The 43,229-nt window shown below is 69.8% G+C and carries 42 protein-coding genes, 1 tRNA gene and 1 pseudogene; 27 read left to right on the forward strand and 17 right to left on the reverse strand.

The genetic code is table 11. The annotated features are described in order from the left end of the window. Nucleotides 1-169: 169 nt before the first annotated feature. The 14 genes and pseudogenes from ADL01_RS44175 to ADL01_RS45555 all read left to right on the forward strand — a co-directional run bounded on the left by ADL01_RS44175 (nt 170) and on the right by ADL01_RS45555 (nt 10,376). Complete coding sequence (locus ADL01_RS44175; RefSeq protein ID WP_159049711.1) at nt 170-559, forward strand: hypothetical protein; 390 nt, start codon at nt 170-172, stop codon at nt 557-559. Nucleotides 560-1,059: 500 nt separating this feature from the next. Beyond that, complete coding sequence (locus tag ADL01_RS33225) at nt 1,060-1,914, forward strand: helix-turn-helix domain-containing protein (RefSeq protein WP_078960900.1); 855 nt, start codon at nt 1,060-1,062, stop codon at nt 1,912-1,914. 95 nt (nt 1,915-2,009) lie between these two features. Next, the gene (locus tag ADL01_RS33230) at nt 2,010-2,411 is read left to right on the forward strand and encodes an ATP-binding protein (protein ID WP_053745760.1); all 402 of its coding nucleotides are present in this window, start codon (nt 2,010-2,012) and stop codon (nt 2,409-2,411) included. Between the two features lie 178 nt (nt 2,412-2,589). Next, the gene (locus ADL01_RS33235; protein WP_053745761.1) at nt 2,590-3,441 is read left to right on the forward strand and encodes a hypothetical protein; all 852 of its coding nucleotides are present in this window, start codon (nt 2,590-2,592) and stop codon (nt 3,439-3,441) included. After that, nucleotides 3,438-4,259 (forward strand): hypothetical protein, encoded by an 822-nt coding sequence (locus tag ADL01_RS33240; protein WP_053745762.1) that lies wholly within the window; start codon nt 3,438-3,440, stop codon nt 4,257-4,259. Before ADL01_RS33235 ends, ADL01_RS33240 begins: the two co-directional genes overlap by 4 nt. Nucleotides 4,260-4,443: 184 nt before the next feature. Then, entirely contained in the window at nt 4,444-4,791 is a 348-nt protein-coding gene (locus ADL01_RS33245) for a hypothetical protein (RefSeq protein WP_053745763.1), read from the forward strand. A 5-nt stretch (nt 4,792-4,796) separates the two neighbouring features. Next, nucleotides 4,797-6,164: an FtsK/SpoIIIE domain-containing protein gene (locus tag ADL01_RS33250; RefSeq protein ID WP_053745764.1), complete on the forward strand. Its 1,368-nt coding sequence runs from the start codon at nt 4,797-4,799 to the stop codon at nt 6,162-6,164. Nucleotides 6,165-6,251: 87 nt separating this feature from the next. Next, the gene (locus ADL01_RS33255; protein ID WP_053745765.1) at nt 6,252-6,941 is read left to right on the forward strand and encodes a DUF2637 domain-containing protein; all 690 of its coding nucleotides are present in this window, start codon (nt 6,252-6,254) and stop codon (nt 6,939-6,941) included. A 15-nt stretch (nt 6,942-6,956) separates the two neighbouring features. After that, entirely contained in the window at nt 6,957-7,136 is a 180-nt protein-coding gene (locus tag ADL01_RS33260; protein ID WP_053745766.1) for a mobile element transfer protein, read from the forward strand. A gap of 15 nt (nt 7,137-7,151) precedes the next feature. Then, entirely contained in the window at nt 7,152-7,307 is a 156-nt protein-coding gene (locus tag ADL01_RS45550) for a hypothetical protein (RefSeq protein WP_199834995.1), read from the forward strand. A 20-nt stretch (nt 7,308-7,327) separates the two neighbouring features. Next, complete coding sequence (locus tag ADL01_RS33265; protein ID WP_053745767.1) at nt 7,328-7,636, forward strand: hypothetical protein; 309 nt, start codon at nt 7,328-7,330, stop codon at nt 7,634-7,636. Continuing rightward, nucleotides 7,633-9,024, forward strand: coding sequence for a replication initiator protein RepSA (gene repSA, locus ADL01_RS33270; RefSeq protein ID WP_053745768.1), 1,392 nt, complete (start codon nt 7,633-7,635; stop codon nt 9,022-9,024). Before ADL01_RS33265 ends, repSA begins: the two co-directional genes overlap by 4 nt. Continuing rightward, nucleotides 9,021-9,209, forward strand: coding sequence for a helix-turn-helix domain-containing protein (locus ADL01_RS33275; protein ID WP_053745769.1), 189 nt, complete (start codon nt 9,021-9,023; stop codon nt 9,207-9,209). Before repSA ends, ADL01_RS33275 begins: the two co-directional genes overlap by 4 nt. Further along, nucleotides 9,209-10,376 (forward strand): annotated as a pseudogene (locus ADL01_RS45555) (site-specific integrase). The gene ADL01_RS33275 and the pseudogene ADL01_RS45555 overlap by 1 nt, the downstream one beginning before the upstream one ends. A 95-nt stretch (nt 10,377-10,471) precedes the next feature. Here ADL01_RS45555 and ADL01_RS33285 read toward each other — a convergent pair. The 3 genes from ADL01_RS33285 to ADL01_RS33295 form a co-directional block, all read right to left on the reverse strand. Continuing rightward, nucleotides 10,472-10,545 (reverse strand) — tRNA-Pro (locus tag ADL01_RS33285). Nucleotides 10,546-10,596: 51 nt separating this feature from the next. Next, a complete protein-coding gene (locus ADL01_RS33290; RefSeq protein WP_053745770.1) occupies nt 10,597-11,373 on the reverse strand; it encodes a Pr6Pr family membrane protein in 777 nt (258 codons plus the stop codon). 76 nt (nt 11,374-11,449) lie between these two features. After that, on the reverse strand, nt 11,450-12,376 hold the full coding sequence (locus tag ADL01_RS33295) for a metallophosphoesterase (RefSeq protein ID WP_053745771.1): 927 nt from the start codon (nt 12,374-12,376) through the stop codon (nt 11,450-11,452). A 78-nt stretch (nt 12,377-12,454) separates the two neighbouring features. Between ADL01_RS33295 and ADL01_RS33300 the strand changes: the two genes are divergently transcribed. Then, on the forward strand, nt 12,455-12,919 hold the full coding sequence (locus ADL01_RS33300; RefSeq protein WP_053745772.1) for a GatB/YqeY domain-containing protein: 465 nt from the start codon (nt 12,455-12,457) through the stop codon (nt 12,917-12,919). A 148-nt stretch (nt 12,920-13,067) separates the two neighbouring features. Here ADL01_RS33300 and ADL01_RS33305 read toward each other — a convergent pair whose 3' ends face one another. Beyond that, nucleotides 13,068-15,374, reverse strand: a complete 2,307-nt coding sequence (locus ADL01_RS33305; protein WP_053745773.1) for a transglycosylase domain-containing protein — start codon at nt 15,372-15,374, stop codon at nt 13,068-13,070. A 409-nt stretch (nt 15,375-15,783) separates the two neighbouring features. Here ADL01_RS33305 and wblA point away from each other — a divergent pair, with 409 nt between their 5' ends. Further along, on the forward strand, nt 15,784-16,122 hold the full coding sequence (gene wblA, locus ADL01_RS33310; RefSeq protein ID WP_053745774.1) for a transcriptional regulator WblA: 339 nt from the start codon (nt 15,784-15,786) through the stop codon (nt 16,120-16,122). A gap of 10 nt (nt 16,123-16,132) precedes the next feature. On the opposite strand, the gene ADL01_RS33315 is transcribed toward wblA, so the two are convergent. Both ADL01_RS33315 and ADL01_RS33320 read right to left on the reverse strand, forming a co-directional pair. Then, nucleotides 16,133-17,521 (reverse strand): ArsA family ATPase, encoded by a 1,389-nt coding sequence (locus ADL01_RS33315; protein WP_053745775.1) that lies wholly within the window; start codon nt 17,519-17,521, stop codon nt 16,133-16,135. Next, nucleotides 17,518-18,495 (reverse strand): ArsA-related P-loop ATPase, encoded by a 978-nt coding sequence (locus ADL01_RS33320; RefSeq protein WP_053745776.1) that lies wholly within the window; start codon nt 18,493-18,495, stop codon nt 17,518-17,520. Before ADL01_RS33320 ends, ADL01_RS33315 begins: the two co-directional genes overlap by 4 nt. A 95-nt stretch (nt 18,496-18,590) precedes the next feature. Here ADL01_RS33320 and ADL01_RS33325 point away from each other — a divergent pair, with 95 nt between their 5' ends. The 4 genes from ADL01_RS33325 (at nt 18,591) to ADL01_RS33340 (ending at nt 21,056) form a co-directional block, all read left to right on the forward strand. Beyond that, complete coding sequence (locus ADL01_RS33325; protein ID WP_019063748.1) at nt 18,591-18,749, forward strand: DUF4177 domain-containing protein; 159 nt, start codon at nt 18,591-18,593, stop codon at nt 18,747-18,749. Continuing rightward, the gene (locus ADL01_RS33330; protein ID WP_053745778.1) at nt 18,746-19,210 is read left to right on the forward strand and encodes a RidA family protein; all 465 of its coding nucleotides are present in this window, start codon (nt 18,746-18,748) and stop codon (nt 19,208-19,210) included. The genes ADL01_RS33325 and ADL01_RS33330 overlap by 4 nt, the downstream gene beginning before the upstream one ends. A 143-nt stretch (nt 19,211-19,353) precedes the next feature. Next, a complete protein-coding gene (locus ADL01_RS33335) occupies nt 19,354-20,229 on the forward strand; it encodes an NUDIX hydrolase (RefSeq protein WP_053745779.1) in 876 nt (291 codons plus the stop codon). Further along, nucleotides 20,226-21,056 (forward strand): MBL fold metallo-hydrolase, encoded by an 831-nt coding sequence (locus ADL01_RS33340; RefSeq protein ID WP_053745780.1) that lies wholly within the window; start codon nt 20,226-20,228, stop codon nt 21,054-21,056. Before ADL01_RS33335 ends, ADL01_RS33340 begins: the two co-directional genes overlap by 4 nt. 19 nt (nt 21,057-21,075) lie before the next feature. Here the strand turns inward: ADL01_RS33340 and ADL01_RS33345 are convergent, their stop codons facing one another. The 3 genes from ADL01_RS33345 to ADL01_RS33355 all read right to left on the reverse strand — a co-directional run bounded on the left by ADL01_RS33345 (nt 21,076) and on the right by ADL01_RS33355 (nt 23,815). After that, the gene (locus ADL01_RS33345) at nt 21,076-21,921 is read right to left on the reverse strand and encodes a nucleotidyltransferase domain-containing protein (RefSeq protein WP_078960902.1); all 846 of its coding nucleotides are present in this window, start codon (nt 21,919-21,921) and stop codon (nt 21,076-21,078) included. 1 nt (nt 21,922) lies between these two features. Then, nucleotides 21,923-23,002 carry a PQQ-binding-like beta-propeller repeat protein gene (locus tag ADL01_RS33350; RefSeq protein WP_053745781.1) on the reverse strand — a complete coding sequence of 360 codons (1,080 nt, stop codon included), beginning with the start codon at nt 23,000-23,002 and terminating at the stop codon, nt 21,923-21,925. Nucleotides 23,003-23,140: 138 nt separating this feature from the next. Beyond that, a complete protein-coding gene (locus ADL01_RS33355) occupies nt 23,141-23,815 on the reverse strand; it encodes a Crp/Fnr family transcriptional regulator (RefSeq protein WP_006382668.1) in 675 nt (224 codons plus the stop codon). 326 nt (nt 23,816-24,141) lie between these two features. On the opposite strand from ADL01_RS33355, the gene nth reads away from it, so the two are divergent. From nth to ADL01_RS33370, 3 genes are all read left to right on the forward strand, one after another. Beyond that, the gene (gene nth, locus ADL01_RS33360; RefSeq protein WP_053745782.1) at nt 24,142-25,185 is read left to right on the forward strand and encodes an endonuclease III; all 1,044 of its coding nucleotides are present in this window, start codon (nt 24,142-24,144) and stop codon (nt 25,183-25,185) included. A gap of 94 nt (nt 25,186-25,279) precedes the next feature. Continuing rightward, nucleotides 25,280-26,011, forward strand: a complete 732-nt coding sequence (locus ADL01_RS33365) for an NUDIX hydrolase (protein WP_053745797.1) — start codon at nt 25,280-25,282, stop codon at nt 26,009-26,011. Between the two features lie 13 nt (nt 26,012-26,024). Next, entirely contained in the window at nt 26,025-27,224 is a 1,200-nt protein-coding gene (locus ADL01_RS33370) for a MarP family serine protease (protein ID WP_053745783.1), read from the forward strand. A 34-nt stretch (nt 27,225-27,258) separates the two neighbouring features. On the opposite strand, the gene ADL01_RS46840 is transcribed toward ADL01_RS33370, so the two are convergent. From ADL01_RS46840 to ADL01_RS33395, 6 genes are all read right to left on the reverse strand, one after another. Then, nucleotides 27,259-27,438 (reverse strand): hypothetical protein, encoded by a 180-nt coding sequence (locus ADL01_RS46840; RefSeq protein WP_078960903.1) that lies wholly within the window; start codon nt 27,436-27,438, stop codon nt 27,259-27,261. A gap of 224 nt (nt 27,439-27,662) precedes the next feature. After that, a complete protein-coding gene (locus tag ADL01_RS33375; protein WP_053745784.1) occupies nt 27,663-28,628 on the reverse strand; it encodes an alpha/beta fold hydrolase in 966 nt (321 codons plus the stop codon). Next, nucleotides 28,625-29,101 carry a phage holin family protein gene (locus tag ADL01_RS33380; RefSeq protein WP_053745785.1) on the reverse strand — a complete coding sequence of 159 codons (477 nt, stop codon included), beginning with the start codon at nt 29,099-29,101 and terminating at the stop codon, nt 28,625-28,627. The genes ADL01_RS33375 and ADL01_RS33380 overlap by 4 nt, the downstream gene beginning before the upstream one ends. Before the next feature lie 109 nt (nt 29,102-29,210). After that, nucleotides 29,211-30,662: a Na+/H+ antiporter NhaA gene (gene nhaA / locus ADL01_RS33385; RefSeq protein ID WP_053745786.1), complete on the reverse strand. Its 1,452-nt coding sequence runs from the start codon at nt 30,660-30,662 to the stop codon at nt 29,211-29,213. A gap of 191 nt (nt 30,663-30,853) precedes the next feature. After that, nucleotides 30,854-32,860 carry an acetate--CoA ligase gene (gene acs / locus ADL01_RS33390; RefSeq protein ID WP_053745787.1) on the reverse strand — a complete coding sequence of 669 codons (2,007 nt, stop codon included), beginning with the start codon at nt 32,858-32,860 and terminating at the stop codon, nt 30,854-30,856. 151 nt (nt 32,861-33,011) lie between these two features. Further along, on the reverse strand, nt 33,012-35,471 hold the full coding sequence (locus ADL01_RS33395; RefSeq protein ID WP_053745788.1) for a bifunctional SulP family inorganic anion transporter/carbonic anhydrase: 2,460 nt from the start codon (nt 35,469-35,471) through the stop codon (nt 33,012-33,014). A gap of 306 nt (nt 35,472-35,777) precedes the next feature. Between ADL01_RS33395 and ADL01_RS33400 the strand changes: the two genes are divergently transcribed. Further along, on the forward strand, nt 35,778-37,055 hold the full coding sequence (locus tag ADL01_RS33400) for a hypothetical protein (protein WP_053745789.1): 1,278 nt from the start codon (nt 35,778-35,780) through the stop codon (nt 37,053-37,055). A gap of 101 nt (nt 37,056-37,156) precedes the next feature. Here ADL01_RS33400 and ADL01_RS33405 read toward each other — a convergent pair whose 3' ends face one another. Beyond that, complete coding sequence (locus ADL01_RS33405) at nt 37,157-38,140, reverse strand: ATP-binding protein (protein ID WP_053745790.1); 984 nt, start codon at nt 38,138-38,140, stop codon at nt 37,157-37,159. Nucleotides 38,141-38,241: 101 nt separating this feature from the next. Between ADL01_RS33405 and ADL01_RS33410 the strand changes: the two genes are divergently transcribed. After that, nucleotides 38,242-39,066: a Fic family protein gene (locus ADL01_RS33410; RefSeq protein WP_053745791.1), complete on the forward strand. Its 825-nt coding sequence runs from the start codon at nt 38,242-38,244 to the stop codon at nt 39,064-39,066. Nucleotides 39,067-39,445: 379 nt separating this feature from the next. Here the strand turns inward: ADL01_RS33410 and ADL01_RS33415 are convergent, their stop codons facing one another. Further along, a complete protein-coding gene (locus ADL01_RS33415; RefSeq protein ID WP_053745792.1) occupies nt 39,446-40,279 on the reverse strand; it encodes an HAD family hydrolase in 834 nt (277 codons plus the stop codon). Between the two features lie 529 nt (nt 40,280-40,808). Here ADL01_RS33415 and ssd point away from each other — a divergent pair. Both ssd and ADL01_RS33425 read left to right on the forward strand, forming a co-directional pair. Further along, nucleotides 40,809-41,915, forward strand: a complete 1,107-nt coding sequence (gene ssd / locus ADL01_RS33420; RefSeq protein ID WP_053745793.1) for a septum site-determining protein Ssd — start codon at nt 40,809-40,811, stop codon at nt 41,913-41,915. After that, on the forward strand, nt 41,912-43,117 hold the full coding sequence (locus ADL01_RS33425) for a TadA family conjugal transfer-associated ATPase (protein ID WP_053745794.1): 1,206 nt from the start codon (nt 41,912-41,914) through the stop codon (nt 43,115-43,117). Before ssd ends, ADL01_RS33425 begins: the two co-directional genes overlap by 4 nt. Nucleotides 43,118-43,229 lie beyond the last annotated feature (112 nt).

A 43,229-nucleotide genomic window follows, 5' to 3' on the forward strand; every position in this document is an offset into this window, starting at 1 on the left:
CCGAGAGGCCCTGTCTTCATGCACGGACAACGGGAAGATCACCCCGGCGGGAAACCTGTTCGACCCGCACGTTCCATGACCGGTTGAGATACGGCTTCTGAGGCACGCAAGCTCTCGTGGCTCGTTCACCTCTGCCGGTCATGTACATGTGCCGCTACTCTGCGTACCTATGGGGAAAGCGGTGCGTCTGTACTGGGGATACATAGCGGTTGCAGCCCTCATCGTCGCCTGGAGCCAGCAATGGTCACTACCGATCGTTGTTGCTCTGTCGGTTGCGGTGTCGGCCTACGCCTCCTTCCAGGTACCGGTCTGGTGCGGAGCCGTCAACCGAGACGGGCGGACCTATTGCCGCAACAACGCCCACGGCATTCTGATGGGGTGTCGGAACCGTCAGCATCGATGGCAGAAGCTCAAGATGATCGTTTTGCGTAGCAAGGTCGGAGATGTGAGCCGTGCCGTCTTCCCGACGGCGAAGGAGAAATTCAATGCCGTCTTGGCTGTGGGGGGTCTACTCTCGGCTATCGCAGCGGTGATCGTTCCCGCTGTGACGGGCAGTTGAAGCCCTACCCCCACCACCCTCAACCCCGCTCCCGTCCCGTCCGCCGTCGACCCACACACCGTGGAGCGGGCGTGGTTCAGGGCGTCAAGGTGGAGCGCGCCACTGTACGAACGACCTTGACGCCCTGGGCCTCGTCTGCTCGGCTCTGCCTGGGTCGATGGCGGACGGGACGGGAGCTCCCTACGCACGCCACTACGGACTCGCAGCCGGGTACGGCGTCCCCTCCGCCCCGGTGCCGGCCGATCCCCCGCCGGAGGCTCGTTCTGACCGTGGCTTGCCCGTCCAGGTTTCTACTCAGGGCCGTACCCCGTTGCGGCCCAGGGGCACGGCCCGGCGCCGAAGGCGCAGAGGGCCGGGCCCAAGGGCCAGCCCGCGCTTGCGCGGGCACTTGATGAGGTAGGGAAACCTGTAACAAGTGATCATGCTGAGGCGCCCGCACATGACGATCGCCACCGTTCAGGCGTCCGAACTCCGCTGCCCCGTGGTGTAGAACCCTGGTTATGGGGAGTGAGCGGCAGCAGCGGATGAAGGCGCTTGGGGCGCGTCTGCGTGGACTTCGAACCGAGGCTGGCCTGACTGGTGCCGTGCTGGCGCAGCGGGCCGGGGTGGGTCAGCCCACTGTGTCCAAGGTGGAGAACGGGCGCATGGTGCCCAGTGTCGAGGTCCTGGGCCGTTTGTCGGGTGCTCTCGACCTCGACGAGTCGACCACTCGGGAAGTGTGTGACCTCCTCGTCGCCGTGGAAGCCGCTCCTGGTGACTCTGCGGAAGCTTCCGGTGATGAGGCTCGCGTCGGGTCTCCCCTTGATGAAGTGATCCGGTCCGCTCGGCTGGTCCGCTCGTTCCAATGTGTCGTTCTGCCGGCCATGCTTCAGAGCGCTGAGTACGCGCGGTACGTCTTCGGCAGCGCGCTGAACGCCACGCCGGAAGCCGTCGGTCGAGCAGTCGCCGCCCGGGTGGAGCGGCAGAGTCTCCTGTATGAGCCTGGGCGTGAGTCGGTGTTCGTGCTGACGGAGGGTGTGCTGCGGACCTGGCCGGGGAGCCCTGCCCTGATGCTCGCCCAGCTTGACCGGCTGCTGGCTGTCGAGAGCCTGAGTACGGTTCGCCTGGGCGTCATCCCGTGGCGTCGCGCCGTCCCCGTGATGCCTCGTCATGGGTTCACCCTGTGTGATCGCGACGCGGTCGTCGTCGAGACCTTCCGTGGTGAGAGGGTCCTCGGCGACGCAGTCGACGTCACCGGTTATGAGGAGACGTTCGAACGCTTCGAGCGGGCTGCGATCTTCGGGTCAGAGGTGCGTGAGTTGCTGCTGCGCGTGATGGCTGAGTTCCGGGACCTGAGCGACTCCGTCACTCGATAGAGGAATAATTCCTCTAGATGCCTGGCTCTTTAGTCGGACGCAGGAATACTCTGCTGCTGCACCGTCTAGCCCCCTAGACACAGAGGAGTGTTCCCATGCCCAAAGAGTGGGCCCGCATCTTCCCCGGACTGGCCTGGCAGGTGGCAGAAGCGCGTCACTTTGTCGCGGACCTGCTGGAGGACGAAGCCTCGGATCTGGTAGCTGACGCCGTCCTGGTTGTCGGCGAACTTGCGGCCAACGCTGTACGGCACACGCGGAGCGGCTGGTACCGGGGATGGTTCCTGGTGGTCGTCGGCTTCGCCGATGACTTCGTGCGTATTCAGGTCATCGACCAGGGCGGAGACAGCGAACCCCGAGTCCGGAGCGTCAACAACCCGGTCAATGCCGGTGGACGAGGTCTGTTGATCGTCTCTGCCTGCGCCAAGGACTGGGGCGTGAAGGACCGGTCTGCGGGTGCACGCTGTGTCTGGGCGGACTTGGTGCGGGTGAGTGGGTGATGGAGGACCGTGCGGCGCGAGCGCGTGTTCCCCTGCTGGGCAACGGGGGGTGAGCCCCAAAGGGGTTCCTCGGCGCAGGGAGGCGTTCTACGTCGTCGGGGTTCGATCGGGTCGGCGACTCGCGCCGGTTCTGTCTAGGGCCCTAGACTCCTCCTGGATGCTGCTAGGAGGTGAGGTCATGTCGGATGAACTACAGCGCATTATGGCTATCGAGGATCCCTACCGACTCTTGCGGGAGGTCACGACTCGTCTGGCCGACGCGCAGCAAGAGGTGACAGAGCTCGCCCGGCTTCGCCGACGGGTGGTCCAAGACCTTCATGCGCAAGGACTGTCCTACGCGCAGATCGCCACGAAGGCTGGCCTGAGCCGTGGGCGTATCCACCAGATCCGTCACACCGGACCGGCGCCGGAAGGTGCCTTTCTCGGGCGTGGAGCGGTCGTCATCGCGACTCCGCTGCGGCGTGATGACGAACGAGGGCGCACGGTCGTCGCTGTGGACGATGTCAGTTCCGGCAAGCGCCTCGAAGATCTGGCGCGGTCGTACGGTCTCGACGTCGCTTCTGACCATGTGCCGGTGACGGGTGAAATCGATCTCAACCGTGACGGCATGGTTGTCGTCTGCGGTCCGCGCATGTCTCAGCAGATGTGGGACACGTACGCCCTGGATCCCGTGCTGCGCTGGGAACAGGCGGAAGACGGACCCTGGACCCTCGTCGACAGTCGAACCGGCACTGTCTACCGGTCGGGGCAGGACAGTGACCCGAAACGCCCGTACGACGTCGGCTACCTGGGCAAGTTGCCGCGGCCCGACGGAAGCGGCTCGGTGCTCGCAATCGCCGGTATCCACACTCAAGGTTCTCTCGGTGTGGTGCAGCTGCTCGCCTCCGATCTGGCGACGCTGTGGGGGCAGGTGGGTGAGCATCGGTTCTCCACCCTGGTGGGTGTCGAGTACGACCCCGAGACCAGTGAACCGCGCTCCTACGAACTGCTCACCCCCCTCTACCGGCACGACGAGGAGTCGACGGAGTGAAGGTCGCCCTCGACTCACAGTCCGCCGAACCGGGCCGGGAGAACGAGGACTTCGCCGCTGCTGCTTCCCAGGCTGCCGTTCTCCTGGACGGCGCCGGCGTGTCAGGTGCGGAAACCGGATGTACGCATGGCGTCGCCTGGTTCTCCTCGACGCTGGGCGGGCTGCTGCTCAGCACCATCACGGCAGAGCCCGCCAGGCCGTTGGCTCGGTGTCTGGCCGACTCCATCCGCACTGTCCGGTGCCTGCACGAGGACAGTTGCGACCTGGTGCACCGTGCCAGTCCAACCAGCACGGTCGTCGCCGTACGTGCCCATGGCGGAGCGCTGGAGTACCTGGTTCTTGGTGACTCGTCTCTCCTCCTCGATGACAAGGCCGGGGGAGCGACTGTGATCACCGATTCGCGCTTGAACGAAGCCGGTAAGCGGCTGCGCGGGCCCCTCGACGTGTTGCCCACGGGCTCCCCTGAACATGTCGCCGCCCTGGCCGAGTACCGCGACGCACTGACGGGACTTCGCAATCTGCCGGGTGGGTTCTGGATCGCGGGGCCCGACCCGCAAGCGGCCGAGCATGCCCTCACCGGCGTGGTGCCCGTGGGCTCTCTTGCCTCCGTGACGCTGCTGAGCGACGGAGCAACCCGGCTCGTCGACCGCTTCGAACTTGCCGACTGGCGCGAGGTGTTGGCCGTCCTAGGCTCTTCAGGGCCCGCCGATCTAATCCGCCGCGTCAGGGAAGCAGAGGCCGGCGACACCGAGGGGCGACGCTGGCCGCGTGGCAAAACCCACGACGACGCCACAGCCCTGCACTGGGTCCTCCCGTAATCCCTTCGCCCGCTTCGAGCTGCGGACGTATACCCCCCTAGACAGTTCATGGATCGTCGGTTTACTCTTACTGTCGACCCCCCTAGACAGTTGGGGTGGGTCGCTCCCCGTGCTGTCTAGGGGGGTATCCAGTCCAATCGGGTGGCCCTCAAGGGCGCCCGACAATCAGTGAGGTTCAAAAACAATGCGTGTCATCCCCGTAGACGTCTCGGCCGCGACGCTTCTCGTCACCAAGCTGCCGGAGGTCAAGGTGAAGGACCGTCAGACCGGTGAGGTCGCCGTGGATCCGGTCACCAACCAGCGGCTCATGGTGCTGGAGCTGGTGTTCATCGCGCAGGGCGGTTCGGACATGATCAAGGTCACCATTCCCGAGCAGGGCATCGGTGAGGGCCTGGTGATGGGCGCTCCGGTCATCATGTCCGGCCTCATCGCCCGGCCGTGGGAGAGCGAGTTCGGTGGGCGGATGCGTCACGGCATCGCCTACCGGGCCGACGCGGCCATGGTCAACGCCCCCGCGCCGGTGCAGGGCTGATCACCATGACCGACACCCTCTGGGCGCTGGTGCTGGGCCTGCTGGCCGTGGTCGCGCTGCTGGTTCTCCGGCGTCGTATGCCGGTCGCGTTCTGGTGGCTCGTGGGCTATCCGTTCGTCGCGCTGCGCGTGCTCACCACGTACCGGGCCACGATGGACGCCTGTGGTCTGACGGTTCCGGCTTCGGCCGTCCGTCGGGCCACGGCCCGGGTCATCGGGCGGGAGGCGGCACCCGTACCGCCTCGCCGGTCGTTTCCGATGCCGACCGGGTCCGGTCTCGTGATGCGGCTGCGCATGGCGACCGGGCAGGCTCCCGAGGACTTCATCGCGTCGGCTGACCGGCTGCGGCACGCCTGGGCCGCTCACGCCGTGCACATCCGTCCCACCAAGCCGGGCTGGCTCGAACTGCGGCTGATCGGCTGGGACGTGCTCGCCGACGTGCAGCCCGCCCGCCGACGGCACATGAGCGGCCCGCTCTCCCTGCCCATGGCGCTTCGGGATGACGGGCGGTGGCACGTGCGGGACTTCCGCGCTGTGCCGCATGAACTCATCCTCGGTGCAACGCAGTCCGGCAAGTCCGTGTACCTGCGCAACCTGCTGTGCGGCCTGGCCCGGCAACGGGTCGTGCTCGTCGGCATCGACTGCAAGTGGGGTGTCGAACTCGCGCCGTTCGCACCTCGGTTGTCGGCGCTCGCCGACACCTCGGACCGGGCGAACGAGCTCCTCGACGTCTTGTTGGAAGAGATGGAGGCACGGTTCCGCCTGATCGGTCTTCGGTCCGGACTGGGTGCGGATGCCGTGCTCACCTCGGACGTGTGGGGGCTGCCGGACGAGGTGCGGCCGGTGCCGGTCGTGGTCGTCGTCGACGAGGTCGCGGAACTCTTCCTCGCCGCAAGCAGGGACGACGAGAAGCGACGCGACGCCATGGTCACCAAGCTCATCCGCATTGCCCAACTCGGCCGCGCGGCCGGCATCTACCTGGAGGTGTGTGGTCAGCGCTTCGGCTCCGAACTCGGCAAGGGCGCGACCATGCTCCGGGCCCAGCTCACCGGCCGCATCTGCCACCGCGTCAACGACGAGTCATCGGCGAACATGGCGCTGGCCGACATCTCCCCGGAAGCGGCGCTCGCGGCCACCTCCATCCCCGCCGAACGGCCCGGCGTCGCGATCGTCGGTGACTCCTCCGGCGGCTGGTCCCGCGCCCGATCACCCCACCTCACCCTCGACGAGGCGGCGGCCGTCTGCCGCGCAACCTCAGCCCTCGTGCCGGAGCTGCCGCGCCTCGACGCCTTCCGGCCCGCCGTCGCCGTCGAGTCCGCCGGGTCGGCCTCTCCTGCCGCTGCTGTCCCCACCGCCCGCCCGGTGACCGAGTAGCCGCACCCCTTTCCCCACGGTCGGCGTGACCGCCTCGCGCCAAGTCCCTACCCCTCCCATGCCCCGAACCGGAAGGAGACGGAGCCGATGCGTGCCCAACTGGCCCGTGTGGACGCCGTGATCGTCCAGGCCGTCATCGCGGGTGCCCTGTCCTTCTCGCACCTGCACGACCTGGCCGACGCGGCTGGACAGGGCGGGTGGAAGGCATGGGCCTATCCCGTCAGCGTCGATCTGCTGTTGGTCGCCGCGTGGCGTCGGATGCGCGAACAGCAGCGGGCCGGACGACCGGCCGGGGGACCACGCCTGTGGTTCCTGATCGCTCTCGCTGCCTCCCTCGGTGCGAACGTCGCGACCGCCGGGCTCCTCGACCTGGACGACGTTCCCGCGCCGCTCCGCATCGTGGTGGCCGGCTGGCCCGCCGTCGCCTTCTTCGGCGGAACGCTGCTGGCCCACACACCGCGCATCCCGGCGGCGACCTCGGTCACACCGGTCGCAGAGACGCCCCCGGCCACCTTCGCTGAACCTCAGCCCGACGCGCTCTCTGTGCCCTCCGCCGACCCGGAACCGGCTCCGGAGTCCGCCGCCGAACCGATCACCACCCTTGCCCCGGCGCCCACTGCTCCCACCGTCTCCCTGCCGCCCGCCCTCGTCGACCGCGCCCGCGTCCTGGCCGAGGAACACCACGCCACCACCGGCCGCCCGGCTGACCCGGACGCCATCCGAGCCCGGCTCGGACTGCCGCCGTCCATGACGCAATCCGTCGCCGCCCACCTCTGAAAAGGACCGCTGGACATGACTCCGCGCTTCCGCAACGTCCGCCGCATCGGCCCCGTGCAGGTCGCCTCCTTCCTCGCCCGTGGCCGTAACCGCCACCTCGCCGCCTGCACGGCTCCCCACTGCGACTTCTCCGCCGAGTACGACAGCCGCGCCGCCGCTGAACTCGCCGCCCGCACCCACCGCTGCAAGGCCTGACGGGAGATCAACGCCATGGACGTCCCGCTCTGGTTCGCCGTGCTCATCGTCGGCTTCCTCGGCATCCAACTTGCCCGTCCGCCCTGGTGGTTGGTCGCCCTGCTCCTCCTGGGCGGCTACCTCATCGCCCACAGCCTCCTCGCCCCCGCCGTCGCAACCCTCCTCGACTGACCCACAGAAGGGATCACCTCGTGTTCACCCCGAAATACCCGCCGCAGGACACCGCCCCGATCCCCACCACCTTGACGGCCCCGACCGCCTACACCCCGGCGCACTACGTCCCGGCCCCCGCCCCCGTTCCGTCTGCCCCGGTCTCCAACCGGCCGACCGTCCAACTCACCCCTGGCAGCACGCTCGCCCTCGTCGCCGGTGGCAGCGCCGCCGTCCTGGTCGTCGGCACGGTCCTGGTCTCCATGCTCCTCGCCGTCGCCATCACCGCCGCATCCGTCGCCGTCTGCGCGGTCGTCATCCGCTCCATCCTCAAGGGGAACAAGGCGTGACCAACTCCGCCACCATTGCGGGCCTGGATCCGGCCGCCCTCGCCGACGTGCTGAGGCTGGCCGGGTCCCCCGGCTTCGACCGCGTCCAAGACCAAATCCGCCGCACGGGCGGCTGCTCCGACCCGATCCACCTCCAGGGCACCACCGTCACCCGCGACAAGGCGACTGGGCAGGTACTCCACTCGTACAGCACCGACAGCGAACCCGGCGGGCGGCTCCGGATCGCCTGCGGCAACCGCCGCGCCTCCCGCTGCCCGGCCTGCGCCTGGACCTACGCGGGCGACACCTACCACCTCATCCGCGCCGGACTCGTCGGCGACCCCGCCAAAGGCACCCCGCACACGATCCGGGACCACCCCCGCGTCTTCGCCACCCTGACCGCCCCCTCCTTCGGCTCTGTCCACAACCGCCCCGGCAACCGGCCGTGCCGCTGCGGCATCCGCCACGGCGAGGACGCGCCCGAACTCGGCACCCCGCTCAACCCGGACACGTACGACTACGCGGGCGCGGTGCTGTGGAACAACCACGCATCGGAGCTGTGGCGGTACTTCACGATCTACCTGCGCCGTGAGATCGCCCGCCGGGCCGGCCTCACGCAGAAAGCGGCCCGCGAAGCCTCCCGCGTCTCCTTCGGCAAGGTCGCCGAGTACCAGAAGCGCGGAGCCGTCCACTTCCACGCCGTGATCCGCTTCGACGGACCTGACGGACCGGACTCGCCGCCCCCGGCCTGGGCCACCCTCGACCTCCTCACCGCCGCGATCCACTCCGCAGCCGCCCGCGTCGCGGTCGACGTGCCCTCGGCCGGTGACCAGCCCGCCCGAACTCTGCGCTGGGGCACCCAACTCGACGTCCAGCCGATCGGTGCCTTCGGCCACGGTGAGGAGATCACCGAAGCTGCCGTGGCCTCGTACGTCGCCAAGTACGCCACCAAGGCGGCCGAGACCACCGGCACCGTCGACCGCCGCGTCGGCAACAAGGAGGCCCTGGTCCTGCTCGGGGTGCCCGACCACCCCCGCCGACTCATCGAAGCCTGCCTCGACCTCCACGCGCTCTACCCGGACCGCAAGTTGCAGGACTGGGCTCACATGCTCGGCTTCCGCGGCCACTTCTCCACCAAGTCCCGCCGGTACTCGACCACCCTCGGCGCACTCCGCCAGACCCGCGCCGATTACCGCGCAGCCCAACAGCGCGAAGCCCTCGGCCTGCCCGACCCCCACACCCCGGAGACAACCACCCTGACCCTCGCCCACTGGTCCTACGCCGGACACGGCCACACCCCTGGTGAATCCTGGCTCGCCGCCAACATCCGCCGCGACATCGAACTCAACCGCGAAACCGCCCGCGAAGCCCTACGAGACGAACTCGACCTGGACGGAGCTGACGCATGACCACCGCCGCCCCCGAGCTGCTTACCGTCCCTGAGGTCATGACTCGGCTCAAGGTCGGCCGCACCAAGGTCTACGACCTCATCCGCACCCGCCGCCTGGTCTCCATCAAGGTCGACGGATGCCGCCGTATCCCGGACGACGCCGTACGCACCTTCATCCGGCACCAGATGGGAGACGCGGCCTGATGACCAAGCGTCGTGGTCGCGGTGACGGCGGCCTGCACTGGGATGAGAAGAGACAGCGGTGGATCGCCACGGCGAACCTCGGCTTCGACCCGAGCGGCAAGCGGATCGTGAAGCGGGGGAGTGGCAAGACCAAGACGGAGGCGAAGAACAAGCTCAAGGAAGTACTGCGGGACCATGAAGACGGCCTCGCCATCGCGCCCACCAACTACACGGTCAAGGACGCGGTAGCGGATTGGCTCGCCTACGGCCTGGCCGGCCTCGACCCCAACACCGTCGAGACCACCACGCTCCTGAGCCAGAAGCACGTCATTCCGTCGCTCGGCGCTCGCAAGCTTCGCGACCTCAGCGCGGAGGACGTGGACCGCTGGCTCGCCACCAAGGCGAAGACGCTCAGCACTCGCACCCTCCAGTCGATCCACTCGTACCTGAACCGTGCGGTCAAGCGGGCCATGGCGCGGGACAAGGTGAAGCGCAACGTCGTCGAGCTGTGCTCAGTGCCCCAGGGCCAGGCAGGGCGTCCGTCCAAGGCGCTCACCTTCGCCCAGGCCGAGTCCGTGCTCAAGGGTGCCGAGGGAACCTCGATGTACGCGTACATCGTCCTCGCGCTGCTGACCGGTGCCCGTACCGAGGAGCTTCGGGCTCTCACCTGGGACCACGTCTTTCTGAAAGGCCGACCGGACTTCGACCCGCCGCAGCCTCCGCACATCGCCGTTTGGCGGTCGGTCCGGCGGAGCGGGGACACCAAAACTCGGAAGTCCCGGCGGACGCTCGCTCTGCCGGCGCGCTGCGTCGATGCGCTCTGGCAGCAATTCGAAGACCAGGTGGGATCGGCTCGCCGCTGACGAGAAATGGGAGGAACACGGACTCGTCTTCTCCTCGGCTGTCGGCAAGCCGCTCGACGCGGCCAACGTCCGCCGCGCCTTCCGCCAGGCACTCAAGGACGTCGACGGGATCGACGCCGACGAGTGGACGCCTCGGGAGCTCCGGCACAGCTTCGTGTCCCTGCTCTCCGACCGGGGTGTCCCGCTGGAGGAGATCTCCAGGCTCGTGGGGCACTCCGGTACCGCCGTGACGGAGGAGGTCTACCGGAAGCAGATCCGGCCCGTCATCCAGACTGGTGCCGTGGTCATGGACGGCATCTTCGGGGGCACGCTGAAGCAGTCGTAGGCACTCAGAAATCGATAGTCACGCAGTTAGACACGCAGCAACGCCAGAGGGCCCTTACCTACCCGGTAAGGGCCCTCTGATCTGCTATCTAGCTGTCGGGGTGGCGGGATTTGAACCCACGACCTCTTCGTCCCGAACGAAGCGCGCTACCAAGCTGCGCTACACCCCGATGTCGCCGCTTGTCCTGCTTGACCTGCTTGTCGTGGCGACGTCGTTTACTTTAGCCCACCGGTGGCCCCAGGCGAAATCCGGTTTTGGCGCGGTGGTGGACGGGGTTCGGGCGGATGTGGTCGAGGGTTATGAGGAGGACGGCGAGGGCGTAGATGGCGAGGCCGAGGAGGAGGGCGTTGGCCAGGACGCTCTTGTAGCCGTCCGCGTCCACGTCCAGGAAGCCGTACAGGTAGCGGTTCGGTGTGCCGGGGACGAGGAGTTCGCCTCGGGCCAGGGAGAACGCCAGGTACGCCAGGGGGTACAGGAGCCACGACGCCGCCTGGCGCAGGTGCAGGTGGCCCGAGGGGGTCAGCAGGAGCCAGTTCACGAGTGCCGCGATGGGGACCGCCGTATGCAGGAGCTGGTTCGTGACGGCGTGCCAGCCCGTTGGTGGGGGCGGGGTGGTGAACGGGCCCGACGGGTTGGCCACCAGCAGGTGGTGGACCAGGGCGGCGATGACGACGTACAGGAGTGTCGCTCCTGTCAGGGTGTCGGGCAGGGGGCGGTGGGCCGTCCAGGCGCGGCGGGCCGCGGTGGTCATGACGACGGTCAGCAGGATGGCGCTCTGGATGGAGAACTGGCTCAGGACCTGGGCGGGGCTGCCCAGGAGCAGTTCGACGGTCACGGCCGTGGCCGCCGCGGCGGCGGTGAGGAGGCGGAAGATCGCCGTCAGGGGGCGGCGTACCGGCGTCACCACCGCCGTCGCGGGGACGGAGGACGGGAGGAGGGTGGGGCCGCCCGGGAGCGCGGGGAGGTCCGGTATGTCCCTGGGTATCGGAGCGGTCATGCCCTCACGCTAGGGCGTTAGGGCAAATGGGGCGATTCGGGTGGGCCGTGCGGGTTGCGCCTGCTGTGCCCGCTGTTTACGCCCGCGCGGTCAGTGTCAGCAGTGTCGCTTCCGGTGGGCAGGCGAACCGTACCGGCGTGTAGCGGTTCGCGCCGCAGCCCGCCGAGACGTGGAGGTACGACGTCCGGCCCTCCGCGGTGTGCGTCGACAGGCCCTTCACGCGGTCGGTGTCGAGGTCGCAGTTGGTGACGAGGGCGCCGTAGAAGGGGATGCACAGCTGGCCGCCGTGCGTGTGGCCGGCGAGAGTCAGCGGGTACGCGTCCGCTGTGAACGCGTCCAGGACGCGGAGGTAGGGGGCGTGGACGACGGCCATCGAGAAGTCGGCCGTCTCGGAGGGGCCGCCGGCCACCTGCGCGTACCGGTCCCGCTTGATGTGGGGGTCGTCCAGGCCCGTCAGCTCCAGCGACAGGCCGTCGATCTTCAGCGTGCCCCGGGTGTTCGTCAGGTTCAGCCAGCCCGCCGCGTCGAAGCCGTCGCGCAGCTCCTCCCACGGGTTGTGGACGACGTCGACGGCGGGCGGGTTGCCGTTGAGGCCGTGTTTGCCCTGGGCCTTCTCGAGCAGATAGCGGGCGGGGTTACGGGGCTTGGGGCCGTAGTAGTCGTTGGAGCCGAAGACGTACGCACCCGGGAACTCCATCAGCGGACCGAGCGCGTCCAGCACCTCGGGCACGCCCTCCGGGTCGGACAGGTTGTCGCCCGTGTTGATCACGAAGTCGGGGCGGAGACCGGCGAGGGAGCGCAGCCAGCGCTGCTTCTTGTACTGGCCGCCGACCATGTGGATGTCGGAGACCTGGATCACGCGCAGGGGACGCATACCGGGGGGCAGCACCGGCACGGTCACTCGTCGAAGGCGGAAGGAACGGGTCTCGAAACCCGCCGAGTAGACGAGGCCGGCGGCGGCAACCGCCGTGATTCCCAGGGGTACTCCGTATCGCGCGCGCATGCGCCCATCGTGTCAGGCGAGGGGGGACGGTGGAAATCCACGGGCGGCCGGCTTCCCGCACCTGCGACAATCGATCCCATGACCACGCTCAAGTCGAAGCTCAGGGAAGACCTCAACACCGCCATCAGGGCGCGCGACGAACTCCGCTCCTCGACGCTCCGGCTGACCCTCACCGCCATCACCCAGGAAGAGGTCTCCGGCACGGAGAAGCGCGAGCTCTCCGACGAGGAGGTCACCAAGGTGATCACCCGCGAGGCCAAGAAGCGCCGCGAGGCCGCCGAGGCCTTCGCGCAGGGCGACCGCCCGGAGCAGGCCGCGCGCGAGAAGGCGGAGGGCGAGATCCTCGCCACCTACCTGCCCAAGCAGCTCGACGACGACGAGTTGAACCGGATCGTCGCCCAGGCCGTCGAGGAGGCCAAGGCGGCCGGCGCCGAAGGGCCGCGTGCGATGGGCCAGGTCATGAAGATCGTGAACCCGAAGGTCGCCGGCCTCGCCGAGGGCGGCCGGGTCGCCGCCGCGGTCAAGAAGCTCCTCGCCGGCTGACCGGCCGCGAACACCGCCGCGCCGGTACGTCACTGGACACCGGCGCGTCTGTACGTCGACGGGGGCGCCCTTCTCAAGAAGGGCGCCCCCGTTCACGTACGACGGACTCTCTACGACTCACTCACCGCGTCCCGGGCGGGTGGACCCTCTACGGGAACCCTCCGGTGAAGCCGTTGCCGCCGTTCCCGTTCCCATTGCCGTTCCCGTTGTTGCCGCCGTTGTCGTTGCCCTGGACGAAGCCCTCGGGGAACGAGAACGTCGGGTTCGGGAACGTGTTGCCGCCGTTGTCGCCGCCGTTCGTCGCGCCGGCGATGTTGTTGCCGTTGTTGTCCCCGTTGTCGCCGTCACCCCTGCCGTCGCCCTTGTCGGCAGGCTTCGGGGGGGCCGGTTCGATGATCGGGATGATGTTGAACTTCCCGGAGTCCTTGCCGACGAGGGCGCCGGTCATGGCGTCCTTCCAGATGGGACCCGGGACCTTGCCGCCGTAGACGAGTTCCCAGAACTGGCCGCCGATGCTGATGTTGGTCATCTTCACGTTCTGCATGGCGCTGCCGACCCAGACCGCGCCGGACAGGGCCGGCGTGTAGCCGACGAACCAGGCGTTCTTGCGGGCGTCCGTCGTACCCGTCTTACCGGCGTTGTCGCGGTCGGTGAGGCCGGCCTCCTTGCCGGTACCGGAGTCGACGACGCCCTGCAGAAGGGTGTTGATCGTGTCGGCGGTCTTCTCCGACATCGCGCGCGAGCACGTCGACTTCGGGACCTCCAGCGACTTCTCCACGCCGTTCGCCTTCTGCGTGATCGACTCGATGGCGACCGGCGTGCAGTACATGCCCCGGGAGGCGAAGGCCGCGTACGCGCTAGCCATCGTCAGCGGCGAGATGCCCTTGGAACCGAGGGCGATGGCGGGAACCTCGGGCAGCTTGTCGCCGTTGCCCTGCCTCACGTGCAGCGCGTCGGTCATCTTGGCGACCGGGCAGAGGCCGATGTCGGAGATCATCTGGACGAAGTAGGTGTTGACCGACAGCTCCATCGCCTTGCGCAGGCGGAAGGGGCCCTTCTCCGACTCGCTCTCGTTCTCGAGCTTCTCGTCCGTCAGGTTGGTCCACGGCTTGCCGCTGCACGTCTGGACCGGGCTCGGGTACGTCATCTGGTACGGCGACGAGTACTCCTGGATCGCCGGGCGCCCCTCCTCCAGCGCCGCCGCCGCCACGAACGGTTTGAACGTCGAACCGGTCGGGAAGCCGAAGTTGGAGCCGCCCCGGTCGCTGCCGACCGAGTAGTTGATCTCGGTCTCGTTCTTGCCGTAGCCGTACGGCTTCGACTGGCCCATGCCGAGGATCTTGCCGGTGCCCGGCTCGACCAGCGTGACCGCCGTCGCGACCGAGTCCGACTTGTTCACGTGCTGCTTGATCGACGCCTGCACGGACGCCTGCGACTGCGGGTCCAGCGTCGTACGGATCGTCAGGCCGCCCTGGTCCCAGATCTTCGTCCGGTCCTCGCGGGTCTTGCCGAAGACCGGGTTGGCGAGGAACTCCTTCTCGACGTACTTGCAGAAGAAGCTGGCCCCCTGGACCGCCGCGATGCAGCCGTTCTTGGGCTGGCTGACCTTCAGGCCGAGCGGCGCCTTCTTGGCAGCCTCGGCCGCCTGCGGGGTGATGTCACCGACCTCCGACATCCGCTTGAGCACGGTGTTGCGGCGCTTGATGGCCTCCGCCGGGTCGTTCACCGGGTCGTAGCGGGTGGGCGACTGGACGATGCCGGCCAGGAGGGCCGCCTGGGGGAGGGTGAGGTCCTTGGCGGCCTTGGAGAAGTAGCGCCGGGAGCCGGCCTCGGCGCCGTAGGCCTGCTGGCCGAAGAACGTGATGTTCAGGTAGTTCTCGAGGATCTTCTTCTTGCCCAGCTGCTCCTCGACCTGGATCGCGTACTTCAGCTCCTTGATCTTGCGGCCGATGGTCTGCTGCTGGGCCTGCGCGACCTTCGTCGGGTCGTCGCCCGCCTCCTCGACGAACACGTTCTTCACCAGCTGCTGCGTGAGCGTGGAGGCGCCCTCCGCGACGCCACCGCTCTGCGCGTTCTTGTTGAGGGCGCGCAGGACGCCCTTGAGGTCGATCGCGCCGTGCTCGTAGAACCGGGAGTCCTCGATCGCGACGATCGCCTTTTGGAGGTACGGCGAGATGTCCTTGAGCTCGACGACCGTGCGGTCACGCGAGTAGACCGTGGCGATCTGACCGCCCTTGGCGTCCAGGATCGTGGTGCGCTGGCTCAGCGGCGGGCGCTTGAGATTGGCCGGGATCTCGTCGAACCCCTCGACCGACCCCTTGGCCGCGAGACCGAGCGCGCCGGCGGCGGGCAGGGCGATCCCCGCCATGACGGCTCCCGCGAGCACGCTGACACCGAGGAACTTGGCGGCCTGCTGTGTTGCCGACAGGCCACCGCCCGAGCGCTTGTTTGGCATGAGGGCAGCCTACGTTCTCATTCGCCGGACACAGATACAGGCCTTGGCCTAAGCTGCTCACAACTGTCACAGCAGTGAGGTCACGTATCAATACGTCCGTGAGACCCGAATCGTTTCGGATGTAGTCCAACTTTTTTTGTGGAATATGTGCCCGGATCCGCCTTGTGTGTCACGAGGTGTCCGTTGTGACCCAGCTGAACTGTCCCGCTTTGTCGGGATGGTCACGCATGTCGGTCGCTCACTCCCCCGGGTGATCTGCCGCTTACCCATAGTCCGTTCGGGCCATTCAAGATTGGGCCCGACGGGGGTGTTGCGCTGTGCCTGCCTTCCGTAACGTCCTCAACTGGCGGCGGTGAATATGCCGCTGCCGCCGTGGGGGAGCCTCGATTCGGGAGAGGACGGCGCCGGTATGGGCTGGGTAACCGACTGGAGTGCGCAGGCGGCCTGCCGCACTACCGATCCGGATGAACTGTTCGTTCAAGGAGCAGCGCAGAACAGGGCCAAGGCGGTGTGCACCGGATGTCCGGTACGCACGGAATGCCTGGCTGACGCGCTCGACAACCGTGTCGAGTTCGGCGTGTGGGGAGGAATGACGGAGCGGGAGCGCCGCGCACTGCTGCGCAGGCGTCCCACTGTCACCTCGTGGCGTCGGCTGCTCGAGACAGCGCGTACGGAGTACGAGCGGGGGGCGGGAATCCTGCCTCTCGACGAGGAAGAGGTGTACGAGAACTACTTGGCGGTGGGCTGAGCCTTCCCGGTCAGTCACTCGCCTTCGCAAGCTCCGGCGGCTCCGGCAGCTCGGGTAGCTCCGGCCGGTCGGTCGCGAGCCGGTTGCCGATGTCCCGCAGTCCCGCGAGGTCGTGTACGTCGCCGGGCAGTGCGGCGACCTCGGTCACGGCCACCTCCGGGTGACGTGCGGTGAAGCGGTCCCGTGTGCGCTGCTCGCGGGAGAGCAGCTGCATGCGGTCGGCGTGCAGCCGGAGCAGGCCTGCGGTGAGTTGTTGGACGGTGGGGTCACCGGGGTCGGTGGTCGGTTCACTGTCGGTGGCGGTGGGGGAGCCTTCGACGTGTTCTTCGACGTCCGCCTCCGGAAGCGAGGAGTCTGGCCGGTCTGAATTGCCGTACGTGTCGGGGGAGTTACGAAGTCCAGCTTTCCCGTCCTCCTGATCGACAATGCGGGGCTCTTCAAGATTTTCCGCGGCGGCGTGCGCACGTTCGGCGGACAGCTGGGCGGCGCCGCTGCCGTGGACCCGGTTGAGCACCAGTCCGGCGAGCGGCATGTCCTCCGCGGCCAGCCGCTCCACGAAGTACGCGGCCTCGCGCAGTGCGTCGCGCTCCGGGGCCGCCACCACCAGGAACGCCGTGCCCGGCGCCTGAAGCAACTGGTACGTGGCATCGGCGCGGGTACGGAAACCACCGAAGGTGGTGTCCATCGCGGCCACGAACGTCTGGACGTCCTTGAGGAGTTGGCCGCCCAGGAGCTTGCCCAGGGTGCCGGTCATCATCGACATCCCGACGTTCAGGAACTTCATCCCCGCGCGCCCGCCCAGCTTCGCCGGCGCCGTCAGCAGCCGGATCAGCCGGCCGTCGAGAAACGAACCGAGCCGCTTCGGGGCGTCCAGGAAGTCCAGGGCGGACCGGGACGGAGGCGTGTCGACGACGATGAGATCCCACTCGTCGCGCGACCGCAGCTGCCCCAGCTTCTCCATCGCCATGTACTCCTGCGTGCCCGCGAAGCCCGCCGAGAGCGACTGGTAGAAGGGGTTGGAGAGGATCGCGGCGGCCCGCTCCCGGTCGGCGTGCGCCTCGACGATCTCGTCGAACGTCCGCTTCATGTCGAGCATCATGGCGTGCAGTTCGCCGCCGCCCTCGACGCCCTTGACCCGCCGCGGGACGTTGTCGAGCGAGTCGATGCCCATGGACTGGGCGAGCCTGCGCGCCGGGTCGATGGTGAGTACGACCACCTTCCGCCCTCGCTCGGCGGCGCGCAGCCCGAGCGCCGCCGCGGTGGTCGTCTTGCCGACCCCGCCGGACCCGCAGCACACCACGATCCGGGTCTGCGGGTCGTCGATCAGCGGATCCACCTCGAGCACGCGCGCGGGGGACAGGACATGGCGGGGGACGGTGTCGTGCGGGTCCGGGCTCATGACATCCTCTGCTTCCGCAGCTCGGTGGCCAGTTCGTAGAGACCTGCCAGGTCCATGCCCTCCACGAACAACGGCAGTTCGTGTGACGGCAGACCCAACTCGCCCAGCACGGAACGCTGTTCGCGCTCCAGCGCGTACCGCGCGGCGTACTCCTCGGCCTGGGCCAGCAACGGGTCCACCAGCTTCTCGGCGTGCCCGCCGCGCCGCGCCCCGCCGAGCCCGGCGGCTGACAGCGACCGGGCGAGCGCGGTACGGGGAGCCGCCCGGACGAGTTCCAGCTCGCCCTCGTCCAAAACCTCGGGCCGCACCATGTTGACGATGATCCGCCCCACCGGCAGCTTGGCCGCCCGCAGTTCGGCGATACCGTCGGCGGTCTCCTGGACAGGCATCTCCTCCAGGAGCGTCACCATGTGCACCGCCGTCTCCGGCGACTTGAGTACGCGCATCACGGCCTGCGCCTGATTGTGTATCGGGCCGATCTTCGCGAGCCCGGCCACCTCGTCGTTGACGTTCAGGAAACGGGTGATGCGGCCGGTCGGCGGGGCGTCCATCACGACGTGGTCATAGATGAACCGCCCGCTCTTGTCCTTCCGCCGGACCGCCTCGCACGCCTTTCCGGTCAGGAGGACGTCCCTGATGCCCGGGGCGACGGTGGTGGCGAAGTCGATCGCGCCGAGTTTCTTCAGGGCGCGGCCGGCGCTGCCGAGTTTGTAGAACATCTGGAGGTAGTCCAGTAGCGCCTGCTCGGGGTCGATGGCGAGGGCGAACACCTCCCCGCCCCCGGGAGCGACGGCGATCTTCCGCTCCTCATAAGGCAGCACTTCGGTCTCGAAGAGCTGCGCGATGCCCTGCCTGCCCTCTACCTCGACGAGAAGCGTGCGCTTCCCCTCGGTGGCGAGGGCAAGCGCGAGCGCTGCGGCGACCGTGGTCTTTCCGGTCCCGCCCTTACCGCTGACGACCTGGAACCTGCTCACGCCTTCGAGATTAACCAGTCCGGCCCGAAGCCACGCGGGGGGCTGTGGACAACGCGGGCGCGGGCGGCCTGACGGCAGCCGATAAAGTCGCCTCCATGACAAAATGGGAATACTCCACTGTGCCGCTTCTCGTCCACGCCACGAAGCAGATTCTGGACACCTGGGGCGAGGACGGCTGGGAGCTCGTGCAGGTCGTGCCCGGGCCGAACAACCCCGAGCAGCTCGTGGCGTACCTGAAGCGGGAGAAGGCGTGAGCGCGGTCGAGGCACGCCTCGCCGAACTGGGCCTGACCCTGCCTGCGGTGGTTCCGCCGCTGGCCGCGTACCAGCCGGCCGTGCGGTCGGGGGTGTACGTGTACACCTCGGGCCAGCTGCCCATGGTGGACGGGAAACTTCCGGTCACCGGGAAGGTGGGCGCGGAAGTCACCCCCGAGGAGGCCAAACAACTGGCCCGCACGTGCGCGCTGAACGCGCTCGCGGCGGTCAAGTCGGTCGCCGGTGACCTGGACCGGGTCGCGCGGGTCGTGAAGGTCGTCGGCTTCGTCGCCTCGGCCCCCGACTTCACGGGCCAGCCCGGGGTCATCAATGGCGCGAGCGAACTCCTGGGCGAGGTACTGGGCGACAAGGGCGTGCACGCCCGCAGCGCGGTAGGAGTGGCGGTACTGCCCCTCGACGCGCCCGTCGAGGTAGAGGTCCAGGTAGAGCTTGCGCTTTAGCCCGTCCGGCGTTTGAGGACGAGCGCGTTCAGCGCGAAAGGGGGGTCTGGGAGCACAGCCCTCAGGGACGGGAAGGGTAGGGGCGGCGGGGACGAGAAACCTCGCCCCTCGAACATGCGCCCACCACCGGATAGCCTCCGCCCATGGCAAACGGGCAGTGGTACCCACCGGAGTGGCCGGACCTCATCCGCGGGCTCGCCGAAGGCACCCTCACCCCGGTCACCCCCAAGCGCGCGGCCACCGTCATGCTCCTGAAGGACACCGACACCGGCCCCGTCGTCCACATGCTGCGCAGACGCGCCTCCATGGCCTTCGCCGGGGGCGCGTACGCGTATCCGGGCGGCGGAGTCGACCCGCGCGACGACGACCACCTGATCCGCTGGGCGGGCCCCACGCGCGCGTGGTGGGCGTTCCGGCTGGGCCTGGACACCGACGAGACGTCCGCCCAGGCGGTCGTCTGCGCCGCCGTACGGGAGACGTACGAGGAGGCGGGCGTCCTGCTCGCGGGCCCCACCGCCGATTCCGTGGTCGGCGACACCACGGGCGACGACTGGGAGGCGGACCGCGCGGCCCTGGTCGCGCGGGAACTGTCGTTCGCGGAGTTCCTGGACCGCCGCGGACTGGTCCTGCGCTCCGACCTGCTCGGGGCGTGGGCCCGCTGGATCACCCCGGAGTTCGAGCCCCGCCGCTACGACACCTGGTTCTTCGTGGCCGCGCTCCCGCAGGGCCAGCGCACCCGCAACGCCTCCACGGAGGCGGACCGTACGGTGTGGATCGAACCGGCCGAAGCGGCATCCTCGTACGACAGGGGCGAACTGCTGATGATGCCGCCCACCATCGCGACGCTGCGAGCGCTGGCACCGTACGACAGTGTGTCCGGGGCCCTCGCCGGGGCCCTGGAGCGCGACCTGGCGCCCGTCCTGGCCACGGCCAGTGTGGAGGAGGGCGAGATCGTGCTCGCCTGGCCAGGACACGACGAGTTCACCAAGCACATCCGGATCGGAGGAGCCCCCGCATGACCGAAGCCGCCGCTCTTCCCGGCCAGCCACGCGGCGGGGTTCTCTCGGGCCCCGCGACCGCGCGCGCGGTCAACGTCCTCGCGCCCAACGCCTCCGCGATGACCCTCGACGGCACGAACACGTGGATCGTCTCGGAGCCGGATTCCGAGCTGGCCGTCGTCATCGACCCGGGGCCCCTGGACGACGTCCACCTCAGGCAGGTCGTCGACACCGCGCGGAAGGCCGGCAAACGGATCGCGCTGACGCTGCTCACGCACGGGCATCCGGACCACGCGGAGGGCGCCGGACGCTTCGCCGAGCTGACGGGGACGCGCGTGCGGGCGCTCGATCCGGCGCTGCGGCTGGGGGACGAGGGCCTCGGGAGCGGGGACGTCGTGTCCGTCGGCGGGCTGGAACTGAGGGTCGTACCGACGCCGGGGCACACCGCGGACTCGCTGTGCTTCCATCTCCCGGCCGATCAGGCCGTCCTGACCGGAGACACCGTCCTGGGGCGCGGAACGACCGTGGTGGCCCATCCTGACGGCCGCCTGGGGGATTATCTGGACTCCCTGCGGCGCCTCAGGTCCCTGACGGTGGACGACGGCGTGCACATCGTCCTGCCGGGTCACGGTCCGGTGCTGGACGACGCCCAGGGGGCCGTCGAGTTCTACCTCGCCCACCGCGCCCACCGGCTCGCCCAGGTCGAGACAGCCGTCGAGAACGGCCGCACGGACCCCGCGGAGGTCGTCGCCCACGTGTACGCGGACGTGGACCGCTCCCTGTGGCCGGCCGCCGAACTGTCCGTACGCGCCCAACTGGAGTACCTGCGCGAGCACGGCCTCATCTAGCCACCGGCCAGCCAGCCGGTCAGCCGGGCCTCGCCGCCTTGACGCCGTGCACGCGCGTGTACTCCTCCACCAGCCACGGGCCCAGCTCCTCGACGTGCGAGCGCAGGAACGACCGCAGGACGGCCGGGTCGTCGGTCGGCTCGTGGCCCAGTGCCGCCGCCTGCCTCATACGCGGGCCCCACTCCGGGTAGTACGCGGCGAACGCCTCGGCCATCTCGTACAGGTCGCTGGTCCAGCCGTCCCAGCGCGGCATGACGAGCGTGAAGCCGGTCCGCACGATCCGGCGGGAAATGCCCCGCACGCGTACGCGTACCGCCCCCGGCGGAGCTCCCGGGGCGGTCGCCTCGGCGATCAGGCGCTGCCAGCGGGGGAGGCAGACGGCCAGGTCGCCGTTGGTCTCGCGGGCGAGGAGGGAGTCGGGCCGGTAGCGGGGCAGGTGCCCGGCGAGGTCCGCGCCGAGGAGGGGCGTGCACAGGCAGGCCAGGAACCAGCCCAGGTCGTGCCTCTCGAGGTCGCTCAGCACCTGTGCCCGCGAGACCAGCAGCGTGCCCGAGCCGTCGATCTGCTCGAACTCCCCGTCGAGCGCCGCGTCCAGCGCGCCGGCCGCCGCCCGGTCCCCCTCCGTGGGCTCCTCGCGCAGCACGATCAGGAGGTCCAGGTCGCTGCGCCCCACGCGCGCGGTGCCGCGCGGAATCGACCCGTACAGGTACGCGCTGTGCAGCCGCTCCCCGAAGATGTCGGCGGTCCGGTCACGGGCCGCGGCGACAACGGGCCGGAAGGCGTGCGGCACGCGCGCGAGGGAGCCCTCGCGGGCGATTAACCCCTGCCCGTCCAGCCCCGGGCGCGGTGCCGCTCCCGACCTCACGTCACTTCCACCGGAACACGCGCACGCGCCGGGTCTCGCTCACCGCGTGGCACACGACGGCCAGACGGTCGTCCCAGGCGGCGTACCGGGCCCGGTAACTGAAGCCGGGCAGTCTGCGCTCGGCGACGACCCGGCCGTCGGCGGGGTCGAGGACGGTCACCCGGCTGCCGTAGCCGTTGCCCGCCATGAAGTACCCGCGGTGGGCCAGCGGGTGGAGCGTACGGCCGTGATCGACGCGCCACTCCCAGAGCTGCTCACCGGTGGGGACGGAGTAGGCGCGCAGGACGGTGTCGGCGCTCTTCTCGTCCTCTCCGGCGGGCTCGTCCGGTTCCAGCCCGACGGCGAGCGTGTCGCCGACGACGGCGACCGCAGGCCCGAAGTCCTTGTATCCGTCCGGGAGTTCGACGTACCACTCGCCGTCCTCACGCACCACGTACAGCCGGGGGCGGGAGCGCCTGCCGCTGTTGCGGACGGACAGGACGGGCGGGTCGGCCGCCAGGACGGAGAACGAGTCGCCCCGGTCGTCCGGGAGCGGTCGCTCCCACTGCTGGGCGCCGGTACGCGCGTCGAGACACCGGACGACCGGCGGCGCGTCCGCCTTGCCGCGGGCGACGGTCGCTATTCGGCCGCCGCCGATCGCCACCTCGCGCGCGTGCTCGCCTGCGACGTGTCCCAGCCGGTCCTTGGGCTGCTCGCGCGTCCAGGCCACGGCTCCGGAGCCGAGGTCGAGCGCGGTGACGCGGACGTGCTGGGCGCGATGCTCGCCGTCGTCGTGGTGCAGGACGACGCCCAGACCGTCCTGGGCGTCCTCGGCCACCCGGACGATCACGTCCTGGCCCGGCGGCTGCCACGTCCAGCGGGGCTCACCGGTGGCCGGCGCGTACGCGGCCACGCGGTCGAAGCGCACCAGGGCCACTGTTTCCGCCGTCGCCCACAGGCCGAGCGGCTCACCCAGGTCCTGCTGCTCGAACTCGGACTGCCACAGCGTCGGGGCCTCCGGGTCCCGGCGGAAGAGGCGCAACCGGCGCTTCGTGGGCTCCGGCGCCGCCCAGACGGACTCGGGCGCCTTGTCCTGGTGCATCCCACCCACCTCTTGATTCCGTTCAGCGTTCTCGTCACCGCACGCTCGCTCACCGCGTGGGTCACCCCACCCCGGTAAACGCCGGAGGGGCCCCGCCGTGCGGCAGGGCCCCTCTCGCGCTTACGTACGGTCTTCCGGCTAGCGCGACCGCTTCGCGAGGCGTTCCACGTCCAGCAGGATCACGGCCCGCGCCTCCAGGCGCAGCCAGCCGCGGCCCGCGAAGTCGGCGAGCGCCTTGTTGACCGTCTCGCGGGAGGCGCCGACGAGCTGCGCCAGCTCCTCCTGGGTCAGGTCGTGCACGACGTGGATGCCCTCCTCCGACTGCACGCCGAAGCGGCGCGAGAGGTCGAGCAGGGCGCGCGCCACGCGGCCCGGCACGTCGGAGAAGACCAGGTCGGACATCTGGTCGTTGGTCTTGCGCAGGCGCCGGGCGACGGCGCGCAGGAGCGCGGCGGCGACCTCGGGGCGGGCGTTCAGCCAGGGCTGGAGGTCGCCGTGGCCGAGGCCGAGCAGCTTGACCTCGGTCAGCGCGGTGGCCGTGGCGGTACGCGGGCCCGGGTCGAACAGCGACAGCTCGCCGATCAGCTCGCCGGGGCCGAGGACGGCCAGCATGTTCTCGCGCCCGTCCGGGGACGTGCGGTGGAGCTTGACCTTGCCCTCGGTGACCACGTAGAGGCGGTCACCCGGGTCGCCCTCATGGAACAGGGCGTCACCGCGTGCGAGGGTCACCTCACTCATGGAGGCGCGGAGCTCCGCGGCCTGCTCGTCATCGAGCGCCGCGAAGAGCGGGGCGCGCCGCAGAACGTCGTCCACGAGTTCTCTCCTTGTCGACCTGCTCAGGGGATCTTGCTCCCCGTTGACGGGGACCGAGTTCCCCATCTTGCCGGGCGGTCCAAACAGTGTGATCTGTCACAAGGATGCCGTACGGGTGTCCCGAGCAGTGTGGCAGGGGGCCAATTGGGCGCCGATCTTCAGGGTCCGGGGCGGATGTCAGTGCCGGGCTCTAGGCTGGCCGGGTGTCCAAATCGCCGGTGAGAGCACAGGCCACGGGGGCTGGGCGGGTGGCGGCGGGGTGTCATTCCGCTCTCGGCGAACAGGGTGCGGGTGGGGGCCGGAATGCGTAGAAAGCGGCAGAGGTGATGTCGGTGGAGAAAGCCGCCAAGAAGGTGACCGGGGCGACCGAGGTGGCTGGTACGGCCGGAGAGGGAGCCTCGCGGGGCGCCCCGGAGGACGGGGCCGCCGCGCGGTCGGCCGGTCAGGTGAAGAAGGCCGCACCGGCGAAGAGGGCTGCCGCCACGGCGGTGAAGAAGGCCGCACCGGCGAAGAGGGCTGCCGCCACGGCGGTGAAGAAGACGGCCGTGAAGAAGACGGCCGTGGCCAAGAAGGCCGCCGCCGCGAAGCCGCCCCGCGAGGAGTCCCGCACCGCTCTGGTCCGGCGGGCCCGCCGGATCGACCGGGAACTCGCCGAGGTCTATCCGTACGCCCACCCCGAGCTGGACTTCGAGAACCCCTTCCAACTGCTCGTCGCCACGGTCCTGTCCGCCCAGACAACCGACCTGCGGGTCAACCAGACGACCCCCGCCCTCTTCGCCAAGTACCCCACCCCGGAGGACCTGGCCGCCGCCGACCCCGAGGAGGTCGAGGAGATCCTGCGCCCGACCGGCTTCTTCCGGGCCAAGACCAGGTCCGTCATAGGGCTGTCCAAGGCCCTCTCGGAGGAGTTCGGCGGCGAGGTGCCCGGCCGCCTCGAAGACCTCGTCAAACTCCCCGGCGTGGGCCGCAAGACCGCGTTCGTCGTGCTCGGCAACGCTTTCGGACACCCCGGCCTGACCGTGGACACGCACTTCCAGCGGCTCGTGCACCGCTGGCGGTGGACGGCGGAGAAAGACCCGGACAAGATCGAGGCCGCCGTCGGCGCGCTCTTCCCCAAGAGCGACTGGACGATGCTGTCGCACCACGTGATCTTCCACGGCCGCCGTATCTGCCACGCCCGCAAGCCCGCCTGCGGCGCCTGCCCGCTCGCGCCGCTCTGCCCGGCGTACGGGGAGGGCGAGACGGACCCGGAGAAGGCCAAAAAGCTCCTGAAGTACGAGAAGGGCGGCTTCCCCGGCCAGCGGCTGAAGCCGCCTCAGGCCTACCTCGACGCGGGCGGCATCCCGGCGCCCCCGCTGGGGGCCGGATGAGGTCCGGCGCGCGGGCCACAGGCCGTACGGCGTCCTCGGGTACGGAACCAACGGGGTGGCCGCAGGCGTTGGAAGCAGCAGAACGGGGGTGGCGGTGACGCGCGCGAGCAACACACAGGGCGGCGAGGCGACGCTCAGCAAGGACGGCCTGCCCGACTGGCTCGATCCGGTGGTCCACGCCGTCGAGACGGTCGAGCCGCTCCAGCTGAGCCGCTTCCTGCCGCCCGAGGACGGCGGGGGCCGCCAGTCCGCCGTACTGATCCTCTTCGGCGAGGGCGACGGGAAGACGGTCAACGGTGACGGCGGCCCCGGCGTCGGCGGCCCCGAGCTGCTGCTGATGGAGCGGGCCAGTTCGCTGCGCTCCCACGCCGGCCAGCCGTCCTTCCCCGGCGGCGCCCTCGACCCCGAGGACGGCGACCCGCAGGGCGACGGCCCGCTGCGGGCCGCGTTGCGCGAGGCCGAGGAGGAGACCGGGCTCGATCCGGCCGGCGTCCAGCTCTTCGGCGTACTGCCCAAGCTCTACATCCCGGTGAGCGGCTTCGTCGTCACGCCTGTCCTGGGCTGGTGGCGCGAGCCGTCCCCGGTCGGGGTCGTCGACCCGAACGAGACGGCCCGGGTTTTCACGGTCCCCGTGGCGGATCTCACGGATCCGGCCAACCGTGCGACCGCCTTGCACCCAAGTGGCCACAAAGGCCCGGCATTTCTGGTCGAATCGGCCCTCGTGTGGGGCTTCACGGCCGGAGTCATCGACCGCCTGCTGCACTACGCGGGCTGGGAGCGCCCCTGGGACAGAAACAAGCAGGTCCCGCTGGACTGGCGCGCGTGACAGGGTGGCCCATGTGAACGTGCTGGACATCTTGTTGCTGGTCGCCGCCGTGTGGTTCGCGATCGTGGGCTACCGCCAGGGCTTCGTCGTCGGCATCCTGTCGGTGATCGGCTTCCTGGGCGGCGGGCTCGCCGCCGTCTATCTGCTGCCCGTCCTCTGGGACGGCGTGACCGACGAGGCGGAGGTGAACACGACCGTCGCCGTCGCCGCTGTCGTCATCGTCATCGTCTGCGCCTCGGTCGGCCAGGCCCTGACCACCCATCTCGGCAACAAGCTGCGCCGGTTCATCACCTGGTCGCCCGCCCGCGCCATCGACGCGACCGGCGGGGCCCTCGTCAACGTCGTCGCGATGCTCCTGGTCGCCTGGCTGATCGGTGCCGCCCTCGCGCAGACCACGATGCCCACGGTGGGCAAGGAGGTCCGCGGCTCCAAGGTGCTGGCGGGAGTGCAGCAGGTGCTGCCCTCCGACGCGGACACCTGGTTCAAGGACTTCACCTCGGTCCTCGCGCAGAACGGCTTCCCGCAGGTCTTCAGCCCGTTCTCCGACGAGCCCATCAAGGACGTCGACCCGCCCGACCCCGCGCTCGCCAACAGCGCGGTCGCCGTCAGCGCCCAGCGGTCCATCGTCAAGGTCATGGGCACCGCCCAGAGCTGCGGCAAGGTCCTGGAGGGCACCGGCTTCGTCTTCGGCGAGCGGCGCGTGATGACCAACGCGCACGTGGTCGGCGGCGTCGACGAGCCCACCGTCCAGATCGGCGGCGAGGGCAGGAAGTACGACGCGACGGTCGTCCTGTACGACTGGGCGCGCGACATCGCCGTCCTCGACGTACCCGATCTGCGCGCGCCCGTCCTGCGGTTCGCGACCGACGACGCGAGCAGCGGCAAGAGCGCGATCGTCGCCGGCTTCCCGGAGAACGGGTCGTACGACGTCCGTCCCGCGCGCGTGCGTGGGCGCATCACGGCCAACGGTCCGGACATCTACCACCGGGGCACGGTGCGCCGCGATGTCTACTCCCTGTTCGCGACCGTCCGCCAGGGCAACTCCGGCGGCCCGCTGCTCACGCCCGACGGCAAGGTGTACGGCGTGGTCTTCGCGAAGTCCCTGGACGACCCGGACACCGGTTACGCGCTCACGGCGGACGAGATCCAGAAGGACATCGTCCAGGGGCGCGTCGCCGGCCAGCAGGTGGACAGCGACAGCTGCGCGCTCTGAGCCCGGTACGGCCAGGAGGGGCGCACGTACGGGCTCAGGGGCGGGGGTGGCGCAGACGCACCGAGACCCAGCGGGCCCGACGGCGCAGGATGCGCGGGATTCCCACCCTCAGATCCGCTCCCGCGATGTGCGGGGCTCCTCCTTGGTGGGTGCTCAGGCCGTGGCCCGAGCGGCGATTGCGTGCCGCGTCACTGTAGTCGTGCGTCCAGCCCATACCCCGACGTCTGCCCCCGCCCCAAGGTCGATAACCGCCCCATGGGCCCCCAATTGGCCTATGCGCCGGGCAATTGGCTGTTCGTAGAACGGGTGTTCAGTTCGCGGATACCGGGCGTACCGGCGCGGTCACCGGCCCTGCCACCGGTCCGGCCGTCGGTCGTCTCACCAGTCCTGCCACCGGTCCGGCTGTTGGCCGTGTCACCGGTCCTGCCACGGGTCCTGTCACCGGTCCGGCTCGGGGTCCTTCAGCCAGTTGACCAGCTCTGTCGAGAAGGCGACCGGATCCTCCTCGTGCGGGAAGTGCCCCAGCCCGTCGAACAGGCGCCAGCGGTACGGCGCTTCGACGTACTCCCCGGAGCCGGCCGCGCTGCGCGTCCGCAGCACCGGGTCGAGCGAGCCGTGCAGATGCAGCGTCGGCACCCGCACCGGCCGCTTCATGCGCCGGTTGAACTGGATGCCGTCCGGACGGGCCATCGAGCGGACCATCCAGCGGTACGGCTCGATCGCGCAGTGCGCGGTGGACGGGATACACATGGCGGCGCGGTACGTCTCCACCGCCTCGTCGTCCGGCAGCCGAGGCCCCGACCAGTCACGGATCAGACGCCCGACGAGCGCGCCGTCGTCCGCGACGAGTTGGCGCTCGGGGAGCCAGGGCCGCTGGAACCCCCAGATGTAGGAACCGGCGGCCGTCTGCTTGACGTCGGACAGCATCGCCGAGCGCCAGCGCCGGGGGTGGGGCATCGAGGACACCACGAGCCGCCGGACCAGCTTGGGGCGCATCACCGCCGCCGTCCACGCCAGGTATCCGCCCAGGTCGTGGCCGACCAGCGCGGCGTCGGGCTCGCCGAGGGACCGTACGACGCCCGTGATGTCGAGGGCGAGGTTCGCCGGGTCGTAACCCCGGGGCGTACGGTCGCTGCCGCCCACGCCCCGCAGGTCCATGGCGACGGCCCGGAAGCCGGCGTCGGCGAGGGCGGCCAACTGGTGCCGCCACGTCCACCAGAACTGCGGGAAGCCGTGCACCAGCATGACCAGCGGCCCGTCGCCCAGCTCGGCGATGTGGAACCGGGCGCCGTTCGCGGCGACATCCCGGTGGATCACCTCACGCCCACCGGGAAGGTCGAGCCGTACGAGCGAGGCGGGCGTCGTCGGGGCGGGGTGCGCCGGGGGTGTGGCGGGGTCCGTCATGAGGACGAGCGTGCCACAACCTCGACCCCGTCACTCGCCGGGGCGGGCCGGGGATGTGGCTTGGCCTTCTGGAGAACGCCCGCCGTCTCCTTCATGGACGCGGCGACCTTCTGCGGGCCCTTGCTCTTCTTGGCCTTCTTCGCGAAGACGACGCCGACCAGAACCAGCAGGACGGCGAGGAGGACGTTCGCGGCGAACGACAGCAGGAAGCAGATCGCGAGATTCCAGCCGCTCCAGGTCCGAATGGCGTACGCCAGTGCGAAGTTGAGCATCGGCAGGGAGAACAGCAGTACCGCGCCGGCCACCGAGAAAGCGCCGCCGCTGGTCGCGCCGCGCTTCACGTCCTGCTTGAGCTGGGCTTTCGCCAGTGCGATCTCGTCGTGCACCAGCGCGGACATCTCGGTCGTCGCCGAGGCGAACAACTGGCCGATGCTGCGTTCGGCGCCGACCGGGCTGCCGTCGGGTGCGCTCATCGAGGTCTCCCTGTTGTCTTTGTCGTCTTGCTCAACTGTCTATGCGTACGCGCCTGGCGTACGCATCTGACTCAGTGTCTGACTACGTGTCTGACGTCTACGTGTCAGATCATGCCGGACCGTCACCCACGTCGCCCGCCCCGCCCGCCACTTCGGCAAGCCGGTCCCGCTCGGCGGCCTCCAGTTCGGCGGCCTTGAGCGCGGCGATGCGCCGGTGTTCTGCCGCCTTCCCCTCGTAGATGTCGGCCATGCGCAGGTGGTACGCCGGATCGTGCTCCTCGTAGATGTCGGGGATGCCGTCGAGGTCGTCGTCGCGCTCCTCCGCCTCCCACAGTTGCCGGTACCTGGCGTTCCGTATCTTCAGCAGCACGGTCGCGGCGAGCGCGGCGATGAGCGAGCCGGTCAGGACGGCGGCCTTGGCCCCGTCGGTGAGGGCGGGGTCGCCGTCGAACGCGAGTTCACCGATCAGCAGCGAGACGGTGAACCCGATCCCGGCGAGCGAGGCGACGGCGAACACGTCGGCCCAGGCGAGGTCGTCGCTGAGCGAGGCCCGGGTGAAACGTGCAGTCAGCCAGGTCCCACCGAAGATCCCGACCGTCTTCCCGATGATCAGCCCGAGCACGACACCGAGGGTCTCCGGCTGTGTGAACACGTCCCCCAGCACTCCGCCGGACACCGAGACCCCCGCGCTGAACAGGGCGAACAGCGGCACGGCGAGGCCGGCCGACAGGGGCCGCACCAGATGCTCGACGCGCTCACCGGGCGAGCACTCCTCCCCCTCCTCGGTCCGGGTCGTACACCGCAACATCAGGCCCATCGACACACCGGCGATGGTGGCGTGGATGCCGCTGTTGTACATCAGCCCCCAGATGACGAGCGCGAGCGGGACGTACACGTACCACCCGCGTACCCCCTTGCGCAGCAGCAGCCAGAAGACGCCGAGGCCGACGAGCGCGCCGCCGAGCGCGGCGAAGTTCAGGTCGTCGGTGAAGAAGACCGCGATGATCAGGATGGCGAAGAGGTCGTCGACGACGGCGAGCGTCAGCAGAAACGCGCGCAGGGCGCTCGGCAGGGACGTACCGATGACGGCGAGCACGGCGAGCGCGAAGGCGATGTCGGTGGCCGTGGGCACGGCCCATCCGGCGAGCGAACCGCCGCCGGTGACGTTGGTGAGGGTGTAGACGAGGGCCGGTACGGCCATTCCGCACAGGGCGGCGACGACGGGCAGCGCGGCGGCCCTCGGGTCGCGCAGATCCCCGGCGACTAGTTCGCGCTTGAGTTCGATGCCGGCGACGAAGAAGAAGACCGCGAGCAGTCCGTCGGCGGCCCAGTGCTGGAGGGAGAGGTGGAGTCCGAGGGCGGTGGGTCCGACGTGGAAGTCGAGGACGGTTTCGTAGCTGTCCTTGAGCGGCGTGTTCGCCCAGATCAGCGCGGCGACGGCGGCGACGAGCAGCAGCATCCCGCCGACGGTCTCGGTCCGCAGCGCGTCGGCGACGAAGGTCCGCTCGGGCAGCGAGAGCCGTCCGAGGAGCTTGCGGCTGGTGTTACGGGGGGTGGCCACAGAGGATCCTCCGGTCGGTGGGCAGCATGGAACACATGCCGACCAGACTTCCCGGCGCACCTTGGCGATCCTCGCGGATCGTGTCGCGTTGTTGACGCGATCTTTACCTTACCTAAGATGCGGGGGATGTGCCGCCCGGAGGAAACCCCTGTTTTTCTCAAGCCACCTCTGGTTCTCCTGGTCCTCTTCCCCTAGTCCTCGCTGCCCGCCGCGGGCAGTTTCGTCTGGATGAGGTCCATGACCGTGGAGTCGGTCAGGGTGGTCACGTCACCCAGCTCCCGGTTCTCGGCGACGTCACGCAGCAGGCGGCGCATGATCTTGCCGGAGCGGGTCTTGGGGAGCTCCGCGACCGGCAGGATGCGCTTGGGCTTCGCGATCGGGCCGAGAACGTCACCGACGTGGTTGCGCAGTTCGGCGACGAGGGTGTCGGTCTCGGAGGCGGTGCCGCGCAGGATGACGAAGGCGACGATGGCCTGCCCGGTGGTCTCGTCCGCGGCGCCGACGACGGCCGCTTCGGCGACGGAGGGGTGCGAGACGAGCGCGGACTCGACCTCGGTGGTGGAGATGTTGTGCCCCGAGACGAGCATGACGTCGTCCACCCGCCCGAGCAGCCAGATGTCGCCGTCGGCGTCCTTCTTCGCGCCGTCCCCCGCGAAGTACTTGCCCTCGAACCGGGACCAGTACGTGTCGAGGAAGCGCTGGTCGTCGCCCCAGATGGTGCGCAGCATGGACGGCCACGGCTCGGTCAGCACCAGGTAGCCGCCGCCCCCGTCGGGCACTTCGCGCGCCTCGTCGTCGACGACGGTGGCGCAGATCCCGGGCAGCGCCCGCTGCGCGGATCCCGGCTTGGTCTCGGTCACGCCGGGCAGCGGGGAGATCATCATGGCGCCGGTCTCGGTCTGCCACCAGGTGTCGACGATGGGCGTCACATCGGCGCCGATGTGCTTGCGGTACCAGATCCACGCCTCGGGGTTGATCGGCTCACCCACGGACCCCAGCACCCGGAGGGAGGAGAGGTCGAACTTGGCGGGGATGTCGTCGCCCCACTTCATGAACGTACGAATGGCGGTGGGCGCCGTGTAGAGGATGGTCACCCCGTACTTCTGGATGATCTCCCAGAAGCGGCCCTGGTGCGGGGTGTCCGGCGTCCCCTCGTACATGACCTGGGTCGCGCCGTTGGCCAGCGGTCCGTACACGATGTACGAGTGCCCGGTGACCCAGCCGACGTCGGCGGTGCACCAGTAGACGTCCGTCTCCGGCTTGAGGTCGAAGACGGCGTGGTGGGTGTAGGCGGCCTGGGTGAGGTAGCCGCCGGAGGTGTGCAGGATGCCCTTGGGCTTACCCGTCGTACCGGAGGTGTAGAGGATGAACAGCGGCTGCTCGGCCTCGAACGCCTCGGGCGTGTGCTCGGCGCTCTGCCGGTCGACGACCTCGTGCCACCACACGTCGCGGCCCTCGGTCCACTCGACGTCCTGCCCGGTTCGGCGGACGACGAGCACGTGTTCGACGTTGTCGACGCGCTCGACGGCGGCGTCGACGGCGGGCTTGAGCGCGGACGGCTTGCCGCGCCGGTAGCCGCCGTCCGTGGTGATGACGATCTTGGCGTCGGCGTCCTGGATACGGGTCGCGAGCGCCTCCGCGGAGAACCCGCCGAAGACGACGGAGTGCGCGGCGCCGATCCTCGCGCAGGCGAGCATCGCGATCGCCGCCTCCGGGATCATCGGCATGTAGACGGCGACCCGGTCACCCTTCTCGACTCCCAGCTCCAGCAGGGCGTTGGCGGCCTTGGAGACCTCGTCCTTGAGCTCGGCGTAGGTGATCGCACCGCTGTCGCCGGGCTCCCCCTCGAAGTGGATGGCGACCCGGTCGCCGTTTCCGGCCTCCACATGCCGGTCGACGCAGTTGTACGCGACGTTGAGGCTGCCGTCCTTGAACCACTTGGCGAACGGCGGGTTCGACCAGTCCAGGGTCTCGGTCGGCTCGGTGGCCCAGGTCAGCCGACGGGCCTGCGCGGCCCAGAAGCCGAGCCGGTCAGCCTTGGCCTGTTCGTACGCCTCCGCCGTGACGTTGGCGTTCGCGGCCAGCTCGGCGGGTGGCGCGAACCTGCGCTCTTCCTTGAGCAGGTTGGCCAGGCTTTCGTTGCTCACGACATCTCCCTTACCGTCCTTCGCCGGGGCGGCCGTTGTGTCCCAGGCCACAGCTCATCAGACCGGGGGGCCCGCTGACAAGGGCCGACGAGAGATTGGTTTAGACCTTTAGTCCTTCCGGGTGTCTCTCGTCGGCGCGCCTCTTGATGAGGGGGCCAACCAAGGTCACGTACGCGATGGCCGCCCGGTTCACCCCTCCTCGTCAGGCGGGCAACCCGGCTGCCCGCACATGATCGAACACCGCGTCCCCGTCCTCCGCGCCGGTGAGCAGATACGCCTGTGCCTCACCCACATGGAAGTACATTCCGTGCAGTTCGAGCGCACCCTCCCGCAGTGCCCGGGCCACCGACTCGTGCGCCCGGAGATGCTCCAACTGCTGGACCACATTGGTCAGGCAGAGCTGCTCGACCGTGTCGGCGGGCGCCCGCCCGGCGAGCCGCGCCCAGGGCCGGTCCGTCGCCGCCATCCGCGCCAGGCTCGGCAGCCCGTGCCGCAGCCACCGCCTGAGCGGCGTCCGTGCCCCGTCGGGCTCCATGCTCAGCAGCGCCTGCATGGCCCCGCATCCGGAGTGCCCGCACAGCGTGATGGAGCGCACCTTCAGTACGTCCACCGCGTACTCGATCGCGGCCGCCACCGAGTCGTCCCCGCTCTCCTCGCCGGGACGCGGCACCAGGTTGCCGACGTTCCGTACGACGAACAGGTCACCGGGACCACTGGATGTGATCATCGACGTGACCAGGCGCGAGTCGGCACAGGTCAGGAACAGCTGCGAGGGCTGCTGCCCCTCGCGCGCCAGCCTGGCCAGCTCCCCGCGCACCAGCGGAGCGGTGTTCCGCTGGAACGCGCTGATCCCGCGCGCCAGTTGATGCCCGCGCGGCTCGGCGACACCGACCGACCCCGACGACCTCGACGAGTCGGACGGGCCGGGTGAGCCGGCAGTGCCGCTCGCCCCACCGGGCGCGTTCGCCGTCTCTCCTCGCCCCTGTGTGGACTCCGGGACTTCGCACTGGTGGTTGCGCCAGGGCGTCCAGGGCCGGCAGCGGCAGTCGGAGGCGTCCGCGGGCTCGGCGATGCGGGTCCCCGCCCGGCCGGTCACCTCCACGGTGCCGCCCTGCGCGGTGTGCGTGCTCTGCCAGTGGTGCAGAGACTCGTACGCCCCGTGGTCCATGAACGAGCCGTCCAACTCCAGGACGACGTCCGCCCCTTGGGGTACGAGGTGCAGGGTCCGGCTGAGCCGGGGCACCGCGAGGAACGTCAACTGTCCTCGTACGTGTACGTAATGGACTCCTCCTGTCTCGTCGTGTCGTTCCTCGTAGGTGATCCGGGTGCGGGCGAGGCGGTTCAGGGCGACGGTGACGGCGACCGCGACGCCCAGCAGTACTCCTTCGAGGACGCCGAGAAAAACGACGCCCAGGGTCGTCACCGCGTAGACCAGGACCTCGCGGTGGCGGGTCACCGTGCGAATGTGGTGCAGGGACACCATCTGGATGCCGACGGCCATCACCAGGGCGGCGAGTGAGGCGAGCGGGATCAGCTCCAGGATCGGAACCATCAGCAGCGCGGCGACTACTACGAAAACGCCGTGCAGCATCGTGGAGTTCCGGCTCACGGCACCCGCTTGCACATTCGCCGAACTTCGCACGGCCACGCCGGCGACCGGTAGCCCGCCGAGCACACCGGACACGACGTTGGCGGCGCCCTGACCGAGCAGTTCACGGTTCAGGTCGGAGCGGCCGACGCGAGTCGCCGCTCCGCTTGCCGAGGCCCGTTGGGCGAGCAGTTCGGGCCGGGTGGCCACCAGCTTGTCGACGGCGACCGCGCCGAGCAGCGACTGCACGCTGCACACCAGGGTGACGGTGAGCACGGCGGCGGCGACACCGAGCGCGGGTCCCTCGGGCAACCCGGCCAGCGCATGACTGCGCCACGACGGCAGGTCGACCTTGGGAAGGACCAACCCGGCGAGCGAGGCGGTGAGCGTGGCGCCGCTGACGGCGACGAGCGCGGCCGGCATCTTGCGCAGAACGCGCCCCGCCCGGCCGGGAATCCTCGGCCAGGCCAGCAGCAGGGTCAGGGTCAGCACGCTCATCGACACGGCGGCGGGGTCCAGGCCGGCCAACTGGGCGGGCAGCGCGCGGAGATTGTCGAGGACCGAGCTCTCCGGCGTACCCCCAAGGACGATGTGCACCTGGGCGACGGCGATGGTCACGCCGATCCCGGCGAGCATGCCGTGGACGACGGCGGGGCTGACGGCGAGCGCCGTGCGGGCCACGCGCACGCAGCCGAGGCCGAGTTGGGCGAGCCCGGCGAGGACGGTGATGGCACAGGTCGTACGCCATCCGTACCGCTGGATGAGGTCGGCGGTGACGACGGTGAGCCCGGCGGCGGGGCCGCTGACCTGGAGTGGGGAGCCGCCGAGGCGCCCGGCGACGAGTCCGCCGACGGCTGCGGCGACGAGGCCGGCCTGGAGCGGGGCGCCCGTGGCGAGGGCGATGCCCAGGGAAAGGGGGAGGGCGATCAGGAAGACCGCGATGGAGGCCGACACATCGGCGCCCGCGACGCGGAAGCGGCGGGGTGGGGTCGAGGGCGGTGGGGGGCTGGGGGGCTGGTGCATGCGCTCCGTCCGAGTCGGTTCGGGGGCGCGAGTGGGTACGCAGGCAGACATGTTTCCCGTCTCCTCCGGGGCAGCGCGGTCGCGGAACAGGTGGTCCCCCGTCGATGGGCGGGGGGCGGGTCGCGGCCGTGGGTCACGGCATGCAAGCGGCGGGATATTTCAACGCTCGGTAAACGGATCGTAATGCACAGTAAAGGACGAGTATGTATTTTTGGGGCAAATAGGTTAATGAATCACTTCAATGAGTGAAGTGAACTTTTTATCGGCTTGTCGTACTAACTCCTTCTCGGTCCTGTGCGACCTTGACGGCGCCGCGCCCGAAAGCGCCGGCCCGAACGAAGGAAGAGGTGGGCGGAGATGGCCGTCACCAAGAGGATCGCCGTGGGCGTTGTGGCCGTCGCGGCCTGTGCCGCGTCACTCGCCGGCTGCGGGGCGGGAGCCACCGGCTCCTCCGGTGCGAAGGAAGGCGCGCATGGTGCGAAGAAGGCGGCCCCGGCCCCGGCACCCAAGAGCGCGGCCCGGCTGATCGGCGACGGCTCCACCGCGTACACCGGGGCCCAGCCCTACCAGCCCAGGCCCGAGCGCCTCAAGCCCGGCCAGAAGCCGCCGCAGTTCGTCGTCTTCTCCTGGGACGGGGCGGGTGAGGACAGCCAGCGGCTGTTCTCCCGCTTTCGCAAAGTGGCCAAGGCCAACAAGGCGGCGATGACGTACTTCCTGAGCGGCGTGTACATGCTCCCGGAGGACAAGCGTGACCTGTACCGGCCGCCCCAGCACTCACCCGGCCGCTCCGACATCGGCTTCAACGACGAGCGGGGCATCGCCGACACCGTGAAGCAGCTGCGGCTCGCCTGGCTGGAGGGCAGCGAGATCGGCACCCACTTCAACGGCCACTTCTGCGGCCGAGGGGGCGGTGTCGGCGAGTGGTCGGTGGAGGACTGGAAGAGCGAGATCGCGCAGGCGAAACGTTTCGTGGAGTCCTGGAAGACCAACACGGGCATGAAGAAGGCGTCCCCGTTGCCCTTCGACTACGAGAAGGAACTTGTCGGCGCCCGAACGCCGTGCCTGGAGGGGCAGAAGAACTTCATGAGCGCGGCCCGCGAACTGGGCTTCCGCTACGACACCAGCGGCGTCAACGAGCAGATCTGGCCCGCGAAGAAACAGGGCCTGTGGGACCTGTCCATGCAGCTCGTCCCGATGCCCGGCCACCGCTTCGAGACGCTGACCATGGACTACAACTTCTACATGAACCAGTCCGGGGCACGCGCGGGCGCCAAGGACCGGCACGAGTTCTGGGGCGACCAGTACCGCGACGGTCTCCTCAAGGGCTTCGAGCGCGCCTACGACGGCAACCGCGCCCCTCTGCTCATCGGCAACCACTTCGAGTCCTGGAACGGCGGCGTCTACATGCGTGCCGTACAGGAGGTCGTCGAACGCGTCTGTACGAAGGCCGACGTGCGCTGTGTCTCCTTCCGGCAGCTCGCCGACTGGCTGGACACGCAGGACCCGCAGACCCTGGCGAAGTTGCGCACGCTCGGGGTGAGTGAGGCACCCAAGGGAGGTTGGGAGAGCTTCCTGGCGGAGCGCCCGGGCCCGGCGCCCAAGGGGGTGCCGGGGACTCCGGCGGCCAAGCGGTAGCGCTCCGCTGGGTGCGGGGTGTGTGGGTGCGGTTCGTTGGGTGCGGGTCAGTGGGGGCTGGTCGCGCAGTTCCCCGCGCCCCTTAAGGGGCGCGGCCGGGTTCAGACGGTGGTTGCTGTCTTCTGTTCGGTCAGGATGAAATCGGGGTCGATCTGGGCCGCCAGGTCGGCTCCGGTGCGGGCGTTGGCCCAGGAGTGGGCGTTCTTCAGGTGGAAGTGGACCATCTGCTGGGTGTAGCGCTCCCAGTCGCGCGTCTCGTACGTGGCGTCGACGGCCGACCGCAACCGTTGCAGGGAGCGGCGGTTGGTGTCCTCCAGGTGCTCGAACCGGGTGGGCCGGCCCTTCTCCATGGCACGCACCCAGTCCGAGTGTCCGACCGTCTCCAGGAGGTCGTCCCCGACTTCGGCGCGGAGGAAGTCGACGTCGTCCTGCCCCTGCACCTTGTTGCCGACGACCTTCAGGGCGACCCCGAAGTCCTGGGCGTACTCCTTGTACTGGCGATAGACGGAGACTCCCTTCCGGGTGGGTTCGGCGACGAGGAACGTGATGTCGAAGCGGGTGAACAGGCCGGACGCGAAGGAGTCCGAGCCCGCGGTCATGTCGACGACGACGTACTCGCTCGGGCCGTCGACGAGATGGTTCAGGCACAGCTCCACCGCGCCCGTCTTGGAGTGGTAGCAGGCGACTCCGAGATCGGCTTCGGTGAACGGGCCGGTGACCATCAAACGGACGGCGCCGCCGTCGAGTTCCACCGGCCGCGCGCAGGCGTCGTACACCGGATTGGTCTCCTGGATCCGCAGCAGGCGCGAGCCCCCGCCGGGCGGGGTCGTCTTGATCATCGCGTCGGCGCAGGCGATACGCGGGTTCGTGCCGCGCAGATACTCCTTGATCAGCTCCATCCGCTCGCCCATCGCGGGCATCGCGGCGGCTTCGGTGTCATGGAGGCCGAGTGCTGTGCCCAGGTGCTGGTTGATGTCGGCGTCGATGGCGAGGACCGGCGCCCCGGAGGCCGTGAGGTGGCGGACGAACAGGGAGGACAACGTGGTCTTGCCGCTGCCGCCCTTCCCGACGAAAGCAATTTTCATGTTCACTAACGGTAGTGGAATGAGTGCCGAGGGTGTCCAGGGGCCGTGAGGAAGTCCACTCCTTCGTGGGTGGGCTCCCGGGAGTGCGTAGGGTCGTACTCATGAGTACGACAGGCGCGACCGCCGATCCGCTAGCGGCCCTGGGGGCACTGCCCGGGGTGACCGACTCCGTGGAGTCCGTGCGCAAGGCCGTGGACCGGGTCTACGGGCATCGCATCATGCGGCGACGCAGCAATGAGATCACCGGCGAGGCGGGCCTGCGCGGTGCGCGCGGTTCTGCGGCCCTCTCCGGCGCGGACTGGGCCCTGGAAGAGGTTCGCCGGCGCACCGACTTCAGCGGTGACGACGAGGCCCGGATCGTCGGCGCGTCCCTGCGACTGACCGCGGAGGCGGGGCAGCTCCTGTCCATCTGGCGCCAGTCGCCGCTGCGGGTGCTGGCCCGGCTTCATCTGGTCGCCGCGGCGGGCACGGGCGACGAGGTGGGGCGCCCTCGTCAGGACGGCGAGCCGGTCGACGAGCCGACGGTCGAGCTGCCGCTGCCGAGCGCGGCGGAGGTGTCGGGGCGGCTGGAGGGGCTCGCGGAGCTGATCATCGCGGGAGGCTCCGCCCCCGCCCTGGTCACGGCCGCCGTCGTGCACGGCGAACTCCTCGCGCTGCGCCCTTTCGGCTCCCACAACGGCCTTGTCGCGCGCGCGGCCGAGCGGATCGTCCTGGTCGGCAGCGGCCTCGACCCGAAGTCCGTCTGCCCGGCCGAGGTCGGCCACGCCGAACCGGGCCGCGCCGCCTATCTGTCCGCGCTCGACGGCTATGTCTCCGGCACACCGGAGGGCATGGCGGCGTGGATCGCCCACTGCGGCCGGGCGGTCGAACTCGGGGCGCGTGAATCAGTGGCCGTCTGTGAGGCGTTGCAGCGCGGAGCGGCTTAGGAAGCTTGGGGAGCGGTCGCGCCAGGGAAGTGGAAAGGCCCTCCGAGGAGGGCCTTCAACGGGTTGCGGCGGTACGAGGATTCGTACCGCCGCCAGCATGTCCACCCGGTTACCAAGCGTCCTCGGAATTTTGCCCATCAGGTCGGGATCTCTGCCCGTCACCTGGTGCGGCTGGCCCGTAATCGACGGGTCGACGTCGCGTGGGTGCCCAGTGTTCATGCTCGGTCCGTGGGCCAACTGCGTTATAAAGGTGATCCTTTCGGATGTCCTTGGTCTCGCGGGCCGTTAAGTCCTTTCTACTCCTGGACCGGAGTAAGCGGAACCCCTCGCTGTACTTCTTTACTTTTATGATCAAACCGCCAGGAAGTGGACGCCGAGGTCACGCGATCGAGGGTCGGCGCCTGCTCGCGTACCAGACGAGGCCGGCCGTGGCGGCTGCCGCGCCTATCGCGGCGGCGGCGACCAGCGCCGGACGCGGCGGTACGGAGAGGGCGGGCAGCCGCTGCTTCAGCCGCACCGGACGGTGGAAGTCCAGGATCGGCCACCCCCGGGCGACGGCTTCCCGGCGCAGTGCCCGGTCCGGGTTCACGGCGTGCGGATGGCCGACGGACGCCAGCATGGGGATGTCGGTGACGCTGTCGCTGTAGGCGTAGCAGCGTGCGAGGTCGTATCCCTCGGACTCGGCCAGCCCCTTGATCGCCTCGGCCTTCGTCGGCCCGTACGCGTAGTACTCCACCTCGCCCGTGAAGCAGCCGTCGTCGCCGACGACCATGCGCGTGGCCACCACCCGGTCCGCGCCCAGCAGCTCGCCGATCGGTTCGACGACCTCGGCGCCCGACGTGGACACGATCACCACGTCACGGCCGGCCGTGTGGTGCTCCTCGATGAGGGAGGCCGCCTCGTCGTAGATGATCGGGTCGATCAGGTCGTGCAGCGTCTCGGCGACGATCTCCTTGACCTGCTGGACGTTCCAGCCGCGGCACAGCGCGGACAGGTACTCGCGCATGCGTTCCATCTGGTCATGGTCGGCACCGCCCGCCAGGAAGACGAACTGGGCGTATGCGGTACGCAACACGGCCCTGCGGTTGATCAGGCCGCCTTGGTAGAACGACTTGCTGAACGTGAGCGTGCTCGACTTCGCAATGACCGTCTTGTCCAGGTCAAAGAAGGCGGCTGTGCGGGGCAAGGAGTGGCTTTCCACGAGGCTGAGCATATGCGCCCACCATTCGGCGTAAAGTGCGGCCCGTGGGTTTGCCTGAGAGGGCTCTCGGGTACACCATGGAAGTCACGGATCGTTCGCGACCGTGCTAACCCGGTCCGGCTCCTCCCCCCCCGAGTCGAACCGTGGGGACGACCCCCGCTCTCCCCCCCGGCGGGGGTCGTCGCACGTCCGGGGCGGTTTCCTTCCTCTTCCTTCCCCTCTGTGCGTTCTGTTTGTCGGCCGTGTGGCCGCGCGAGGCGGCTTCGGCCGCCTTTTTTGCATGCCCATGATCCGTCACTGTGGGTAGTTGATGCGCTGCTCTGTGGAAAGTCGAACACCACTCACCTATTTGGGTGACGGTGATATTCACAACCACAGACTTGTCCACAGATTTCCATCAAGATCCACACGATTTCCGGGTTCGCTGCACCGTGATTCCAACACGTCCCGCCTCGCGGCGAGTTCATGGCCGGTTCCGTTTGTCGGGGCGTGTTCGGCCGGCGTCTGTCGGCCGTTCATTTAGCGAAGGGGGCCGGAAATCATGGCGGGAGCCATCACACACGACAACGAGCAGCCCGCGGCCGAGGGTCGGCAGAGCGGACCGCTGATCGTCACCGAGGACGCCGACCTGCTCGACGATCTGCTGCGCCTGTGCGCGGCGGCCGGTGCCACTCCCGAAGTGCACCACGGGGTGCCGGAGCGAGGCGGCGGCTGGGAGGCCGCCCCGCTCGTCCTGGTCGGCGACGACGCCGTACGGCGGGTGCGCGGGGCCGCGCGGCGACGGGGAGTGGTGCTCGTCGGACGGGACCAGGACGACTCCGGGGTCTGGCGGCGGGCTGTCGAGATCGGCGCCGATCACGTCCTGATGCTGCCCGACGGAGAGCAGTGGCTCGTCGACCGGATCGCCGACGTCGCCGAGGGCGTCGGCAGGCCCGCGCTCACCGTCGGCGTCATCGGAGGCCGGGGCGGGGCCGGAGCGTCCACGCTGGCCTGCGCGCTCGCCGTCACCTCCGCCCGCGAGGGCCTGCGCACCCTCCTCGTCGACGCGGATCCGCTGGGCGGCGGACTCGACGTCCTCCTCGGGGGTGAGACGGCCGACGGACTGCGCTGGCCGGCCTTCGCCGCCTCGCGCGGCCGGGTCGGCGGCGGCGCCCTGGAGGAGTCGCTGCCGAAACTGCACTCCCTGAGGGTGCTGAGCTGGGACCGCGGAGACTGCGTGGCCGTCCCGCCCCAGGCCGTACGGGCGGTTCTCGCCGCGGCCAGACGGCGCGGTGGCGCCGTCGTCGTCGACCTGCCGCGACGCATCGACGACGGTGTCGCGGAGGTCCTCGCCCAGCTGGACGTGGGGATCCTGGTGGTCCCCGGCGAACTGCGCGCCGTCGCCGCGGCCGGCCGGGTGGCGTCCGCCGTCGGCATGGTCCTGCGCGACCTGCGCGTGGCGGTACGAGGCCCGTACACACCGGGACTGGACGACCACGAGGTGGCCCGGCTGCTCAACCTGCCCCTGGCGGGCGAAGTCCCCGTCGAATCGGCCCTGGCGCGCCCGCACGAGGGCAAGGCGCCGCCGGGAGCGGCCGCGCGCGGCCCACTGGCCCGGTTCTGCACGGTGTTCTGGGAGCGGGCGCTGGCCGAGGCGGGTGGCGTGTGAACGGCGTGCGCTGGGACGAGGGACCGGGGGCGCCCGCCGGGCTGCTGGACGGCGTACGGCAGTGGCTGGCCGAGAGCGGGGCCGAGGCGACACCCGCGCGCGTGGCGCAGGCCCTGCGGGAGCAGGGGCGGGTGCTGGGGGACGCCGAGGTGCTGGGCGCCGCCGAGCGGCTGAGGTCCGAGCTGGTCGGCACCGGCCCGCTGGAGCCGCTGCTCGCCGATCCGTCGGTCACCGACGTGCTGGTGGCGGCCCCCGACCGGGTGTGGGTCGACCGGGGTGGCGGACTGGAGCTGACCGCCGTCTCCTTCCCGGACGCGGGCGCCGTACGACGGCTCGCGCAGCGTCTGGCCGCGGTGGCCGGTCGGCGGCTGGACGACGCCCGGCCCTGGGTCGACGCCAGGCTCCCCGACGGGACCCGGCTGCACGCGGTGCTGCCTCCGGTGGCCGTGGGCTGCACCTGCCTGTCACTGCGGGTCGTACGGCCGCGCGCGTTCACCCTGGACGAGCTGACGGTCGCCGGCACGGTACCGCCGGGCGGTGAGCGGGTGCTGCGGGCGTTGCTGGACGCCCGGCTGTCCTTCCTGATCAGCGGCGGCACGGGGTGCGGCAAGACCACCCTGCTGAGCGCGTTGCTGGGCCTGGTTGGCCCGGGCGAGCGGATCGTGCTGGCCGAGGACTCGGCGGAGCTGCGGCCCGACCATCCGCACGTCGTACGGCTGGAGACCAGACCCGCCAACCAGGAGGGCGCGGGCCTGGTCACCCTCGAGGACCTGGTGCGCCAGGCGCTGCGGATGCGCCCCGACCGGCTGGCGGTCGGGGAGGTCCGAGGCGCCGAGGTCGTACACCTGCTGGCCGCGCTGAACACGGGGCACAGCGGCTGCGGGACGGTCCACGCGAACGCGGCGGCGGACGTACCGGCACGGCTCGAGGCGCTGGGTACGGCCGCCGGTCTCGACCGGACCGCACTGCACAGCCAGTTGGCGGCCGCCCTGTCGGTGGTCCTGCATCTCGTCCGCGACCGGGCCGGGCGGCGCCGGATCGCCGAGGTGCATGTGCTGGAGCGGGACCCGTCGGGGCTGGTGGTGACGGTGCCGGCCCTGCGGTGGGGCGAGGAGGCGTTCGCATACGAGCGGGGGTGGGAGCGGCTGCGGGGGCTGCTTCGCGCCGGCGGTGACCAGGGGCAAGGGAGTGAACGGGCGTGACGGGTACGGGAGAGCTGGCGATGGGTGTGGCCGGGATGTGCGCGGGGGCGGTCTGCTTGCTGCTGGGCGGGCGGTATCCGGGGGCGCGGCGGGCGGAGTTGCTGCTCGCCGG

Origin of the sequence: Streptomyces sp. NRRL WC-3618, from assembly GCF_001280005.1 — a bacterium.
Lineage (GTDB): Bacteria > Actinomycetota > Actinomycetes > Streptomycetales > Streptomycetaceae > Streptomyces.

What these genes read in the sequence shown, in the direction of transcription:
- ADL01_RS46840 (WP_078960903.1), bottom strand. Translation starts at nt 27,438, where the DNA reads ATGGGCTGGACGCACGACTACAGTGACGCGGCACGCAATCGCCGCTCG.
- ADL01_RS33245 (WP_053745763.1), top strand. Translation starts at nt 4,444, where the DNA reads ATGCGTGTCATCCCCGTAGACGTCTCGGCCGCGACGCTTCTCGTCACC.
- ADL01_RS33335 (WP_053745779.1), top strand. Translation starts at nt 19,354, where the DNA reads ATGGCAAACGGGCAGTGGTACCCACCGGAGTGGCCGGACCTCATCCGC.
- ADL01_RS44175 (WP_159049711.1), top strand. Translation starts at nt 170, where the DNA reads ATGGGGAAAGCGGTGCGTCTGTACTGGGGATACATAGCGGTTGCAGCC.
- ADL01_RS33225 (WP_078960900.1), top strand. Translation starts at nt 1,060, where the DNA reads ATGGGGAGTGAGCGGCAGCAGCGGATGAAGGCGCTTGGGGCGCGTCTG.
- ADL01_RS33325 (WP_019063748.1), top strand. Translation starts at nt 18,591, where the DNA reads ATGACAAAATGGGAATACTCCACTGTGCCGCTTCTCGTCCACGCCACG.
- ADL01_RS33340 (WP_053745780.1), top strand. Translation starts at nt 20,226, where the DNA reads ATGACCGAAGCCGCCGCTCTTCCCGGCCAGCCACGCGGCGGGGTTCTC.
- ADL01_RS33300 (WP_053745772.1), top strand. Translation starts at nt 12,455, where the DNA reads ATGACCACGCTCAAGTCGAAGCTCAGGGAAGACCTCAACACCGCCATC.
- ADL01_RS33305 (WP_053745773.1), bottom strand. Translation starts at nt 15,374, where the DNA reads ATGCCAAACAAGCGCTCGGGCGGTGGCCTGTCGGCAACACAGCAGGCC.
- ADL01_RS33315 (WP_053745775.1), bottom strand. Translation starts at nt 17,521, where the DNA reads ATGAGCCCGGACCCGCACGACACCGTCCCCCGCCATGTCCTGTCCCCC.
- ADL01_RS33350 (WP_053745781.1), bottom strand. Translation starts at nt 23,002, where the DNA reads ATGCACCAGGACAAGGCGCCCGAGTCCGTCTGGGCGGCGCCGGAGCCC.
- ADL01_RS33395 (WP_053745788.1), bottom strand. Translation starts at nt 35,471, where the DNA reads ATGTCTGCCTGCGTACCCACTCGCGCCCCCGAACCGACTCGGACGGAG.
- ADL01_RS33250 (WP_053745764.1), top strand. Translation starts at nt 4,797, where the DNA reads ATGACCGACACCCTCTGGGCGCTGGTGCTGGGCCTGCTGGCCGTGGTC.
- ADL01_RS33295 (WP_053745771.1), bottom strand. Translation starts at nt 12,376, where the DNA reads ATGCGCGCGCGATACGGAGTACCCCTGGGAATCACGGCGGTTGCCGCC.
- ADL01_RS33275 (WP_053745769.1), top strand. Translation starts at nt 9,021, where the DNA reads ATGACCACCGCCGCCCCCGAGCTGCTTACCGTCCCTGAGGTCATGACT.
- ADL01_RS33400 (WP_053745789.1), top strand. Translation starts at nt 35,778, where the DNA reads ATGGCCGTCACCAAGAGGATCGCCGTGGGCGTTGTGGCCGTCGCGGCC.
- ADL01_RS33375 (WP_053745784.1), bottom strand. Translation starts at nt 28,628, where the DNA reads ATGACGGACCCCGCCACACCCCCGGCGCACCCCGCCCCGACGACGCCC.
- ADL01_RS33230 (WP_053745760.1), top strand. Translation starts at nt 2,010, where the DNA reads ATGCCCAAAGAGTGGGCCCGCATCTTCCCCGGACTGGCCTGGCAGGTG.
- ADL01_RS33415 (WP_053745792.1), bottom strand. Translation starts at nt 40,279, where the DNA reads ATGCTCAGCCTCGTGGAAAGCCACTCCTTGCCCCGCACAGCCGCCTTC.
- ADL01_RS33255 (WP_053745765.1), top strand. Translation starts at nt 6,252, where the DNA reads ATGCGTGCCCAACTGGCCCGTGTGGACGCCGTGATCGTCCAGGCCGTC.
- ADL01_RS33410 (WP_053745791.1), top strand. Translation starts at nt 38,242, where the DNA reads ATGAGTACGACAGGCGCGACCGCCGATCCGCTAGCGGCCCTGGGGGCA.
- ssd (WP_053745793.1), top strand. Translation starts at nt 40,809, where the DNA reads ATGGCGGGAGCCATCACACACGACAACGAGCAGCCCGCGGCCGAGGGT.
- ADL01_RS33380 (WP_053745785.1), bottom strand. Translation starts at nt 29,101, where the DNA reads ATGAGCGCACCCGACGGCAGCCCGGTCGGCGCCGAACGCAGCATCGGC.
- ADL01_RS33260 (WP_053745766.1), top strand. Translation starts at nt 6,957, where the DNA reads ATGACTCCGCGCTTCCGCAACGTCCGCCGCATCGGCCCCGTGCAGGTC.
- ADL01_RS33235 (WP_053745761.1), top strand. Translation starts at nt 2,590, where the DNA reads ATGTCGGATGAACTACAGCGCATTATGGCTATCGAGGATCCCTACCGA.
- nth (WP_053745782.1), top strand. Translation starts at nt 24,142, where the DNA reads ATGTCGGTGGAGAAAGCCGCCAAGAAGGTGACCGGGGCGACCGAGGTG.
- ADL01_RS33405 (WP_053745790.1), bottom strand. Translation starts at nt 38,140, where the DNA reads ATGAAAATTGCTTTCGTCGGGAAGGGCGGCAGCGGCAAGACCACGTTG.
- ADL01_RS45550 (WP_199834995.1), top strand. Translation starts at nt 7,152, where the DNA reads ATGGACGTCCCGCTCTGGTTCGCCGTGCTCATCGTCGGCTTCCTCGGC.
- ADL01_RS33290 (WP_053745770.1), bottom strand. Translation starts at nt 11,373, where the DNA reads ATGACCGCTCCGATACCCAGGGACATACCGGACCTCCCCGCGCTCCCG.
- wblA (WP_053745774.1), top strand. Translation starts at nt 15,784, where the DNA reads ATGGGCTGGGTAACCGACTGGAGTGCGCAGGCGGCCTGCCGCACTACC.